Below are 57,671 nucleotides of genomic sequence, written 5' to 3'. Positions count from 1 at the left end.
GGCCGCCAAGCACGCCGATGTCTACATGATGTGGGGCGAACCGCTGGAGCAGGTAGGCGAGCGCATCACCAAGGTGCGCAAGGCCGCCGCCCGCTACGGGCGCGAAAAGCATATTCGCTTCAGCCTGTCGTTGCGGCCGATTCTGGGGGCTACCGAGGCCGAGGCCTGGGCCCGTGCCGAGCGCATCCTGGCCGATGCCCAGGCGCGCATCGGCATCCATCAGGGCAATCGCCGCGAGAAGAACTTCGGCAAGAGCAACGCCGGCTCCGAACGCCTGGTGCAGCTGGCCAGCCAGCGCAAGGTGCACGACACCCGGCTGTGGACCGAGATTGCCGCGCTAGGCGGTGGTGCAGGTAACTCCACCTCGCTGGTGGGCACTGCGGACCAGGTGGCCGAGGCGGCGCTGGCGTACTACGAACTGGGGGTAACCACCTTCCTGTTCCGCGGCTTTGACCAGCTACGTGATGCGGTGGAGTACGGGCAGGACCTGATCCCGCGGATTCGTGCGCTGGTTGAACGGCACGAGGCTGGGCGCAACGCGCGCACGGCCTAGCGCTCTACTCGCTGCACTGCCCTCCCAGGTCAAGTGCGGCATTGACGCCAAGCCCGCCCCATGCTCTTCTTATGCCTCGCGTTCAGGTGCCCCTCACGGGGTGAAACGGGAAACCGGTGCGTCGCAGGCCCTCCAACAGGGCCGGACAATGCCGGTGCTGCCCCCGCAACGGTAAGCGAGTGAAGCGTCTGTACCACTGTGCCTGGTAACTGCGGCATGGGAAGGTGACGTGTTCCAGGAGCCCTGCTCTTCCTCGCAAGCCCGGAGACCGGCCTGGCGTTCATGAACACCCCGCGGTGGGCGGGCGCTGTTGCATTCCCCTGGGCCACCTCGCCCGGGGCTGCCGCGCTCGCCCGTTGCCCACAAAAAAGCAGAGGAACGCGTCATGCCCATCACCAGCGCCAAACAACACAGCCTTGCCACCCCCGTTACCCTCAGCCAGCGCCTGGTCATCGCCGTCGGCGCCAGCCTGCTGGGCCTGTGCCTGGTGTACTTTGCCGGCTTCTCGCACATCGAGGCCGTGCACAACGCCGCCCACGACACCCGCCACAGCGCCGCCTTCCCCTGCCACTGAGTACCCCTGATGATCACGCGCATCGCCCGTACCGCGGGCTTCAGCGGGCTGCTTGCGGCCCTGTTGCTGACCCTGCTGCAAAGCTTTTGGGTCGCTCCGCTGATTCTTGAAGCGGAAACCTACGAGTCCTCGGCCCCCGCCGCACATCACGAGCATGGTGGCGAAGTGGCCGCCCATGAGCACAGTGCCGAAGCCTGGTCGCCGGAAGACGGCTGGCAGCGGGTGCTGTCCACCACCGGTGGCAACCTGGTGGTCGCGGTCGGCTTCGCCCTGATCCTGGCCGCCCTGTACAGCCTGCGCGAGCCGAAGCGCGCCGGCACGGGTGCACTGTGGGGGCTCGCCGGCTTCGCCGTGTTCTGCCTGGCCCCAACCCTTGGCCTGCCACCAGAGCTGCCAGGCACTGCGGCTGCCGACCTGGGTCAACGTCAAACCTGGTGGATTGGCACCGCCAGCGCCACTGCGCTGGGCCTGGCGTTGTTGGTGTTCGCCCGCCACTGGCTGCTGAAGGTGCTTGGCGCGGCACTGCTGGTGATTCCCCATGTGATCGGCGCACCGCAACCCGAGGTGCACGAAAGCCTGGCCCCTGAAGCGCTGGAAACCCAGTTCAAAGTAGCCTCCTGGCTCACCAACGCCGCCTTCTGGCTGGCCTTGGGCCTGCTCAGCGCATGGCTGTTCCGCCGTTCCAGCCAGGCCTGATGCCGGGCTTCTACGCCGGCTTTGGCTGCCGCCGAGGTTGCTCGGCGGACACCCTGCAAAACTTGCTGAGCCAGGCCCTGGACACCCAGGGCCTGGCATTGGCAGATCTGCGCGGCATTGCCAGCATCAGCCTGAAGGCCGACGAACCCGGTTTGCTGCAGTTGGCCGAACGCCTCGGTTTACCCTTGGTGCTGTACCATAGCGCGCAACTGCAACCATACGAACCCATGCTCAGCCACCGTTCCGCCGCAGCCCATGCCCACAGCGGCTGCTGGGGTGTAGCCGAGAGCGCGGCGTTGGCCTTGGCCAGCCAGCAGCTTGGCAGGGCCCGATTGCTGCTGGCCCGCCAGGTTCTGGGCCAGGCGACACTCGCCCTGGCCTGCTGAGCGCTTCACCCCCAAATTCTTGCAAGGACTATCCATGACCGTCTACTTCATCGGCGCCGGCCCCGGCGACCCGGACCTGATCACGGTCAAGGGCCAACGGCTGATTCGCCAATGCCCGGTGATCATTTATGCCGGCTCGCTGGTGCCCGCAGCCGTGCTCGAAGGTCACCAGGCCGAGACCGTGATCAACAGCGCCGAACTGCATCTGGAACAGATTGTCGCGGCCATGCAACGCGCGCACGAGCAAGGCCTGGACGTAGCCCGGGTGCATAGCGGCGACCCTAGCCTGTACGGTGCCATCGGCGAGCAGATCCGCCACCTGCAGGCGCTGGGTATCGATTACCAGATCATCCCTGGAGTCACCGCCACGGCAGCCAGCGCTGCCCTGCTTGGCTGCGAACTGACCTTGCCGGACGTGGCGCAGACGGTGATCCTTACCCGCTATGGCGACAGCTCGCCAATGCCGCCTGGCGAACAACTGAGCGATCTGGCGCGCCATGGCAGTACCCTGGCGATTCACCTGGGGGTCAAACACCTGTCGCGGATTGTCGATGAACTGCTGCCGCACTACGGCGCGCTCTGCCCGGTAGCGGTTGTGCATCGCGCCACCTGGCCAGACCAGGACTGGGTGCGCGGCAATCTCGGCGATATTGTTGAACGCGTGGCAACCAAGGACTTCCGGCGCACGGCCCTGATACTGGTAGGGCATGTGCTGGGCGATGCGCCGTTCGCCGAATCGGCCTTGTACCGTGCCGGGCATGCCCACCTGTATCGCCCCGGCAACTGAGCATTGCCAGCCTTGCACGGAGCATTGCAGACTCCCAGTTCCCGCCTGCGAACAGGAGCCATGCCCATGCTGGAACTACGCCCCAACTGCGAGTGCTGTGATACCGACCTGCCGGGTGACAGCCCCGATGTTCTGATCTGCTCCTTTGAATGCACGTTCTGCCGTAGCTGTGCCGAAACCCGCTTTCAAGGCCGTTGCCCAAACTGCACCGGCCAGTTGGTGGCCCGCCCGACCCGGGTGGGCCAGGCATTGGCCAACAACCCCGCCTCGACCCTGCGCGTAAAAAAACCGCACGCAGCCTGCACCTGAGCCATGGCAAAACCCTGACATCACCGCTTTGCGAGCGGTGATGTCTTTTCCGTTTTGTGTAGGACTTTTCAACAACAACTACGAGGACTTTCAACACCTCTATACTCGGCATTACCAAACTTCGGGAATGGTCGTATCGTGCAGCGCTTCCGATAACACCACTTGTAAACGTATTCCTGTGTGATCCAGGAAGCGGACCACATCCCTACAGGAGTTTTCCACATGACAACCGTGCTGATCGTCGACGACCACCCCATCGTCCGGCTGTCCTTGCGACTACTGCTCGAGCGTGAGCGCTTCCATGTCGTCGGCGAAGTCGGCGATGGCAGTGAAGTGGCACAGGAAGCCCGCAGACTGCGCCCGGACGTGGTCATTCTCGACATCGGCCTGCCTGGCCTGGACGGCATGGAAGTGATCAAACGCCTGCAGTGCCTGGAACCGGTACCGAAGATCATGGTGCTGACCGGCCAGGCCACCGACCTGTATGTGCGCCGCTGCCTGGACGCCGGGATCGGTGCCTTCGTCACCAAGGAAGAGGACCACGAAGCGCTGCTGTTTGCCCTCAAGGCCCTGGTCAAGGGGTACTCGACCTTTCCGCAGATGTCGGTCAACAGCAATTCGCTGGAAAGCGAGCCGGTCCGCCTGGCCAGCCTCTCCAACCGGGAAATGGAAGTACTGCGGCGCCTGGCGCGCGGCGAAAACAACAAGCATATCGGCACGTGCATGAACCTCAGCGCCAAGACCATCAGCACCTACCGGGGCCGAATCATGGAAAAGCTGAAGACTGAATCACTGGTTGAAATGGTCGACCTGGCCAAGCGCAACAGCGTCTATTGAGCAACCGACGCCCATGAAGCAGCTGCTGGCGAGCGCCCTCCTGGCCATCGGCCTGGCCAACGCTACTGCGCTGCAGGCCAGCAGCGAACCCCGCCAACTGCTGGCCCGCTCGGTCAGCGCCAGCGCCCCACTGGTGTTGTCCGAAGACGATCGCCACTGGTTGCAGCAACGCCCATATCTGGTTCTGGGCACATCACGCCCCGACTACCCGCCCTTCGAGATCAATATCAGCCAACGCGACTATGAGGGCCTTAGCGCAGACTACGCAGGCATCATCGGCGAACAGCTTGGTATAGCCATCGAAGTGCGGCGCTTTGACAGCCGTCACGAGGCTATCACCGCCCTGCGTGACGGCCGCATTGACCTGCTGGGCAGCTCGAACGCTTTCGAGGCGGCGGACGCCCAACTCAACCTCAGCACCCCCTACGCTGACGACCTGCCGGTGATCGTCACCCGTGAAGGGCGCAGCCTGAAAAGCACACCCGACCTCGCCGGCCTGCGCCTGGCCATGGTCGATCACTATTTGCCAGCCAGCAGCGTTCGCAGTCTGTACCCCAAGGCGCAACTGAGCCTTTACCGTTCGACCCTGGCCGGGCTTGCTGCGGTGGAGCTGGGCGAGGCTGACGCCTACCTGGGCGATGCCCTCAGCACCGATTTCACGATCGGCAAAAGTTTTCAAGGCACGTTGAAAATCGATCATTTCTCCCATGCAGTCCCCGAGGTGTTCGCCTTCGCCGTGGCCAGCAACCACGCACGCTTGCTACAACTGGTCGACAAAGCACTGGCGCGCATCAGCGAAAGCGAACGCCTGAACATTCTGCGCCGCTGGAGCAGCGGAAACACCAGCCTGCTGCTGCAGCGCCACCTGACCGCCCTCAGTGCCGAAGAACACGCCTGGATCGCCGCGCACCCCACCGTCAACGTACTGATCAATACTTCGCTGGCGCCACTCACGTTCAACGACACCCAGCAACACCCCAGTGGCATTACCCTCGACCTGCTCAAGCAGATCGGCTTGCGCACAGGGCTGCAATTCACCCCCGTCGCAAGCACGTCGGCCTACACCATGGTCGAACGCCTCAGCCGCGGTGATGCGCTGATGATCGGTGCCCTCGGCTATGGCGCGGAGCGCGCTAATCAACTGCGCTTTACCCGCCCCTATCTGGTCAGCCCACGGGTGCTGGTCACCCGCATCGACCAGGCATCGCCTGTTCAGACCATGGCATTGGATGGCCAGCGCATCGCCCTGGTGCGCGGCTCACCGCAACTGGCCATGTTGCAACGGCGCTACCCGCACGCCACGCTGGTCGAAGTGGACAACCCGCTCGGTCTGATGGAGGCCGTGGCCAATGGCAGCGCCGACGTCGCACTGAGCAACCATATCAATGCGGCCTACTACATCAGCCATGTGTTCAAGAATCGCTTGCGCATTGCCAGCGTCCTCGACGACGACCCGGCCATTGCCGCTTTCGCCGTCGCCGCCGACCAGCCCCAGCTACAGGCCATCCTCGACAAGGCGCTATTGAGCATTCCGCCCGAAGAGTTGGACCAGTTGATCAACCGCTGGCGTACCAGCACCCTGGTCAGCGACAGCCCATGGCGTGACTACCGTACTCTGGCTTTGCAAGTGCTGGTGCTGTCGGCCCTGTTGCTGGCCGGCGTGGTGTTCTGGAACAGCTACCTGCGCAAGCTGATCAACCAACGCACCGAGGCCCAGCACGCGCTGCAGTCACAGTTGACGCTGAGCCGCGGGCTCCTTGAACAACTGCGCCAAGCCAAGGATGACGCTGAACAGGCCAGCCAGACCAAAAGTACCTTCCTGGCCACCATGAGCCATGAAATCCGAACCCCGATGAATGCCGTGATCGGCCTGCTGGAGCTGGCGTTGGTAGACGGCCGCAGTGGCCGTTGTGACCTCCAGACCTTGCAGACCGCCCACGATTCGGCGATCGGCCTGCTTGAGTTGATTGGCGATATTCTCGACATTTCCCGGATCGAGTCCGGGCACATCAGCCTGCAGCCCGTGCCCACCGACCTGGTCGACCTGGTGCGCACCACGCTGCGGGTGTTCGAAGGCAATGCCCGGGCCAAGCGCCTGCATCTGCACGGTGAGCTGCCTGGCGAACCTGTCTGGGTGCTGGCTGATCCGCTGCGACTCAAGCAGATTCTGTCGAACCTGATCAGCAACGCCATCAAGTTCACCGACCGTGGTGAAGTGCAGGCGAGCCTGCTGCTGCCCAAGGTTGCCGGCCACGGCACGCTGGCCATCGAGCTGAATGTGCGCGACACCGGCATTGGCATCAGCCCCGCCGACCAGGCGCGGCTGTTCCATGCCTTCGTTCAGGCAGAGGGCCCAAGGGCCCGCCAAGGTGCAGGCCTGGGTTTGGTCATCAGCCGAACCCTGGCCGAACTGATGGGCGGCGCCTTGAGCCTGCAGAGCGTCGAAGGCGTCGGCACCCGGGTACAAGTCAACCTGCAGCTGCCCACCTGCGCACCACCGGTACAGGCCGAACGGGATGTGCCGGCCCATGAAAGCAGCGGCGGCCCGTTGAATATCCTGGTGGTCGACGACTACCCCGCCAACCTACTGTTGCTTGAGCGGCAACTGCATACCCTAGGGCATCGGGTGACCTTGGCGGAAAATGGCCAAGTCGCCCTGACACATTGGCAGGCCACGCGCTTCGAGCTGGTAATCACCGATTGCAGCATGCCGGTCATGGACGGCCACGAGCTCACCCGGCACATTCGCGCGCTTGAGGCCGAAAGCGGCCTGCCAGCGTGCCGGATCATCGGCGTTACCGCCAATGCCCAGGCCGAGGAGCGTGCCCGCTGCCTGGCCAGCGGCATGGACGAATGCCTGTTCAAACCGATTGGTCTGCGCACACTCAAGTCCCATCTACCCCAGGTCCGCCCTCAGCCACAGCCGCCGGCCCACCACCGCAGTGGATTCGACCTGGCCGAATTGCGCCACCTGACCCAGGACGACGAACAGTTGACTCGTCATTTGCTCGAACAACTGTCAATCAGCGTCGGCGAAGACCTGGCCGCCTTGGGCGCCCTCGCTGCAGACGCCCCGGATGAGACCGTGCATGCCCTGGCTCACCGCATCAAGGGCGGCGCCAAGATGATCAGGGTGCGCACCGTGGTCAAGGACTGCGAAGCCATCGAACACGCTCACGCACAGGGGCTGCCCACCGTCGAGCTGCGCGCGCAACTGCAAACCAGCCTGCAGGCACTGCTCGACGACATGCGCGATGCGCTCAATGCAATTGCAGCGTCGAGCTGATCTGGCTGATGGCATCCACCACGTGCCGTGAGCCTTGCTGAATTTCCATGATCACCGTACCGGCCTCATTGGCCAGCGCCACGCCGTGACCAGTGCGATTCAGGCTTGACTGCATGCTGGCCACTGCCAGGAGTGACAAGTCGTGGTTCTGCCGGACCACATCGACAATTTCCAGGGTGGCCTTGCTGGTGCGCGCGGCCAGGTTACGCACCTCATCGGCCACCACGGCAAAGCCGCGCCCGTGCTCGCCGGCACGGGCTGCCTCGATGGCTGCATTGAGGGCCAACAGGTTGGTCTGATCGGCGATGCCGCGAATGGTCAGCACAATCTGCCCGATCACATCCGACTGCTTGCTCACCGCATCGATACTGCGTGCGGCATCATTCAGCTCCAGGGAAATCTGCTCGATCACCTGCACCGTCTGCTGCACCACTTCGGTGCCCTTGCGCGCGCAGGCATCGGTTTGCACCGAGCTGGCATGGGCTGCGTCTGCTGCGCTTTGCTGGGTGCAGACCTGATGGGTGATGTCGCTGGCAAACTTGACCACTTTGTACAGACGGCCCTTGCTGTCGAAGATCGGGTTGTAGGAGGCCTCAAGGTAGACCGTCTGGCCTTGCTTGTTGATGCGTTCGAAGCGGTGCGAGTGGTATTCGCCTCGGTTCAGCGAAGCCCAGAATTCACGGTACTCGGCCGACTCGCGCTCATGCGCCAGGCAGAACAGCCCGTGGTGGCGGCCGACCACTTCATCGAGGCGGTAGCCCATGGTGTCGAGGAAGTTCTGGTTGGCCTTGATCACTCGGCCTTGCGGGGTGAACTCGATCACCGCCATGGAACGGCTGATGGCCTTGAGCAGGCTTTCGCTCTCGTGCTCCAGCATCACCCGCTGGCTGATGTCGGATGCCACCTTGATCACACTGGTGACTTGGCGTTGTTCATCCACTACCGGCATGTAGCTGGCTTCCAGCCAGACCTCGCGGCCGGCCTTGTCGATACGCTCGAAAGTACCGCTGATGGCCTTGCCCTGCCCCAGCTCGCGCCACAACTGTTGGTATTCGGCGCTCTTTGCGTAGTCTGGCTCACAGAACAGCCGGTGGTGCTTGCCCCGAAGTTCATCGGCGCTGTAGCCCATGGCTTGGCAAAAGCGCTCGTTGGCATCAAGGATGGTGCCATCGGGGGCGAACTCGATCATCGCCATGGCACGGCTGATCGCAGCCAGTTTGGCTTGTGCGTTGGCCAAAGCCTGGTGGCTGCGCTGGATTTCTACCAAATCAGATTTGCGATGGAAATCAAACATGACGCCGGGCTCCTTTATGCGCGGTGTCCTGAGCATAGATCGCCGTTAGCGCCGTGCAAGCACAGTGCTATCACTTTGTAGTTACTACATTTTCATGACTGGCCCGGTCATTCGAAGGCTGAACGCCCCGCGCAAGCGCGCTGATGCCAGCCTTGAAATCAGGAGCTTTCTCGCACCATCAGCTCGAAGCCCAGGTCCTGCTGCGCATTCGTCACCCGCTTGCCGTCCAGCAGCGCCAACAGCGCCTGTGCCGCGCCCCGACCAACGGCAGCCCGAGGCGTGCGAATCGAGGTCAGCCGCGGCACCATGTGCGCCGAGGCAGGCAGGTCGTTGAACCCCACCATCGCCACCTGGCGGGGCACCTCCACGCCCTGGCGCAAGGCTTGCAGTATCGCCCCCTGGGCCAGGTCGTCGTTGCAGAAGAAAATACCGTCGACATCCGGCGACTGCTGCATCAGCTGGCTGAACAGTGCGCTGCCCAAGGCAATCGACGAAGGTTCCGGCGCCAACACCTCCAGCTCGGCAGCCTGCAAGCCGGCCTCGGCCAAGGCCTGGCGAAAGCCCTCGGCACGCTGCATCACCCGCGGGTCGAGCTGCGCAGCGATGAATGCCAAGCGCTTGCAGCCGCGCTCGATCAGGTGATGGGCCGCCGCGCGCCCGGCCTGCTGCTGCGAGAAACCGACCGACAAGGCACCTGGCTCGCCATTGAGCTCCATCATGTGTACGCACGGCACGCCGCTAGCGGCCAGCATCTGCCGCGCGGCATCGCTGCGCTCGAAACCGGTCAGCAGCATGCCGCAGGGCTGGTAGGCCAAGTAATTGCGAATCAAGTTCTCTTCTTCGGCAAGGTCGTAGTGATAGTTGCCGATGAGCACCTCGAGCCCACGCGGGCGCATGACCTCGTGAATGGCTTCCAGGGTGTCGATGAACAGCTGATTGGACAGCGACGGGATCAACACCACCACTGACTGGCTGCGCGCCGAGGCCAGTGCCCGGGCCGCCGGATTGGCCACATAGCCGAGGGCCGCCGCTGCGGCGGCGACCTTTTCCACCAGCTCCGGCGCAACTGTGCTGACCCCGCGCAAGGCGCGCGAAGCGGTAATCGGGGAAACCCCGGAAAGCCTGGCAACTTCAGCCAGGGTGGGACGACCTGTAGTGCGGGAGCCGATGCGGGACATGGATGTTGTAATTTTACTACTTGCAAGGAGAGGGAACGGCCACTAAGGTAGCGCTGTCTCAGGACGCAGGCAATGTAATCTTTGGTAGCAGCCACCACGCGCTAGCCGCCAGGCGTCCATACTGCGTAAGGACAAGACCAATAACACCGGGGAGGTGGCTGTTCGTCAATGACGAGACAGCGCTATCTCACCCCGCAGGAGGTACTGATGAATTCTCCCCTGTCCGCCATTGTGGTGATGGGCGTGGCCGGATGCGGCAAAAGCTGCATCGGCGCCGCCATCGCTGCCAGAAGTGGCGGCCGCCTGATCGAAGGCGACGCTTTTCACCCTGCCGAAAACATCCGCAAGATGAGCGCTGGCATCCCGCTGGACGACAGCGACCGCGCCGGTTGGCTGCTGCGCCTTGGCGAGGAGTTGCAAACCACCAGCCAAGCTGGGGAGCGCCCGATCCTGACCTGCTCGGCACTCAAGCGCCGCTACCGCGACACCCTGCGCGATGCCATGCCTGGCCTGGTGTTCGTGTTCCTCGAACTGTCCCCAGCCGAGGCCGAAAAGCGCGTGCTGGCGCGCCCCGGGCATTTCATGCCGGCCAGCCTCATCGACAGCCAGTTCGCCGCCCTGGAGTCGCCACGCGGCGAGCCACTGACGCTGGCGCTGGACGCCACCCAACCCATCGACGCACTGGCCGAAGCGGTGGACCGCTGGCTAAAGCGCTGCGGTGAGCCGGGCCTGGCGCAAACCGCCTGACCTTGGCGGCTTCTCCGTCTCACCAAAGACAGCGCTACCTCACCCTGCAAATGCTGGGAAAGTTGCAAAAAGCTACGCCCAAAACAACGATAAGACCGAGGCCTTCACACCATGTTCGGACTGGCTACTGATACCTTCCTGCTGCTCGACGCGCTGGTTACCATCGTCGGGCTGATCCTGCTGATCACCCACTTCAAGGTCCACCCCTTCGTCGCCCTCACCCTTGCTGCCGGCTTCCTTGGCTTGACCTCCGGCATGCCGGTGGCCAAGGTCATGAAATCGTTCCAGGACGGTTTTGGCGGCGTTCTTGGCTTTGTCGGTATCGTGCTCGCCCTGGGCACCATGCTCGGCAAGCTGATGGCCGATTCCGGTGGCGCCGACCAGATCGCGCAAACCCTCATCCGCGCCTTCGGCAAGAAGAACGTGCATTGGGCGATGATGTTCGCCGCCTTCCTGGTAGGCATCCCGCTGTTCTTCGAAATCGGCTTCGTGCTGCTGATTCCACTGGTGTTCATCGTCGCCCGGCGCTCTGGGGTATCACTGGTGAAAATCGGCATACCGCTGCTGGCCGGCCTGTCGGTGGTGCATGGCCTGGTGCCACCACACCCGGGCCCATTGCTGGCGATTGGCATTTTCCATGCCGATATCGGCAAGACCATCTTCTACGGCCTGATCGTCGCACTGCCCACCGCGATCATCGCCGGCCCGCTGTTCGGTAATTTCATTTCACGCTACATCCCGGGCAACCCGTCCCAGGAACTGATGGATCAGATCGCCAAGGAGTCCGATCAGGGCAACCTGCCAAGCTTCAGCATTACCCTGATCACCGTGCTGCTGCCGGTAGCGCTGATGCTGCTGAAAACCTTCGCCGACGTGGTGCTACCCGCCGAGCACATCGTGCGCCAGTGGATGGACTTGATCGGCCACCCGATCACCGCCCTGCTCGCCGCCCTGCTGTTGGCCTTCTACACCTTTGGCTCAGCCCGCGGCTTCAACCGCCAGCAGATCATGAAAATGCTCGACCAGAGCCTGGCGCCAACCGCCGCCATCGTCCTGATCGTCGGCGCTGGCGGTGGTTTCAAGCAGATGCTGGTGGACACTGGGGTCGGCAATGTGATCGGGCAAATGGCCGTGCAGGCAGAAATTTCACCGATCATGCTGGCGTGGCTGGTGGCGGCGGTGATCCGCATCGCCACCGGCTCCGCCACCGTCGCCACCATCACCGGTGCGGGCATCGTCGCACCGGTGATCGACCTGGTTCCGGGTGTGAACCGTGAGCTGTTGGTGCTGGCCACCGGTGCCGGTTCGCTGATCCTTTCGCATGTGAACGACGCGGGCTTCTGGCTGGTGAAGCAGTACTTCAACATGACCGTGGCGGAAACCTTCAAGACCTGGAGCATGATGGAGACGATCCTGTCCATTGTCGGCATCATCTTCATCATGTTGCTGTCGTTGGTGGTGTGACCGTTGATCGGGGTAATGGCACCCTGAGGTTTCGGCTAGGGCCGAAAGGAAGTATCAGCCCTACCCGCAGCAAAGGAGCCTGCCATGCCCCGCTCAAGCATCCTGTTGATTGCCCTGCTCGCCTCGCCATGGGCCCTGGCCGTCGGTACCGGCCCGACCTACCCCGACGACCCGCACAACCCGGCGCCACGACCAGGCGTGGACAGTACCCTCAACCCGATCGAAAAACCCATGCCGCGGGACACCGATGCGCGCATACAGGGCAACGACCCGCAAAGCCCACCGGCGAAGCAGAATGACAACCGCGATTTGCCAGGCATGGATGGCAGTGGCTCGGAAGGTAGCGGGCGGCAAGGTGAAAGCGGCACGAGCACCGGCAACCCCTGAGTACACTGCCTAACAGCCTAACTGCCTTGCTCAGGACGACAAGGTCCCACAACCCCTGTGGGAGCGGGCATGCCCGCGAACACCGGCGAAGCCGGTGCCATCCTCCCGTGTCGCCTGATTCGCGGGCATGCCCGCTCCCACAGTTACCATTGGCGCTTATCGGGCCGGGTCAAGCCGAGCTTTTCAATACGGTAACGCAGCATATCCCGCGACAACCCAAGCATCCGCGCCGACTTGGTCACATTCCAGTCCGTACGATCCAACGTCTTGCACACCAGGTCACGCTCCATGTCCGGCAGGCTGGTACCGGGTTCCGGCTCGTGCCGAGGCATTTCGAACACCGCCGACACCGGTTGCTGCACCAACGGCTCGTCGATCAAGGTCATGCACAGGTTCAGTTGGTGCGCCTGCACCACTTCGTTCGGTGCCAGCAGCACAGTCTGCTCCAGCATATTGCGTAGTTCACGCACATTGCCGGGCCAGCTGTAACCCAACATCAGGCTTTCCGCCTCGGCAGAAAAGCGCAGGTTCGGCTTGCCATAACGCCGGCCATGGTGGGTCAGGAAGTGCCGCGCCAAAAGCAGTATGTCCTGCCCTCGCGCATACAGGCGCGGCACCTTCAGGGCGATGATACGCAGGCGGAAGAACAGATCGCGGCGGAACTTGCCCTGTTGCACCATCTGCTCCAGGTTGCAGTTGGTGGCGCTGATCACCCGCAGGTCGACCTTGCGCTCCTTCACCGCACCAATTCGGCGGATGCTGCGATCTTCCAGCAACTTCAGCAGCTTGGCCTGCAGCACCAAATCCATCTCGCCGATTTCGTCAAGGAACAAGGTACCGCCATCGGCAGCTTCCACCAGCCCCACCCGGCGCTCCTTGGCATCGGTGAACGCGCCCTTCTCGTGACCAAACAGTTCGGCCTCGAGCAGGTTGGCGGGGATGGAGGCGCAATTAAACTCGATGAACGGCCCCTTGCTACGCGAGCCATCAAAATGCAGGGCACGGGCCACCAGTTCCTTGCCGGTACCCGTCTCTCCTTCGATCAGTACCGGTGGCAGGTCGTCACTGGCCATGCGCCTTTCGGCATCGAGCACCTGGCGCAGCGTGTGCTTGAGCGTGAGCATCACCGGCGACTCGCCGATCAACGCCTGCAGCCCGGACTTCTGCGCCTCGCGCTCCTGGTAGAACGACAGCGTGCGCTCCATGCGCTCGGCAGCCAGGGCCTTGTCCAGGGTCAATTTGAGCTCGGCCAGCACCACGGGCTTGGTCAGATAATGGAAAGCGCCCTCCTTCATTGCCTGCACGGCATCTTCGACATTGCCGTAGCCGGTCATCATGATCACTTTAAGGTCCGCCACCTGTGCCACCAGGGTACGCAGCAGGTCGTGCCCGCTCATGCCCGGCAGCGAGTTGTCGGTCAGCACCGCGTCGGGCTGGGCCCGCTTGATCTGCTCCAGCGCCAGCTCCGCGCTGTGGCACACGGTGACCTCGTAGCCCTTGAGGCTGAGGTAGGTGCGAATGTTGTCGGCGAGAATTTCATCATCCTCGACCACCAGGATGCTGTGCTCCATGGTCCCCTCCCGCTGCGATGTTGAATGTAAGGCTGACGCGGGTTCCTTCCTCTTCGCGGCTACTCAGGCTGACCGAGCCGCCAAAACGTTCCATGATGCGTTTGACCAGGGCCAGGCCTACACCGAGGCCACCCTGCTTGGTCGTGAAGAACGGCTTGAACACCATCCGCTCCTGTTGTTGGCTCATGCCTTTACCGGTATCGCTGAGCACGAACTCGGCACGCAGGCCCTCCTGCACAATGACCTGGGCATTGAGCATGCCGCCGGTGGGCATGGCCTCCAGGGCATTGGAAAACAAGCTGTTGAGAATCTGCGTGAGCTGCAGCGGCTGGCTGGCCACCCACTGCACATCAGGCCCTTCGAAATGAAAGCGCACGCCATTGCGCTCGATCTGTTGGGCGAAGGCCAGGTGGGTGTCCTCGATGGCCGCCACCAGGTCTACCGCTTCGGGTTCGTCGCTGGTCGGGCGCAGCGACACGAGCAAATCGCGGACCCAGCGCGACATGCGATCGACCTGGCTGATGATGTCGGTGATGTTCTTCTGCGCAGTAGGGTTGGCGATTTCCTGGGCCAGCTCGGCGCTGGAGCGGATGTTGGCCAGTGGGTTGCGCAAGCTGTGGGCTACCGCCGACGACATTTCGCCCAGTGCCACGTAGGTTTCACTGGCCACCAGCCGGTCCTGCTGCAGGTGCAGCATTTGCGCCGCCCGGCGCACGATCCAGAACAGCCCGAAGTAGATCAAGGCGCCGCCCACCAGGGTCGAGGCCCAGATCAGCACGTAACCGCGCTGGATACGGCGGATCAGGTCCTGCGGCTCCTTGTAGATTTCCACCATGGCCAACACCTGCTCGCCTTGGCTGTCGAACAGCGGGATGTAGTTCTCGATGAACAAGTAGCGCGGTTCACGCAGGAACTTCTGCTCTTCTCGATCGTCCTCGGCCTTGTGGTAGCTGGCCGACACCGCCTTGCGCGAGCGGAAGGCGCGATCGAGATCGCCGTCGGCTTCTATCCGCTTGCCGATCAGCTCGACATTGGTTGACCAGACGATGGTGCGGTCGCGGGCATAGACATTGGCCAGCAAGGTATCCGGCAGGTGCTCGACATGGTCGAGGAACTCGACCCGGGTCGATTCGGCCAGCGCCGGGGTGAACTGCAGGTGCTGCAGGTCCAGTCGCGGGTCCAGCAACTCGCCCATGGTGGTCCCCGGCGGTAGCTGCGAATGGCGCACCTCGGCCTGAGCCATGGCTTGAATGAACTGTGCGGTAAGCATGGCATCGCGCTGCACGCTGTCGCGCACCACGAAGCGCGTCGAAACGTAACCCAGCCCACCCGCCACTGAGGCGATGATGAGCAGGCTGATGACCGAAAACCAGCGCAGCAGGTTGAATTCACGCAAGGGGACGGCCAGACCGCTGGCGGTCGCATTGGCCTTGTCGGGCGCTTCGTTTTCCAGCATCTGCATCGCGTGATTCCCGCGCAGGGCGTCCGTTCAGGATTGCATCAAGGCCAAGCCGTTGGATTGCAATCCACCTGGGCAGCCGCAGCTGCCATTTGTCGCGTGTAGCGCTCCACAGATCACGTAGCAAAAACTTAGCCAGACAAATAAAAATTACAATATTTTCTTATTTTTCATGAGGTTACATAAACTTTATAAAGCTTGGCATGAGGCAGACTCCCCACATTTGGGTAATTTTCACCCAAAAATACAAATTACTTATAAATCAATTACTTATTTGATATTTTTAACGTCATTCAGAGCGTATCAGCCAAGCGAAAAGTCAACGAAACCCGGGTGCCATGGCCTTCGCTACTGCTGAGTCTAACTGTACCGCCGAAACGTTCCATGATGCGTTTCACCAGCACCAAGCCCACCCCCAGCCCACCCTGTTTGGTGGTAAAAAACGGCCGGAAGGCCATGCGCTGCTGTACTTCGTTCATGCCCTTGCCATTGTCGGACAGGCGCAGAGTCAGGTAGCGTCGATTCTGCCGCACGACCTCGATGCGCAGCCGCCCACCCTGTTCCATCGACTCCAGGGCATTGGCGATCAGGCTGCTGAATACCTGGCGCAGTAACGCCGGGTGCCCCAACACCTGCACTGCCGGTAACGGTTGCAGGTCCAGGCTTATCCCATCGCGTGCCAGCGGCACGGCGTAGGTCTGCAGGCTTTCCTGCAACGCCTGCGGCAAGTCCACCGCTACTGCCTCGTCGTTCAACGGGCGCAGTGACTGCAGCATCTGGCGGATCCACTGGGACATGCGATCGACCTGGTTGATGATGTCGTTGACTTGGCGTTGCGCCGGGCCATCATCGAATGCCTGGGCCAGTTCGGCACTCGAACGAATACTGGCCAGCGGGTTACGCAGGCTGTGGGCCACCGCCGAAGACACCTCGCCCAGTGCCACGTAGGTTTCGCTGCTGATCAGCCGTTTCTGCTGCACCGCCAGCAACCGCGCGGCGCGGTGCATGATGCCGTACAGGCCGATATAGACCAGCGCGGCGCCAACGGTGATCGCCAACCAGATCAGGATCAGGCCATGCTCGATGCGCACGATCAGGTCATGGGGTTCCTTGTAGATCTCGACCATTGCCGTGACCTGCTCACCATCGGCATCGAACAGCGGTATGTAGTTTTCGATGAAAAGCTGCTCGGGCGGGGTAATGAACTTCTGCTCGGCGCGGGCCTGTTCGAAGTTGTGATAACTGGCCGAGACCCGCATCTTGTACTCGAAGGCCCGCTCCAGGTCGTCGTCGCCTTCGATCAGCTTGCCGATCAGTGCAGGGTTGCTGGACCAGATCACCGTGCGGTCCGGGGCGTAGATATTGGCCAGCAGCATATCGGGCAGGTGGGCGATATGGTCAAGGAACTCGCCGCGAGCCTTGCGCCGGGCATCCGGGTCGACGTCGGGCAAGTTGCTGCGGTCGGTGCGCGGGTCGAGCAGTTCGCCCATGGTGCGCACATTGGGGATCGACACATGGCGCACTTCGGCATCGGCAATGGAGGTGATGAACTGCGCGGTGAGCAAAGCGTCGCGCTCGACGCTCTCGTCAATGATGAAACGGCTCGAAATCAGCCCCAGCCCGGCAGCCACCGACAGGATGATGGCCAAACTGACCCAAGCGTACCAGCGCAGCAGGTTGAACGGCTTGTGCGGGGTAGCCAGTTCGCTACCGGCAGGCACGTCAAGAGCGTCGGAACGAGGGGCGAGGTCCATGGTGGACTCCACAGCTGGGCACCTTCAGAAGGTTATAGCCCAGACCAAAGGGTAATGCTTGAACCTCCCACAACGATCGCCCAGGCTTTTAAGCAAGCCAGCTATTCCCAGCGAAACCGCAACCCCTCAAAGCGGCGAATCAACCGCCAACCCCTGCAGCTTGCGGTACTCCCGCAGCACGGTGGGCACATAGCGCCGAGTCTCGGCGAACGGCGGCACGGCGCCGCGCCGCAGCACTGCATCCGGGCCCGCATTGTAGGCCGCTACGGCCAACGTGATGTCGTTGTCGAACAGGGTAAGCATCTGCTTGAGGTAGCGTGCCCCGCCCTGCACGTTGTCTTCCGGGTCCAGGCGGTCTTCCACACCCATTTCCCGTGCAGTATCCGGCATCAGCTGCATCAACCCCACCGCCCCCGCCCGTGACCGGGCCTTGGGGTTGTAACCCGACTCAGCCTTTATCAACGCATGCAGCAGCGCCGGCGGCACGTTGTGGATGCGTGCTGCCGTAGCGACCACCTCGGCGTAAGGGCGGCCCGTGATCATCTGCGCATTGGTCGGTCCGCCCTGGGCCAACGGCTCGTTGATCACTTTCTCATAGTGGCGTCCTGGTCGATGGACGTTGGTCAGTACGTAGCCACCCTTGGCATCGATGGAAATGTATACATCGGCCTGGGCACTGCCTGCCGCCAGCCAGATCAAACCGAGGATGAGTCCACGCATGTCGGTCGCCTCTTGGTCGTGGCCCCCAAAGTGGGGGAAATGCCCCGGAAAACCCGAGGACAATGACCACGACGCAAGCACTGTGCCGCTTCCCGTGCCGCATGGCGCAAGGCCCCGAGGCAGACGTGCACGGCTGTTGCATGGTGCCTGTCAACGCGTGTCCCAAGGCCGTGGAGGGCTTCACCATGCAGCGCAGAACCAACCCGCAACGTGGCTTCACCCTGCTCGAACTCCTGGTGGTACTGGTGGTGCTCGGCCTGCTGGCCGGCATTGTCGCGCCCAAATACTTCAGCCAGCTGGGCCGCTCCGAAGCGAAAGTGGCGCGGGCGCAGATCGAGGGGTTGAGCAAGGCCCTGGACTTGTACCGCCTGGAAGTCGGCCACTACCCCAACAGTGAGCAAGGCTTGCAGGCGCTGGTGGCCGCCCCCAGTGGCGAGGCGCGCTGGAGCGGCCCGTACCTGCAGAAGGCCGTGCCGCAAGATCCGTGGGGCCGCCCTTACATCTACCGGCAACCCGGCGAAAATGGCGGTGAGTACGACCTGCTGTCGATGGGCAAGGACGGCCAGCCGGGTGGCGACGGGGAAAACGCCGAAATCACCAGCTGGCAGTAAGGAGAGCGGCCATGCGCTACAGCCTCAAGGCCCTGGGTAGGCAGGGCGTGGTGCAGTTGCAGATCGACGCCGAAGACGCCGAGCAGGCTCGCCGCCAGGCTGAAGACCAGGGCCTGCGCGTGCTCAGCCTGCGCGGCAGCGGTGGCGCCTTGCGCGGCATGGCCTGGCGCCGCGAGGCAGCGTTTGACCTGGTGTTGTTCAGCCAGGAACTGTCGACCCTGCTCAATGCCGGTCTGCCGCTGATCGACGCACTGGAAAGCCTGGCCGAGAAGGCGCCGGCGCCAGCCACGCGCAAGGTGCTGGCCGAGCTGGTACGCCAGTTGTACGAAGGCCGCTCGCTGTCCCAGGCCCTGGGCCAGCAACCGCGCGTCTTCCCGCCGCTGTATGTGGCGCTGGTGCAGTCAAGCGAGCGCACCGGCGCGCTAGGCGATGCCCTCACCCGCTATATCAGCTATCGCCAGCGCCTGGACCTGGTGCGACAGAAACTGGTGGGCGCCTCGGTCTACCCGTTGCTGCTGTTGCTGGTGGGTGGCGGCGTGGTGCTGTTCCTGCTCGGCTACGTGGTACCGCGCTTCAGCCAGGTGTTCGAAGGCATGGGCACCGAGCTGCCATGGCTATCAAGGGTGCTGATGCAGATCGGCCTGTTCCTGCATGCCCAGCAATTGCCGCTGGCGCTGGGCACCGTCGGCGGGGTTACGGTGCTTTGGCTGCTACGCCGCCACCCACGTGTACGGCACTGGGCCTCCTGCCAGCTGCGGCGCCTGCCAGCACTGCACCAGCGCTTGATGATGTACGAATTGGCGCGCTTCTATCGCTCGCTGGGCATTCTGCTGCAAGGCGGCATTCCCATCCTCACCGCCATGGGCATGGCCCGCGGCCTGCTTGGCAGCGCAGCAGCGCAAGGCCTGGCGCAAGCCAGCCAGCGGGTGGGCGAAGGGCTGCCGCTGTCCGATGCACTGGAGGCCGGGCACCTGGTTACGCCAGTGTCTTTGCGTTTGCTACGGGCCGGCGAACAGTCTGGCAACCTGGGCGAGATGCTGGAGCGCTGCGCCGACTTCCATGACCAGGAAATCGGCCGCTGGGTGGAATGGTTCGTCAAACTGTTCGAGCCGCTGCTGATGACGTTCATCGGCCTGCTGATCGGCCTGATCGTGATCCTCATGTACATGCCGATCTTCGAGCTGGCCTCGAGCATTCACTGAATCGCCAGGCCCAGGCTTTCGCGTAGCGTGCTGCCTTCGTACGCCGTGCGGTATACCCCGCGCTCCTGCAGCAACGGCACCACTTCGTGGGTAAATCGGCGGAACTGCTCTGGGTGGCCGATGTAGATGTTGAAGCCATCGAGCGCCCGAGCCTCGAACCAGTCGGCCATCTTTGCCGCGACTGTTTCGGCCGAACCGACAAAGGCGCCCGGGCGCAGCTTACGCCCGAACTCCACCGCCTGACGCAGGCTCAAGCCCTGCTCGCGGGCCTGGTCGGCGATGCGCTTGGCATTGGTGAAAAAGCTGCTGCGCGCATGCTCCAGGCTTTCTTGCGGGAAAGGTGCATCGAGGTCGTACTGGCTAAAGTCGTGCCAGCCAAAATTGCGCCCAAACTCCTTGAGGGCCAGTTCGAAGCTGTGGTCCTGCTGGTGGTAATGGCGTTCGATCTCGCGGGCGTGCTCGTCGCTGTCGCCCACGTAGATCTCGGCCCCGGGCAATACCAGCAGTTGCTCGGGGTCGCGCCCCAGCCGCGCGGCGCGGCCTTTCACATCGCGGTAAAACGCCTGACCCTGCTCGATGCTGGCGGCATGGGTGAAGATGACATCCGCCGTGGCAGCCCCCAACTCGCGCCCTTGCTGCGAGTCGCCAGCCTGGAAGATGACCGGCTGGCCTTGAGGGGAGCGCTGGATATTCAACGGCCCAACGACCGAGAAGTGTTCACCCTTGTGGTTCAGCGCATGCATGCGGCTGGGGTCGAGGAATTGCCCGGTCGCACGATTGCGCGGGAACGCGCCGTCCTCATAGGACCGCCACAGGCCCTGCACCACCGCCACATGCTCCTGTGCGCGGGCGTAGCGGGTGTCGTAGTCGTAATGCTCGTCACGGCCATAGTTGCCAGCAGTGCCGGCGTCGCCACTGGTGACCACGTTCCAACCCGCCCGCCCCTTGCTGATCAGGTCCAGCGAGGCCAGGCGGCGGGCGACGTTGAAGGGTTCGTTGTAGGAGGTGGTCAGGGTGCCGACCAGGCCGATGTTGCGGGTGGTGACGGCCAGTGCCGACAGCAGGGTCAGCGGCTCCAGGCGGTTGAGGTAGTGGGACGGTGAGCCAGGGGTGATGTACTGGCTGTCGACGATGAATATCAAGTCGAACAGCGCCGCCTCGGCCTGGCGGGCGATGTCGATGTACCAGTCGATATTGACGCTGGCATCGGCCGGCAACTGCGGGTCGAGCCACAGGTTGTGCCGGCCGGGGCCGCCGCAACCCATGGTCAGGGCGCCCAGCTTGATCTTGCGCGTGGTCATGGATGTTGCTCCGATAAATGGCTGGTGACTGCACCGGCCTCTTCGCGGGCACGCCCGCTCCCACAGAGAGGGCACAATGCTCAAGAACCTGTGGGAGCGGGCGTGCCCGCGAAGAGGCCGGTACAGGAGAACTCAGTGCTCGAACGCTGCCGCGAACGAAGTATCGAACAAGCTTGCCGCCGGATAGCCCTTGATCAGCCCCAACCCGGCAAAGAAGTCCACAGTCTTCTGCGCATCCACGATCACCTGCGGGTTCAGCGCTGCCAGATCGGTACGCGCCCTGGCAAACCAGGCACGGGCAATGTCACGGTCGGCGCGGGTGCGCTTGGCCCAGGCATCGGCATAGGCTTCGGTATGCACCGGGTCGCTCAAGGTCCATTCACGGGCCTTTTTCAAACGCTGGAGAAAATCGCTGATCTGCGCCCGCTTGGCCTCCACCGCCTTGGCATTGGCCACCACGAAGCTCTGCGCCGGGATCAACCCTTCAGCCGTGGCCAGCACCCGCGCCCCTTGGCGCTCCTGCTGAGTGACATAAGGCTCCCAGGTGGCAATGACATCCACCGAACCACCATCCAGGGCGTGCGAGGCGTCCAGGGCGCTGAGGTAGCGCAACTCCAGGGCATCACGCGGTACGGCGGCCTTGTCCAGCGCGCTGAACAGCAACTGCTGGCTCCACGAGCCCTTCCAGATCGCCGCGCGCTTGCCGCGCAAGTCTTCGAGGCTGTGAATGTTCGAGTCCTTGCGTGCCAGGATGGCCACGCCATCGAGGTTCTGCCGGCTAACCGCGATCACCTTGATCGGCGCGCCCAACGCGCCCAGGAACAACGGCGGCGCATCGCCGAGCAGGCCGATGTCCAGGCTGCCCACGTTCAGTGCCTCGGCCACCGGCGAGCCGGCGGTGAATTGTTTCCATTCCAGGGTATACGGCAGGTCTTCGAGCACGCCGGCCGCCTCCATCACGGCTCGGGCGTTGAAGCTCTGGTCGCCGACCACCAGGGTTTGTGCGGCAGCGGCCAGGCTGAGGGAGCTGGCCAGCACACCGGCGGCCAATTGCTTGAGGTATCGCACGTTCGTCTCCAGGTACCGTCTGGGTACATAAGGCCGATCCGCCCGTGCGGTCTCGTAGATTGAGGGTTCATTTGAAAACAGATCGGCCAATCTGTAAATGCACTTTATGCATATTAGCTTATGCATATTTTTACTTTTGAGAATATTAAACGCATTTGCTAGGGTTAAGCGAAACCGTCACCCGAGCCTCAACCATGAGCCAACCCCTACGCTTCGAGCGCTTGCGCCAGTTCATCGACGCGCTTTCGCAACTACTGGACCGGGAAACCGACGAAGCCACCCTCCTTGACCAGGGTCAAGGCTTGCTGCGCAGCCTGGTCGCGCATGACGACTGGTTGCCGGAGACACTGGCGCAACCGGATCCAGCCCGCTATCAGCAATATCTGCTGCACTGCGATTCGCGCCAGCGCTTTTCCATCGTCAGTTTCGTCTGGGGGCCCGGCCAGCAGACGCCCATTCACGACCACCGGGTATGGGGCCTGATCGGCATGCTGCGTGGCGCCGAATACTCGCAAGGCTTTGCCCGTGGCGAACAGGGCGCCTTGCTGCCGGCGGGCCAACCCGTGCGTATCGAGCCCGGCCACGTCGAGGCTGTATCGCCCCGCATTGGCGATATCCACCAAGTCAGCAATGCCTTTGATGACCGGGTGTCGATCAGTATTCACGTGTACGGCGCCAACATTGGCGCCGTCAGCCGGGCGGTTTACCTGCCCGACGGCACTGAAAAACCGTTCATTTCCGGCTACTCCAACAGCCTTCTGCCCAACATCTGGGACCTGTCCAAAGAGAACCCTGCCCCATGAGTACCCTTGCCACCCGCTCCTACCACGCTATTCGCCGGGCCTTGTTGGCCCATGAAGAACTGGCGCTGATCGATGTACGCGAGGAAGACCCGTTCGCCCAGGCGCACCCGCTGTTCGCCGCCAACATCCCCTTGTCGAAGCTCGAACTGGAAATTTACGCCCGCGTGCCCCGGCGTGATACCGCCATCACGGTGTATGACGACGGCGAAGGCCTGGCAGCCCAGGCCGCCGAACGCCTGTTGGTTCTGGGCTACGGCGATGTCGCGTTGCTCGATGGCGGCCTGGCCGGCTGGCGCGCTGCCGGTGGCGAGCTGTTCCGCGACGTCAATGTGCCTAGCAAGGCCTTTGGCGAGCTGGTGGAAAGCGTGCGCCATACCCCGTCACTGGCGGCCGAGCAGGTGCAGGCGTTGCTCGACGCCAAAGCCGATGTGGTGGTGCTCGACGCCCGCCGCTTCGACGAATACCAGACCATGAGCATTCCTGGAGGCATCAGCGTGCCGGGCGCCGAGCTGGTGCTGCGGGTTGCCGAACTGGCGCCCAGCCCCGCCACCCAAGTCATCGTCAACTGCGCCGGGCGCACCCGCAGCATCATCGGCACCCAGTCGCTGGTCAATGCCGGCATCCCCAACCCGGTGGCCGCCCTGCGCAACGGCACCATTGGCTGGACCCTGGCCGGGCAAACCTTGGCCCACGGCCAGGAGCGCCGTTTTGCAGCGGTCAGCGACGACACCCGCATCGACGCCGCCCAGCGTGCCCGCGATGTAGCCGACCGTGCCGGTGTGCTGCGCCTGGCGCTCAACGCCCTGGCCGTCTGGCAGGCTGAAACACACCGCACCACCTACCTGTTCGACGTGCGCACCCCAGAGGAATATGCCCACGGCCACCTGCCGGCCAGCCGCAGCGTGCCGGGCGGACAACTGGTGCAGGAAACCGACCATGTCGCCAGCGTGCGCGGGGCGCGCATCGTGTTGGTGGATGACGACGGTGTGCGGGCCAACATGAGTGCCTCGTGGCTGGCGCAGATGGGTTGGCAGGTGGCTGTGCTCGATGGGGTGTCGGCGGAAGACTTCAGCGAGACCGGCGAGTGGCAGGCACCGCAGCCTGCTCTGCCCGCGGTCACCGAGATCGGCGTCGAGCAACTCAACGCCTGGCTGCAAGCGCCAGGCACGGTGCTGCTGGACTTCACCAGCAGTGCCAACTACGTGAAACGCCACATTCCAGGCGCCCATTGGGCGATCCGTGCGCAGTTGCCGCAAGTGCTGGAGCAGTTGCCAGTTGCCGAGCGCTACGTGCTGACCTGCGGTAGCAGCCTGCTGGCGCGCTTCGCGGCAGTGGATCTGCAGGCGCTTACGCAAACTCCTGTGTACGTATTGGAAGGCGGCACGGCGCGCTGGATTGCGGCAGGCAAACCCTTGGAAAGTGGCGAAACCCACCTGGCGGTGGCACGAACTGACCGATATCGCCGGCCCTATGAAGGCACTGATAATCCACGTGAGGCCATGCAGGGGTATCTGGACTGGGAGTTCGGGCTGATTGCACAGCTCGAACGCGATGGTACCCATGGGTTCAGCGTATTGAGCTGAGTCCGCCGCAATTATTCCAGCGCCTGTGAGATCGAGCGCCGCCCGCGCGGCGCATCGCGAGCGAAGCTCGCTCCTACATTTGTTTCGGGCCAATTGTTCCTGTGGGATTTGCGCGCGAACGCCTTGGCGCATGGCTGGATATCGCGTCGTACAAACAAGGCGGTCGCGCGCGTATGCCACAGGCATTACTGGCCCGAAACAAATGTAGGAGCGAGCTTCGCTCGCGATGCGCCGCGCGGGCGGCGCTCGATCTCACAGGCGCTGAAAATGTCGTGACGAACACCTACTGGCCTCCCCCCTCTCCCCGCCAGCCACACCCAACCATGCCGCAAATCGATGAATGATCCGCACATATCATTCAGCGTGATAATAACCTTCGCCCCGTTCGATTCGTGCCTCACGCGCAACACACTCACACTCCGCCCACTACTAATACATTGGCGGAGTTCTCCATGGAACAATCACTCAAACCCTTGCGCTTCCCCCTTGCCGCCCTGGCAGTGGTGGTGATCAGCGCTTGCGGTCGAACCCCCGACGCCGTGCAGGCTCCCGCCGCGCCGAAAGTCACCGTTGCCAAGGTGATCGAGCAACCGATCAACGAATGGGACGAGTTCACCGGCCGCCTCGAAGCCCCGGAAACCGTGGAGATTCGCCCTCGGGTCTCGGGCCAGATCGACCAGGTGGCCTTCGCCGAAGGCGCCCAGGTCAAGAAAGGCGACTTGCTGTTCCAGATCGACCCACGCCCGTTCCAGGCTGAAGTCCGCCGCCTCGAAGCCCAACTGCAACAGGCCAAGGCCACCGCCATTCGCAGCGCCAACGAAGCCCGCCGTGGCGAACGCCTGCGCGACAGCAACGCCATCTCCGCCGAACTGGCCGAATCGCGCAGCAGCGCCGCCGCCGAAGCCCGCGCCGGGGTCGATGCGATCCAGGCCCAACTCGACCTGGCGCGCCTGAACCTCAGCTTCACCCGCGTCACCGCCCCCATCAGCGGCCGTGTCAGCCGCGCCGAGTTCACCGCCGGCAACATCGTCAGCGCCGATGTCACCCCGCTGACCAGCGTGGTGTCCACCGACAAGGTCTACGCCTACTTCGACGCCGACGAGCGCGTGTACCTCAAGTACACCCAGCTGGCCCGCGAAGGCCAGCGTGGCCAGAGCACCCCGGTGTACCTGGGCCTGACCAGCGAAAGCGGCAACCCGCACCTGGGCCAGATGAACTTCGTCGACAACCAGGTCAACCCGCGCACCGGCACCATCCGTGGCCGTGCGGTGTTCGACAACAGCGACGGCCAGTTCACCCCAGGCCTGTATGCGCGTCTGAAACTGGTCGGCAGCGCCCAGTACGACGCCGTGCTGATCAACGATGAAGCCGTGGGCACCGACCTTGGCAAGAAGTTCGTGCTGGTCATGGACAAAGACAACAAGGCCGCCTACCGCGCCGTCGAGCTGGGGCCGAAGCTGGAAGGCCTGCGCATCGTGCGCAGCGGCCTGGGCAAGGACGACCGCATCGTGGTCAAAGGCCTGCAGCGCGTACGCCCTGGCTCACCGGTCACCCCGGTCGAGGCGCCGATGGCCAGCGAACAGACCCTCGCCGCCCTCGCCCAGCAGCGCCAGGCCCTGGAGGCCAGCAACCCGGCGCCGAAGGTGGCGGGCAACAACGTGAAAGTCGCCAGCGCCCAGGCGCCACGCGGTTAAGGGACACTACCGATGAACTTCTCGAAATTCTTCATTACCCGGCCGATCTTCGCCGCGGTGCTGTCGCTGGTGCTGCTGATTGCGGGTTCGATCTCGCTGTTCCAGCTACCAATCAGCGAATACCCCGAAGTGGTGCCGCCCACCGTGGTGGTGCGCGCCAACTTCCCCGGCGCCAACCCCAAGGTCATTGGCGAAACCGTTGCCGCGCCGCTGGAGCAGGCCATTACCGGTGTGGAGAACATGCTGTACATGTCCTCCCAGTCCACCGCTGACGGCAAGCTGACGCTGACCATCACCTTCGCCCTGGGTACCGACCTGGACAACGCCCAGGTGCAGGTGCAGAACCGCGTCACCCGTACCCAGCCCAAACTGCCCGAGGAAGTGACCCGCATCGGCATCACCGTCGACAAGGCCTCGCCCGACCTGACCATGGTCGTGCACCTGACCTCGCCGGACAACCGCTACGACATGCTCTACCTGTCCAACTACGCCATCCTCAACATCAAGGACGAGCTGGCGCGTCTGGGCGGTGTGGGCGACGTACAGCTGTTTGGCATGGGCGACTACTCGCTGCGCGTGTGGCTGGACCCGAACAAGACCGCTTCGCGCAACCTGACCGCCAGTGATGTGGTCGCCGCGATCCGCGAACAGAACCGCCAGGTTGCCGCAGGCCAGCTGGGCGCACCGCCCGCCCCAGGTTCGACCAGCTTCCAGCTCTCGATCAACACTCAGGGCCGCCTGGTCAATGAAGAAGAGTTCGAGAACATCATCATCCGCGCCGGTGCCGATGGCGAAATTACCCGCCTGAAGGACATCGCCCGCGTCGAGCTCGGTTCCAGCCAGTACGCCCTGCGCTCGCTGCTGAACAACCAGCCGGCGGTGGCCATCCCGATCTTCCAGCGCCCAGGCTCCAACGCCATCGAAATCTCCGACGAAGTGCGGGCGAAAATGGCCGAGCTGAAGAAGGACTTCCCGGAAGGGATGGACTACAGCATCGTCTATGACCCGACCATCTTCGTGCGTGGCTCCATCGAAGCAGTGGTGCACACCCTGTTCGAAGCCCTGGTGCTGGTCGTGCTGGTGGTGATCCTGTTCCTGCAGACCTGGCGCGCCTCGATCATCCCGCTGCTGGCGGTGCCGGTGTCGCTGATCGGTACCTTTGCGGTGATGCACCTGTTCGGCTTCTCGCTCAACGCGCTGTCGTTATTCGGGTTGGTACTCGCCATCGGTATCGTGGTGGACGATGCCATCGTTGTCGTGGAGAACGTCGAACGTAATATCGGGCTGGGCCTGAAACCGCTGGAAGCCACGCAAAAAGCCATGAGCGAAGTGACGGGGCCGATCATCGCCACCGCCCTGGTGCTGTGCGCAGTGTTCGTGCCGGCCGCGTTCATCTCCGGCCTGACCGGGCAGTTCTACAAGCAGTTCGCCCTGACCATCGCCATTTCGACCGTGATCTCGGCGTTCAACTCGCTGACCCTGTCGCCGGCCCTGGCTGCCGTGCTGCTGAAGGACCATCATGCGCCCAAGGACCGTTTCTCGCGGTTCCTCGACAAGCTGCTGGGCAGTTGGCTGTTCTCCCCGTTCAACCGTTTCTTCGACCGTGCCAGCCACAGCTACGTCGGTGGCGTGCGCCGGGTCATTCGCTCCAGCGGCATCGCCCTGTTCGTGTATGCCGGCTTGATGGGCCTGACCTACCTGGGCTTCTCGTCCACCCCGACCGGTTTCGTGCCGGCCCAGGACAAGCAGTACCTGGTGGCCTTCGCCCAGCTGCCGGACGCCGCCAGCCTCGACCGTACCGAGGCGGTGATCAAGCGCATGAGTGAAATCGCCCTCAAGCAACCTGGGGTGGCCGATTCGGTGGCCTTCCCGGGCCTGTCGATCAACGGTTTCACCAACAGCCCGAACAGCGGCATCGTGTTCACCCCGCTCAAGCCATTCGACGAGCGCAAGGATCCGAGCCAGTCGGCGGCAGCCATTGCAGCCGCGCTGAACGCCCAGTTCGCCGACATCCAGGACGCCTACATCGCCATCTTCCCACCGCCACCCGTACAGGGCCTGGGCACGATCGGTGGCTTCCGCCTGCAAATCGAAGACCGTGGCAACCTGGGTTACGAAGCGCTGTACAAGGAAACCCAAAACATCATCGCCAAGAGCCACAACGTGCCGGAGCTGGCAGGTCTGTTCACCAGCTACCAGGTCAACGTGCCCCAGGTCGATGCCGCCATCGATCGGGAAAAGGCCAAGACCCATGGCGTGGCGATCACCGATATCTTCGACACCCTGCAGGTTTACCTGGGCTCGCTGTACACCAACGACTTCAACCGCTTTGGGCGCACCTACCAGGTCAACGTCCAGGCCGAGCAGCAGTTCCGCCTCGATGCCGAGCAGATCGGCCAGTTGAAAGTGCGCAACAACCTCGGCGAGATGATCCCGTTGGCGACCTTCCTCAAGGTCAGCGACACCTCCGGGCCGGACCGAGTCATGCACTACAACGGCTTCATCACTGCTGAAATCAACGGTGCGGCGGCCCCAGGCTACAGCTCCGGCCAGGCCGAGGCGGCGATCGAGAAGCTGCTGAAAGAAGAACTGCCCAACGGCATGACCTTCGAGTGGACCGACCTGACTTACCAGCAGATTCTCTCGGGCAACACGGCGCTGCTGGTATTCCCGCTGTGCGTGCTGCTGGCGTTCCTGGTGCTGGCCGCCCAGTACGAAAGCTGGAGCTTGCCGCTGGCGGTGATCCTGATCGTGCCAATGACCCTGCTGTCGGCCATCACCGGTGTAATCGTCTCCGGCGGCGACAACAACATCTTCACCCAGATCGGTTTGATCGTATTGGTGGGCCTGGCGTGCAAGAACGCGATCCTGATCGTCGAGTTCGCCAAGGATGAACAAGCCAAGGGCCTCGACCCGCTGGCTGCGGTGCTGGAGGCCTGCCGCCTGCGTCTGCGCCCGATCCTGATGACCTCGATCGCCTTCATCATGGGTGTGGTGCCACTGGTGTTCAGCTCCGGTGCAGGTTCGGAAATGCGCCATGCCATGGGTGTTGCGGTGTTCTCGGGGATGATCGGCGTGACCCTGTTCGGTCTGTTCCTGACCCCGGTGTTCTTCTTCCTGATCCGCCGTTTCGTCGAGCGTCGCCAGGCCCGCAAGGCCGAACGCGTTCAAGTGCTGGAGAACCACGCATGAACCTGCTCAAGCCCCTGACCCCAAGCCTGCTCGCATTGGCCCTGGCCGCCTGTGCGGTGGGCCCCGATTACCAGGCCCCCGCCACCGAACCTGCACAGCTGAGCAGCGATGTGCAGGCCAAGGCCTACGACCGTAGCCGCTTCGAAAGCCTGTGGTGGAAGCAGTTCGACGACCCGGTGCTGAACCAGTTGGTGCAGGCCTCGCTGGACGGTAACCGTGACCTGCGCGTGGCCTTCGCCCGCCTGAAGTCGGCTCGTTCTATCCGCGAAGACGCCGAGAACGATCAGTTCCCGGTGGTCACCAGCCGCGCCAGCAGCGATATCGGCAAGGGCCAGATCCCAGGCCAGACCACGCAGCGGGTGAACAGCGAGCGCTACGACCTGGGCCTGGACATGGCCTGGGAGCTTGACCTGTTCGGCCGCATCCAGCGCCAGATCGAAGCCAGCGAAGCCCAGGAAGCGGTGGCCGCCGCCGACCTGCAGCAGCTGCAAGTCAGCCTGATCGCCGAACTGGTCGATGCCTACGGGCAACTGCGCGGTGCTCAGTTGCGCGAAAAGATCGCCCTGGCCAACCTCAAGACCCAGCAGGAATCGCGCACCATTACCGAAACCCTGCGCGATGCCGGCGTGGGCAACGACCTTGATGTGGTGCGTGCCGATGCGCGCCTGGCAGGGGTCGAAGCCACCGTGCCGCAATTGCAGGCCGAACAGGCACGGGCGCGGCACCGCATCGCCACTCTGCTCGGCCAACGCCCTGATGCGCTCAGCGTAGACCTGTCGCCCAAGGCCCTGCCGGCCATCGCCAAGGCGCTGCCGGTGGGTGACCCGGGTGAGCTGCTGCGCCGCCGCCCGGACATCCGTAGCGCCGAGCGCCAGTTGGCCGCCGCCACTGCCAACGTGGGCGTGGCCACCGCCGACCTGTTCCCACGGGTCAGCCTCAGCGGCTTCCTCGGCTTTACCGCCGCGCGCGGCTCGCAGATCGGCTCCTCGGCGGCCAACGCCTGGGCGCTGGGCCCGAGCATTACCTGGGCCGCCTTCGACCTGGGCAGCGTGCGGGCCCGCCTGCGCGGCGCCAAGGCCGATGCCGAAGGGGCATTGGCCAACTACGAGCAGCAGGTACTGCTGGCCCTGGAAGAGTCGGCCAACGCCTTCAGCGATTACGACAAGACCCAACAGCGGTTGCTGTCACTGATGCGACAGAGCGACGCCAGCCGCAAGGCGGCGGAGCTGGCCTCGATTCGCTATCGCGAGGGTACGGTGGACTACCTGGTGCTGCTCGATGCCGAGCGCGAGCGGTTGAGTGCCGAAGATGCACAGGCCCAAGGTGAGGTCGAGCTGTACCGCGGCATCGTCTCGATCTACAAGGCCCTGGGCGGTGGCTGGCAACCAGAGACCGTGGCCAGCACGCGCTGATACACCCTGTTTCAACGACTCCTTTGGTTGGTTCCTCCCCCAACCGTTTGCCCCGCAGGCCTTGGTCCGCGGGGCTTTTTTATGTTTGCCGCGGTTTTTTCAGCGCCTGTGAGATCGAGCGCCGCCCGCGCGGCGCATCGCGAGCAAGCTCGCTCCTACGTTTATTTCGGGCCAATTATTCCTGGGGGATTTGCGCGCGAACGCCTTGGCGCATGGGTGGATATCGAGTCGTACAAACAAGGCGGTCGCGCGCGCCTGTCACAGGCGATACTGGCCCGAAACAAATGTAGGAGCGAGCTTGCTCGCGATGCGCCGCGCGGGCGGCGCTCGATTTGGGCACCAGCACATAACGTGAGGGAACCAGCCTCACGCGCCTCTCAACACCCCCCGCAACAGCAACTCCAGCGCGATCAACCCCTGCACCAGCCGGCCTTGCCCGTCTTCTCCCTGCGCAATCCAGAAGGCCGCCTCAGCCAGGCTCCCGTAAATCAACGATGCCAACGCTTGCGGGTCTGCTTCGGCTATGACGCCCTGTTGCATCAGATCACCGATCAACCGCTGCATCGAGGCAATGCACTGCCGTTGCGAGTCCGGTGAAGCGCCCCCGAGCACTGACCTGGCATCGCGCAGCACGATACGCTGTATCTCCGGCTCCAGTGCCATCTCCAGGTAAGCACGACAGCATTGACGAAACCCCTCCCAGGCATCCTCGGCACCCTCTGAAATCGATTGCAGCCGCTGGTCCATTTCGCTATCGATCTGCTCGACCACCGCCGCCAACAAGCCTTGCTTGTCACCAAAGTGATGATAAAGCGCCCCTCGGGTCAGCCCCGCCTGTGCGGTGAGGTCATCCATGGAGGTATTCGCATAACCCAACGCACTGAAGCAGCGGCGGGCAGTCGCCAGCAACGTGGCGCGGGTTTCTTCCATTTCGGCGCGAGTGCGACGAACCATGCGACCTCTCCTTACATACGCAATGCATGTAATGTCATCACGCAGGCGTGCTTCATGGCAAGTGGCCTGTTCCATCCAGTTGCATTTACCCCCCGGCTAGCCCAAGCTCTGCCCTTCCCGCCGCCACGGATCGTCCGATGCCCAGACGCAACCGCTACCTGATCGCCCTGCTGTTGTCGATTCTGGTATCGGCCCTGTTCGGCTACCTGTGGCGTGACGCCCCGCCTGCTCCGCCAACCTTGCCGGCACACAGCTATGCCAAGGCGCTGCGCCAGGCCCATGACGGCCAGCCTGGTGCAGCACGGGTGCTGTACCAGCAATTGCAACGTAGCGACCTGCCCGCCATCCGCCGTGCGGCGCTTTACGTCGAGCTGCCCAACTACCCCTCGCCGCAGGCATTGAAACTCGCCAGCCAGGACCTGGAGCATGGCGACCCGCTGGTGCGCCGTGCGGCCATCGCCGGTATCCGTCGCCTGCTGCCAGCGGCCCAGCGCAGCCTGGTGCTCGGCCCACTACTGGACGACGAGGAGCAAAGCGTGCGTTTTGCCGCCGTAGATGCCCTGCTGGGTCTCGATCCCGACGCCATCGGCCTGTACTTCGGCCCGCTTCAGGCCGCCCTGGAGCAATACCAGCAAGCCCTGGAACAGCAACCCGAGGATGCCGACGCCCAAGTGCACCTGGCGCGCCTTTACCTGCATGAAAACGACTACACCCAGGCCGCCACGGCACTGCAACGCGCGCTGGCGGTTGCCCCTGGCAACCTCGATGCACTGGCCACGCAGGTACGCCTGCTGGAACGCCAGGGCCATCACGATGCGTCGCGCCAGGTGCTGGGCAAAGCGTTGGCGCTCAGCCCTGACTCGGCCTTTCTGCAGTATGAGCTGGGGCTTTGGCTGAACCGCCACGAGCAGCGCGAATATGCCTTGTTGGCCCTGTCCCGCGCCGTCGAACTGGACCCGGACAACGCAGACTATCGCTATACGCTGGCGGTTACCCTGCACGAGCTGGACCAGCTGGATGCCGCACAGAAGCAACTTGAGACCGTGCTCAGTCGACAACCCGCCAATCGCCGGGCGCGGGTACTGCTGATTCAGTACTGGAAGGAGTCAGGCCAACTGCAGAACGTGCAGGTGCTGCTGGCCGAGTTAGAGCGACAGAACCCGGACGACCCGGTGTTGCAACAGGGCCTGTAGGGCACCGCTGATTTTTTGTTGAACCCCGAGCCTGTGCCCAGGGTCCAGTGGTTAACAGGCCCCTACAGGAGAGTCGTTTTGGCCAGTACGTTGGCGCTGGATGAACGTGCCTTGATCCTGGCACCCCCGCCCTTGGCGGCGGATACCTCGCGCCTGCTCGCCTCCGCTGGCATCAGTAGCCAGTGCGCGGTCGATCTGGCCAACCTGCAGGCGCGCCTGGCCGAAGGCGCAGGCTTGGCGATCATTGCCGAACAAGTGTTCAGCCAGGGCCCAAGCGCATTGCTACAGGCCTATATAGACCAGCAACCAAGCTGGTCGGACTTGCCCATCGTACTGGTCGCCCAGGGCGGCTGGTCTGCCTCTGGTGCAACCAACCATCCCGTGGGCAACCTGGCATTACTGGTCGCTCCATTCGAAAACGCCCAGCTGCTGCACATGACCCAATCCGCCCTGCGCAACCGGCGCAGGCAGTACCTGATACGTGACCAGCTCAATGGCTTGCAGCAACGACTGGGCACCCCGCTTGCGCCGTCGGGCGCGGAGCAGGACCACAGCGAATTTTCCCGCTACCAGATACGCAAGATGGAAGCCATCGGCCAATTGGCCGGTGGCGTCGCCCATGACTTCAACAACTTGCTCACCAGCATTGGTGGCAGCTTCGAGCTGATCGAGCGGCGCCTGCGCCAAGGCCGCAGCGATGGCTTGGACGGCGTTCTGCACATGGGCCGCGAGGCCGTATCACGCGCCGCCCGCCTGACTCACCGCCTGCTGGCTTTTTCTTCCCGGCAATCGCTGCACAACCAGCGCATAGACCTGCATAGCCTGCTGCAAGTACAGCGTCTCAAGCCCGGCCTGAGCCCGGCGGTGATCTTGCAAGTGCAGGTAGCTAAAGGCCTGTGGCCTATAGAAGCGGATGACCAGCAGTTACAGGAAGCCCTCGACAACGTGCTGCTCAATGCCTGCGAGGCCATGCCCAGCGGTGGCCTGCTGCGCATCGAGGCGAGCAATCAGCACATCGCCACCGAGCAAATCGCTGGTGGCGCCTTGCGCGCGGGCGATTATGTGCGCCTGCGTATCATCGACGACGGCCAGGGCATGGCGCAAAGCACGCTGGAACATGCCTTCGAACCTTTCTTCAGCACCAAAGCGACCGGCCAAGGCGTTGGCCTGGGGCTATCGATGGTGTACGGCTTCAGCAAGCAGTCGCGTGGGCACGTCACGCTGCACAGCGAGATCGGCCAAGGCACCCGGGTGGAACTGTACCTGCCTCGCCATCTCGGCCGAACCCGGCAATCGAGCAAGCCAGAACCGCTCAAGCCAAGCGACAGCAAACGGCACGTGCTGATCGTCGAAGACGACCCCAATGTGCGCCAGTTGCTATGCCAGGCACTGCGCGACGACGGCTTCCCCTGCCACAGCGCAGCCAATGCCAACGAGGGATTGAAGGTGTTGCGCTCAGCACAACCGGTGGACTTGCTGATCAGCGATGTCGGCTTACCCGGCATGAATGGCCGGCAGCTGGCCGAAATTGCACGCAGCTTGCGCCCCAGCTTGCCGGTGCTGTTTATTACCGGCTATGCGGAGACGGCCATGGCCCGTGAGGGGTTTCTGGGTACGGGCATGCACTTGATCTGCAAGCCGTTCGATTTGCAGCAGTTGCAAGCCCAAGTAACGCGCATTCTTGGCACGCCTTGAAGCGTGTCACTCATCTAGCATGCGTATCGCCTCGTCGGCGAGGTCCGCCAGCAGGAATGGCTTGCTCATCAACGCCGTACCCGGTTGCTCCAGCAATCGGGCCTCGATGGGTTGGTCGGCATAGCCGGTGATAAACAGAATTTTCTGCTGCTCAAGCTGCATGCGCATGGCCTTGGCCACTTGCCGGCCACTGAAACCGCCCGGTAACCCAATGTCGGTGATCACCAAATCAAATGGCCCAGCATGGCGGAAGCGCTCCAGCGCGGCATTGGCATCGCCCACATCGGTAACGTCGAAACCACGCTCAGTCAGGTACTCACGCATGACCGCGCGCAAGTTGAGCTCGTCATCGACCAACAGCAGGCGCTCGCCCTGGGCCATGCGCTGCGAGCGCGGCTCCGGCGTGGGCGCGTCCGGGATCGGCTCATGGCATCTTGGGAACAGCATGGACACCTTGGTACCCTTCTCCAGGGTCGACTCGATCCAGGCATACCCACCCGACTGGCCGACAAAACCATAAACCATCGACAGCCCGAGGCCGGACCCTCGCCCGATGGGTTTGGTGGTGAAGAACGGCTCGAATGCCCTGGCAATATCCACCGCCGCCATGCCATGGCCATCGTCCTCGACATGCAAGGCCACGTAGTCGCCTGGCGGCAAGCCATTTTCATCCGGGAAAAAGGCCGTCAGCCGTTCGTTGACGCTGCTGATGGTGACATTGCCGTTCTCCAGGCACGCCTCACTGGCATTGGCACACAGGTTGATCAAGGCATTTTCAAGCTGGGCGATGTCAAGGTTCACCGCCCAAGGCACAACATCCAATTGCCAATGCAGACGCATCTCTGCCCCCAACGCCCGCAACAACAACGGTTCGCTCAGGCGTAATTGCCGATTGAGGTCCAGCGGACCAGGGGCCAAGGGTTGATGGCGGGAAAACGCAAGCAAGCGACGGGTCAGCTCCATTGCACGCTGCACCGAGTCACGCGCAACGTCCACGTAGGCCCCTACACGTTCCAGGCGCCCTTCCTGCAGGCGGCGCTGCAGCAGTTCGAGGCTGCCGCCAATGCCGGCCAGCAAGTTGTTCATTTCATGGCCCATGCCGCCCGCCAGCTGGCCAACCACCTCCATACGCTCACTGTTGCGCAGCAGCGCCTCGGACTGGCGCGCAGCCTCCTCCCGACCCGCGGTAATGTCCCGGCCCACCGCGGTCAACAGGCTGCCATCAAACTGCGCGCTCCAGCAAAACCAGTGGTAGTGACCATCGCTGTGCCGCAAGCGGGTCTCGATCTGCTCCGTGAGGCTGTATTGCAGCAGCCCAGACACGGCCACCTGTACTTCGACACGGTCTGCGGGGTGAACCAGCTCCAGTACCGGCCGGCCCTGTACCTGCTCTTGTGTCCAGCCCAGAATGCGGTACCAGGCGGGGTTGGCAGCCTGCAGTTTCAAGTCCGGGGTAATCGTCATCATGGCTTCGCGCGACAGCTGCCAGAATTGCTCACGCTCAGCCACATGCCGCTCGACCTGCCGCTCGAAACCCTGCGCCAGCTCACGCCAATGGCGATGTGCCTCGACGCTGGCGGTGGTTTCGATCACCGTATGCAGGAACCCGGCGACGTTACCAAGTTCATCATGCAATGGCGCATAGCCGAACGCGCACCACAGCGGCTCGGCGCCTTTGCCGCGGGCAATATGCAAGGGTGGGTCCTCGACAAAACTCGAGCCCCCTTCCAATACCTTGAACACCCAAGGCCCAACGGCTGACCAGACATCACTCCACAGTGCATCGAAAGCTGTGCCTAACGCATCGGGCATTGCCCGCAATGCCCGGTAACCATCGTTGTGCACCACACAGAGATCAGGTCCCCAGACCACCGCACACGGAAACGGCGACAAGTGCATCATGTCGACGGCAATGCGCAACGATGCCGGCCAGCGCGGCAATGGCCCGAGCGATGTACGCCCCCAATCGAACTGGGCTATCCGTTCCCCCATCAGCTCGATCGATGACGAAACAGGCGCTTGCGGTTTGACCTGCGGCGCAGGCTTGCGTGGCGTACCGTTTGCGACCAATGGCGTGGCTCCAGCAATACTCAGGGTTGACCACAGTGCTGCCAGCTCAGGCAGGTTTGCCCTATGGATTGTGTTCAAGTTAGCACAGCATGCACTGCACACCATGGCGCACTGGCTGGTGGCAGCTATGCTCATTAGGTTTTCCTCGGGCCAGGGAACAACGGCCCATTCAGGTTGCCGACGGGAGCGTGGTCATGAGCAAGAAACTACTGGTGGTGCTGACCAATACAGCAAAATACCCGACGCTTAATCGGGCGACCGGGTTGTGGCTGGGCGAGGCCGTGCACTTTGTCGAGAAGGTCGAAAAGGCCGGCTACGCGGTCGATTATGTCAGCCCACAGGGCGGCTACGTTCCCATCGACCCACACAGCCTGCAGATGGCGCCCGATCTGGACTGGCAATGGTATGACGACAAGGGTTTCATGAAGCGTCTGGGCAACACTTTGAGCCCCGGCCAGGTAAAAGTTGAGGAATACAGCGTCATCTACTACACCGGCGGGCATGGGGTGATGTACGACTTTGCCGAAAACCAGCCGTTGCAGGAGCTGGCCCGCAAGGTCTACGAGAAAGGCGGTATTGTCGCCGCGGTGTGCCACGGCGTGGTCGGCCTGCTGAACATCAAACTCAGCGACAATAGCCTATTGCTGAAAGGTCGGCAGGTTACCGGCTTCTCCAATATCGAGGAAAAATTGGTCGAGCTGGATAACGTGGTGCCCTTCTTGACAGAAAACGAGCTGGGTGGCCGTGGCGGTGAATACAGTAAACATGATGAGCCGTGGAAACCCTACGTGGTTGAGGATGATCGGCTGATCACCGGGCAGAACCCTGCCTCCACCGCGCTGCTCGCCGAAAAAGTCCTCGCGAAACTCAAGTCAGGTAAAACCTTACAGTAAACTTGTTGGTTTCCTATCGCGCAGACTGCATGCGGACTACATCAGGCACGTTATTGAATACATAGGCTCATGGCTCAGCTGTTCACCACGAACAGCTTCGGGCTGGAGAACCATTGTCCTATGTTGAGATTCTTGCACGCCAGGCACCGCCTGCGGGAGCTGCTGTTGCTCACCACAGTAGGCCTTGTGCCTGTGATTTCCGGTTTGCTGGTGATGGTTGTTCAACTGCAAATGAAACTCGCGGAAAACGCGAATATTTCGGTGCAGGAAGCCATTTTCAGCATTGATCAGGCGCTGGATCGTATGAGCGAGGCTGCCCTGCGTGCCCTGCCCCTTGCGGGCAAAACCTGCGAAAGCGTCAAAAGCGCTCTACAGGACCAGGTTGTGAGCCGCTCCATGCTCAGGTCGTTGACCCTGGTAGAGGGTAACCAAGCTTATTGCAGCAGCGCTTCAGACTCACTGGACTATTTATCGTCGTTCATTTTGTCGGGCCAGCAGGTCGAACTGTCTTATGGGCAACCCGACAAGCGCCGCAAACTGCTGGTCAACTTCTACCTGCAAGGCAACGGCAGCGGCGTGATCGCGACCGCGTATGCCATACAGCTGCGCAACGAACTGGACGGTTTCCAGGATGGCCTGACATTGGTGGTGGAGTTCGACGAACGCTATATCTGGAGCAACGGCGATAGCCGTGACGCACAGCGCCCGTCACAGTCGGAGTTTTTGGTAACAGACTTGTCGGCCAAGTTTGGGTACAGGGTAAAAGGCGGCTATGCGCAAGGCTTTACCGCCCAGGAAATCCGCCAGTCCATGCTGCAGATTCTGCCCTCGCTCGTGCTGGTGGGGATCGTCACCGGCTCGATCGTCTATCTGGGCCTGCTCAGGGCACGACCTGGTAGGCAGGAAAGCGCCGCCAACGTTAATTGAAGGTGGCGCTATCCAGCAGGCATCAGTCGGTGCTCAGCACACCGCGGCGTACCTGGTCACGCTCGATGGACTCGAACAGCGCCTTGAAGTTGCCCTCACCAAAACCATCGTCACCTTTGCGCTGGATGAACTCGAAGAACACCGGGCCAAGCAGGGTTTCCGAGAAGATCTGCAGCAGCAGGCGCTTGTCTTCAGGCTGGGAGGCGCCATCGAGCAGGATGCCCCGCGCTTGCAGTTGATCGACCGGCTCGCCGTGCCCAGGCAGGCGCTCTTCGAGCATTTCGTAGTAGGTTTGTGGTGGCGCGGTCATGAAGCGCATGCCGAAGCCCTTCAGGGCATCCCAGGTCTTGAGCAGGTCATCGGTCAGGAAGGCCACGTGCTGGATGCCTTCACCGTTGAACTGCATCAGGAACTCTTCGATCTGCCCGGCCCCTTTGGACGACTCTTCGTTGAGCGGGATGCGAATCATGCCATCAGGTGCCGTCATGGCCTTGGACGTCAGGCCGGTGTACTCACCCTTGATATCGAAGTAACGGATTTCACGGAAGTTGAACAGTTTCTCGTAGAAGCCGGCCCAGTAGGCCATGCGCCCGCGGTAGACGTTGTGGGTGAGGTGGTCGATGATTTTCAGGCCGGCACCCACCGGGTTGCGATCCACGCCTTCGATGAAATTGAAGTCGATGTCGTAGATCGAGCTGCCTTCTTCGAAACGGTCGATCAGGTAAAGCGGTGCCCCCCCGATCCCCTTGATCGCCGGCAGGCGCAATTCCATCGGGCCGGTTTCGATTTCAACCGGTTGGGCGCCCAGCTCCAGGGCGCGGGCATAGGCCTCATGGGCATTGCGTACGCGGAACGCCATACCACACACCGACGGACCGTGTTCAGCGGCGAAGTACGAGGCGATGCTTTTGGGTTCGTTGTTCAGGATCAGGTTGATGCCGCCCTGGCGATACAGGTGCACATCCTTGGAGCGGTGGGTGGCCACCTTGGTGAAACCCAGTATCTGGAATACCGGCTCTAGTACGCCAGGGGTCGGCGAAGCCAGTTCGATGAACTCAAAGCCCATCAGGCCCATTGGGTTGTCGAAGATATCAGCCATGTTCGTGTCCTCATCTGCAGCGAAAAATTATTGAATGCGTGGGATGTGGAACAGAAACGGCGGTGAGCACGGGATGCCCCGCACGCTGCGGGCGAGGAAGTCACCTATGATCAGCTTGAACCCATGGTATGTCATATGGACCCATTCTCGGCGGGCTTGATCCTTCGGAAATGAAGGACCTTATTGTTGTATTCGTAAACCGATTCTACATTGCGTAAAATAGTTTGTCGCGTTTTACTTACTCATGCACACCGACAAACGGCTATCCTCTCGTTATCCCTCATTGCAGTCAGACCAGCATGCCTCTCACCATCAAGCGCCGCGCCGCGCTCAGCTGGCGTACCCTGTTGCCCTGGGTCGTCGGCGTGCTGCCGGTCATGTGCGGCCTGGGCGTGATGAACTGGCAGGTCGAGCGCGAAATGCAGGCCAACAGCCAGGCAACCAGCCGTCAGGCGGTGGAGCACATCGAGCGCATCCTCGACAACCTGTCCGGGGCTGCCAATGCGCTGCTGCCCCTGTCTGGCAGTGCGTGCGACCAGGTCCAGCTGACGCTGCGGGCCCAGGTTACCCGCAATGCCTTCGTGCGCTCGACCAACCTGTTCAGGCACAACGCCCTTTATTGCACGTCTCTGTTCGGCGAGTTCGAAGAGCCGGTCAATGCCGGCGACTACGTCGATGGCAAGCTATGGCTGATGGACGGTAACTCGGTCACACCTGGCCACCCGCTGCTGGTATACCGTGCCAGCGAAGGCGACCACGGCGCAATCACTACGGTAGATGGCGACCATCTGCTAACGGCACTGCGCCTGATCGGCCCCGACGAAGAACTGCAAATCCGCGTGGGCGACGCCTGGATGGGCAAGGATGGTGTGGTGCATAAAGGCATACCACCCGCCGCCCCCAGCGCCAACGTGCTGCTGGGCTCGACGCGATACCCGTTCAGCGTGCAGGGCGGCTACAGCGCCGACAAGCAAGGCCAATTGCTACGCAGCCACTATCCTGCCCTGCTCAGCCTGCTGCTGGTGCTGGGGGCAGTGGCGGCGCTGGTGTGCCGCTGGCAGATTCGCCGCGTCACCTCCCCCCGTGCCGAACTGGATCGCGCCCTGCAGGCCGATGAATTTCTCCCGTACTTCCAACCGGTGGTACGCAAAAGCGATTACCGCTGGGCCGGCGCCGAAGTGCTCATGCGCTGGAACCACCCACGAGAAGGCCTGGTGCGCCCCGACCTGTTCATTCCTTATGCCGAACACAGCGGGCAGATTGTCGCCATGACCCGCGCGCTGATGACGCATGCGGCACAAAGCCTGGCACCCTATGCCGAGCTGCTGGAGGACGGCTTCCATGTGGGGGTCAACATCACCGCAGACCATTGCCGCGATCTCAGCCTGCTGGATGACTGTCGCACGTTCCTGCAACACTTTCCGCCCGGCCGGGTGGTGCTTACCCTGGAGCTGACCGAACGCAAGTTGATCGAGCCCACGACGGTGGCCCTTGAACTGTTCGAAAAACTGCATGCCATGGGTGTGATGATCGCTCTCGACGATTTCGGTACCGGTCAGTCCAGCCTCAACTACCTGCGGCAGTTCAAGGTCGACTACCTGAAGATCGACCAAAGCTTTGTCGCCCTGATCGGCGCCGATGCGCTGTCGGTGCACATCCTCGAGAGCATCATCGAACTTTCCGCCAAGCTGGGCCTGGGCATCGTTGCCGAGGGCGTCGAAACCGAAGCCCAGCGCGACTACCTGGCCACACACGGGGTGGACTTCCAGCAGGGTTACCTGTTCGCCAGGCCCATGCCAGCCGCCCAGTTTCTCGAGGCCCTGGCCGCCCACCCGGGCGCTGCGCAGTTGCCGCAAGGCGCCGCCCCTGAGATCATGCGCGGCTGATTCACTCGCTCAACTCCCGTATTCGAGGCATTCGTGTCAAAAGGCATTGTTTCATCGGTCATGGCGTCCTGTTTGTTCGCTGTGATGTACTTCTATACCTCGCTGCTCACACCACTCGATGGCGAAGAAATCTTTGGCTGGCGCACCCTGTTGACGCTGCCCTGCCTCACCTTGTTCATGCTTGTCTCGAAGGACTGGAAACGGGTCGGCGAGCTGTTGGGCCGGGTAAGACGCACGCCGGTGCTGTTGCTCGGCATGGTCGGCACTTCGTGGCTGATGGGCGTGCAGCTGTGGCTGTTTCTGTGGGCGCCGCTGCATGGGCGCAGCCTGGAAGTGTCGATGGGCTACTTCTTGCTGCCGCTGGCCATGGTCCTGACTGGGCGGCTGGTATATGGCGAACGCCTGTCGCGCCTGCAGAAGGTGGCGGTGGCCTGCGCCGCGCTGGGCGTGGGCCACGAGCTGTACCAAAATGGCAGCTTTGCCTGGGAAACCCTGTTGGTCACGATCGGCTACCCGATCTACTTCGTGCTGCGCCGGCGTTGCCGCACCGACCACCTGGGTGGCCTGTGGTGCGACATGTGCCTGCTGCTGCCGTGGGCACTGTACTTCGTTATCCAAGGCCCGCTTTCCAACGCCGACCTGCAAGCACACCCTGGGCTGTATGCACTGATCCCGATTCTTGGGGCGATCAGCGCCTCGGCCCTGATCGCCTACGTACTGGCCAGCCGCATGCTGCCATTCAGCCTGTTCGGCCTGCTCAGCTACGTCGAACCCGTGCTACTGGTGGGCGTGGCGTTATTGCTGGGCGAAACCATCGGCCCGGATCAGTGGCTGACTTACCTGCCAATCTGGGCCGCAGTGCTGGTGCTGGTGCTCGAAGGCTTCAAGCACCTGCTGCGTCAGCGTCGCCGTTCGGTGTAAGCCGAACCTGGCGCACCCGCCGCTCTTCAACCGCCTCCACGGTCAGCTTCCAACCGTTCCAGGCCAGCTGATCACCCACCATCGGCAGGCGGTCGAGCAAGCTCATCACCAGGCCCGCAAGGGTCTGGTAGTCCTCGGTGGCACGGGCACTGAAGCCTGTACGGGCCTGCACCTGGCTCAAGTTAAGTGCACCACTGACCACAAAGCCTTCACCGTCCTGAACGATGCCGGGGCCTTCTACCTCGCTGGCATCCGGCAGTTCACCGGCAATCGACTCAAGGATGTCGGTCATGGTCAGCAGGCCGGTAAAGTCGCCGAACTCGTTGACCACGAAGGCGATGTGGGTCGACTGGCCACGCATCTGCTCCAGGGCATTGAGGATGCTGAAACTCTCCAGCAGGTTCAACGGCGCACGGGCCATGCCTTCAAGGTCGGGTTGGCTACCGGACAGCAGTTCCTTGAGCAACTCCTTCTTGTGCACGAAGCCCAAGGGCTCGTCCACGCGCCCATCGCGAATCAACGGCAGGCGCGAGTACGGCGAGTTGGCCAGGGCCTGGGTAATGGCCTCGGCCGGCTGCGCCAGGTCGATCACATCGACCTCGGCACGTGCGGTCATCACCGTGCGAATCGGCCGCTCAGCCAGGTTCAGCACACCACTGATCATCACCCGCTCGCGGCGGTCGAACAGCACTTGCTCCTCGCCACCTTCGACCAGGTCGGCGATGTCCTCGCCGACCTCGTCTGCTTCGACCCGGCGGCCGCCCAACAGGCGCAGCACGGCATGGGCCGTGCGCTCGCGCAACGGCCGATGCTGCTGCAAGCTACGCTTGCGGCGGGCGCGGGCCAGCTGGTTGAACAGCTCGATCAGGATCGAGAAGCCGATCGCCGCGTACAGGTAGCCTTTCGGGATATGGAAGCCCAGGCCTTCTGCGGTCAGGCTGAAACCGATCATCATCAGGAAGCCCAGGCACAGCATGATGACCGTGGGGTGGGCATTGACGAAGCGAGTCAACGGCTTGCTGGCAACGATCATGATACCGATCGAGAAGATCACCGCGATCATCATCACCGACAGCTCATCGACCATGCCTACCGCCGTGATCACGGCATCCAGCGAGAACACCGCGTCCAGTACCACGATCTGGGCGACGATCGGCCAGAACGCGGCATGGCGCAGTGTGCCACTGGCCTGGGTCACATGGCCTTCCAGGCGTTCATGCAGCTCCATGGTGGCCTTGAACAGCAGGAACACACCACCGAACAGCATGATCAGGTCTCGGCCAGAGAAGCTTTTGCCGAACACCTCGAACAGCGGCGCGGTAAGGGTGACCATCCAGGAAATACTGGCCAACAGGCCCAAACGCATGATCAGCGCCAGGCTCAGGCCAATAACCCGCGCGCGGTCGCGTTGATGCGGCGGCAGCTTGTCGGCGAGGATGGCGATGAACACCAGGTTGTCGATGCCCAGCACCAATTCGAGGACGATAAGCGTCAACAGGCCTAGCCAGGCCGTGGGATCGGCTAGCCATTCCATTAGCGGGTACTCACGAGGAAGGCGTCACAAGGACGGGGGAAGGAAGGCCAGAAAGGCCGAAGACTGGGGGGCTCCGCGAAGGTGCTCATATAGACCTTGATAACAAATTGGGAGGGTGATGCTACAAGCACAGCAGGTTTCCGTAGTAGCGCAAAACTATTACAAAACCTGTAACAGCAATGCATCGCGTGCTTCGTGGATAGGCATGGGTACTTTTGTTCAATACCCTCGCGAGGGGATAGCCGAGGATGAAGCCCTCCTTTAACCCGACGGATCCCCCTCATGAGCCTTTCCTTGTCCATGGCCGCCTTCGCACTGGCAGCCTCGATCTCCCCCGGCCCGGTCAACATCGTCGCACTGGGCAGCGGTGCCCGCCATGGCCTACGCGCCAGCCTGGCACATGTGGCCGGTGCCACACTGGGCTTCTGCCTGTTGCTGGTGCTGGTCGGGTTGGGGCTGCATCAGTTGCTGTTGCGCTGGCCCTTGCTGAGCCTGCTGATGCACTGGGGCGGCGTAGCGTTTCTGCTGTACATGGCGTGGAAGTTGGCCAGTGACGATGGCAACCTGGGCCACGGACACCCGACCCCAGCCCCATCAGCCTGGCACGGCGCGGTAATGCAGTGGCTCAACCCCAAAGCCTGGTTGGCTGCAGTCGCCGGCGTTGGCGCCTACACCGGTGGCGAACAGCACTTGCTGTGGCTGTTCACCTGGATCTATGGGCCAGTCTGTTTCATCTCGGTGGCCTGCTGGGCGTGGGCCGGGAGCGTGATTCGCCAGTACCTGGGCAACGCAAGGCATATGCGCTTGCTGAATCGAGGTTTGGCCGTGTTGCTGGTAGCCAGTGCGATTTACCTGATCATTCAGCCAAGTGCATTGCGGTAATGCCCTGGCGTCGCCGCCAGGTGCTGCTTGAATGCCCTCTGAAGGTGCGCCTGATCGGCAAACCCGGCCTCCTGCGCCACTTCGGCAATCGCCCAGCCCTGGCGCAGCCGCGCCCGGGCCAGTTGCACACGCTGGTCGAGCAGGTAGCCATGCGGGGTCAGGCCGAAACGTTGGCGGAACGCACGAATCAGGTAGGAACGTGACAGGCCGCAGGCCGCGCAGATGTCCTCAAGGCTCAGCGGGTCACTGCGATGGGCGCGTATGAATGCTGCCGCCGCCTCCAGCCGAGGGTTGCCCTCGGCACTCACACCGGCACTGCTACCCAGTAAATCCGGCAATCCGCTGAACAGGGCCGCCAGGCGAGCTTCGCGATCGGGCACGCTGGCATCGAACAGGTCGGCAAAGGCTTGCAAAAGGCGCTGGTACAACACAGGCGAGCGGCTCCAGGTCTGCACTGGCAAGGCAAACCCCAATGCCTGCAACCAAGGTTGGTCGACGAACAGCATCAGATAGGACCACGATTCCCCGGCAACAGGGTTGCAGGTATGCACCACGCCCGGGTTCATCAACACTGTGGTACCCGCACCCACCTCCACGCGCTGACCGGCATTGAGGTAAGTGCTGCGCCCACCCGTGATAACCCCGATGGAAAAGCTTTCGTGGGAGTGTGCGGCGTAGCACACCTTGCGCCCGTCCCCTACCCTTCGGGCTTCGACGAACGGCAACGCAGGGTCGCGCCAGAACTGTGATACCTCGATCATCCTTCGCCCCGCCCGCCGCTGCCATGTAGCCGGATACTAAACACTTATCGCGGGAACAGGTCCAGCGTGCGCTCCACCTCGCCGATATCGATCCTGAAACCGTCACCCTCCGGTATACCGACCACGAAGCCAAAATGCTGGTGGTCACGATCCGTCAGGTACTTGTAGTAACTGACAAAGCGGTTCGGCGGCTGCAAGGTCAGCAGGCAACCGCCAGCCTGCAGCACATTCACCCCGTGCACCAGCTGGCTACCCTCGACCCCGATCACCACCTTGGCACCGGCACAGGCCGCAACAATGCTCGGCAGGTCGGACTTCAGCGGGTTGACGATGCGAAAACCACGGGTGACCCGCAAGTGCTCGGCAAGCTCCAGTTCATTGCGCAACAGGCGCAGGTCGCCATCACCACCGCGCAGCAGGAACACCCCGGGATGCTGCGTATGCGGCACATGCGACAGCAGCTTGTCGCCCATGGCACGGTAGCGGGCATGCCGGCTGCGGTTGTTGCTCTGGTCATCGAACAGCACCAGCTCACGGAAGAACGCGCTGCGCAGGCGCAGCGGTTTCATGTCCAGCCAGTCTTCATAGGCCGGTGCCTGGGTAAACAGCGGATACTTGACCGAAGGTGCGGTGGTCACCGGGATGCCCTCGTTGCAGGCCAGCGCATAGGTCGGGCAGTCCTCCATCAGCCAGGTGCCGAACCACGAATTGCCGTTTTGCGTGCAGTAGATAGCCGCGCGGTCGATTTCATTGTCGACGATGATGGTCGGGAACGGACTTGGCTTGAGCGACAGCCAATGGCTGGCCTTGCCCTTGTACAACGCCCCATCGACCAGCCACACATCTTTGATCAGGTAACCGCGGGTTGGCCCTTGCAGCGTACTGACACCGCCTTCCATGGTGCGCGCCGGGTGCACGTAGGGATAGAAACGCTTTCCCTCCCAGCCTGTCACCCGCTCCAGCTGGCCCGGCAAAAAAAAGGCCGGCGGCGAAACCGTGACTTCGCCCGGGGCAATGTCCCAGCTCTTGGTGGCAATGCTCTTGAGGTCGATGGCCGTGTTCTTGCCCAGCCGTTTGCGCGCCATGTAGCGGTAGGCGGCCAAGGTCCAGGTGTGCTGCTTGGCTGCGGGCGATGCACTGAACTGCGAGATGTCGCTTCCCATGAAGCGTCCTCCCTTGATGACGGAGCCTAAAACCTGGCGCGAAGCGCCCTATCAATGCATCCGGGTTGCCACTCAGCTGCACGTGACCCTTTGCATGGTGGGCGGTGACTGCAAGCTGGCGTAACGGCTGCGTAACGTTTCCACGAACGGTTCACCTGCACCGTCGCCACCGTAGAGATAAATCTTGTGCAGGCCGCCAAACACCATTTCGTGATAGCGGCTGGCAACTTCCTCATCGCTCGGCCCATCTGGCAGCCCCAGATGCAACGTGAGCTTGTCGCCTTCTACCGCGAACATCGGTGTGTCCCACAAGAACTTCGCCGTGCCGGTCTTGGGCAGGCGGACAAACAGGTACGCATGGTTACCCAGCGAGTCGATATCGCCCCCGCGGCGGCGCTTCCATTTCAGCAGGCCGTCGTCCGGGCGTGCCAGACACAGGCCGATGTCGTAGTAATCGAAGCCCTGCTCAAGTGCCCACTCAAGCGCCATGAAGGTGGTGATCGAATTCACCTCGCGCAGTCTCTTCGCGTCGGAAAACACCGCCTCGCAATAACCAAAGCGCAAGGTGCTCCAGTAACGCTTGCCGCCGCGCACCACTTCGCACCCCAGGTGGCAGCCGATCACCTCATCGCCCAGCATGATCAAGTCAAGCCGACCGACACTCTTGGCAATACGGAACACCTCTTCGGTAGGGAACTGCGCGGCGTGAATGCCCTGCCTGGCCGTGGCATAAGGGCGCAGCAGGTCCCGGTCGGCCATGGCGATTTCTTCGTCCGACATGGCTTGGCGCATGTGATACAGCGGCCGGTTCTTGCGAATGCTACGCCGCAGTTCGCTGTCGTAGCGGGCAGTAATGTCTTCCAGCGGGCGCCCCAGCGGCACCACGGCGCTCAGGTAGTGCGGCACTGACAGCGCCCCCGACGTGGGCATTTCGCTGATGACCACCACATGGTTGGCAGCCGCCGTGGCACTTGCACCGTCCACGATCGCTGCGCTGCCCTGGCCCTTGCCGCCGATCAGCAGCTTGGCCATTTCCCGTTGCTGCTTGCGGCCGATGTAGAGGATTTCGTAAGGGCTCTCCTGCTGCGGGCGAAACCGGGCGACTTCCCAACGCCAGAAACAGGCACGCGCCATGGTTTCCCGCACTTTGCTGGCCAAAAGCCTCAATTCGTAGCGCCTGGAGGGCGACAGGAGCTTCCGCGCCACAGCTGTCAGAGTCTCTTTCATTTCTTCTTCGACGTCCTTTGAAGTGCTCTATGGCCAATCGTAAAGATAGAAAAATCCAGCAAAAACACTTAACACATTGATTTTTATAGTTTGCCCTGAAACTTTCTTATCACATTCAGTAACAATTTAAGATGCCCGAAAAGGCTTTGGCAAGCGGCTCCTGGCTGACTTTAGCTTAAGTTTCATGGCGTCAAATAACCCGCACAGAAAGCCTTCATCCACGGAACTTTGCTATAAGCGTGCCCACTTGCACGATACCCCACTACCACTTGGCTATTGATAATTAGCGTTTGATGCCTTCTTTGCATAAATGGAGCATCAACATGCCTGCCAACATCCCACATCAAGCCCTGATGGAGGCGCAGCTGCCCCACTGGGCCCATCAAGCAACGCTCGAACAGTGGGCGGCGTTGCAGCAAACCCAGGCCAACGCATGGCAACAGCAGGACTGGTTCGCCAACGCCGCGCCAGATTTGCGCCAGGCAGTACACACCAGCCAGGCACGCCTGATCCGCTCGCAAGCTACCTTGGCCCGCTCACTCAAGGGCCTCAAACAAATCACCGAATTCGCCGAGCCATTGTTGCAAGCGCGCCTCGCCGAGCACGGCCTTGACGCACCACTGCGCAACAGCCAACTGCTTCGGGTTGAACACAACTGGCACTGGGTCGGCTTGCGCTATCTCTACAGCCATCGTCGCGACAATCTGTTACAGGCTGCCCTGCAGAATTTCGCCGATGACGAAGTGTTCACCTCCCAGAGCGCTATCGCGCTGAAGGACAACATCCATGTCACGGCCATTCAGGTTCAAGGGTACGCCCCCATGGGCATGCAAGTGCCGGTGGCGCGATTTGCCCTGAAATCGGAGCACTACCAAGTAGATCGGCTGCCACTGGCTCCCGAAGCCTTCGCCACACTGTGCCGGGGATTGGACCTGGGTGGCGCCTACCAGCGCCACCTGTCACGACACTTCGACCACCCCGGCGTTCGCGCACACGCCATACGCGTGCAGCAAGACCGCCTGCGGCTAGCGGCCGACCTTGCCTACCTGCGGCATCTGCTGAGTGGCAGCGCCCGTGACGAAATCGAAAGGCTGCTGCAAGGCGAAAACGTGATGTGCTGGCAGCTAGCGCTATTCGGCAGCCTCCTGCACGAAGTCATGCTCATCGATGTGGGCAGCGCGGGGCTTGCGTTGTTCTTGCCCGGGCACGACCCTGCGCTGCGACAATGCCACGATCTTGAAGCGGTGCATGAGGCGTTGGCGACGTTGCTGCTGGAGCCCGCTGCGCGCCAGGCATTTACCGATTACATCAGGCTGGATGAGCGAGCGCACTTTCTGGACCTTCTGCAACAGAACCTCGACGCTTCCGGCAGCGCTGCCTTCGACCGCCCCTGGCAGCGCGCAGTGCAAGTGGACTTGCGCCCGACACGCCAGGTAATCGCGGCAGAACCGTTTGGCTACTATCAGGACCAGCACCTGACCCGCCTCAAGCATGAAGCCAGCCTGCTTGCGGTACCGACGGCAACGGCCGATAGCAACGCCCGTACCAAGCGCCTGGAAGAATGGGAAAGCCTTGGCTGGGATGCGCTGAGCGTTGCCGGCTTCTTCATACCAGGCGTAGGCACCTTGATGCTGGCCGTTACAGCCTGCCAACTGCTGGGCGAAGCGTTCGAAGGCTACGAGGCCTGGCAGGAAGGCGACCGCCACCTTGCCCTGCGCCATCTGCAAGCAGTCGGCCTGAATCTGGCCCTGATGGGCGGCTTTGCCGTAGCAGGCCGCGTGGTCCCCAAACTGTTCAGCAGCCCGCTGCTGGAAAACCTCCAGGAAGTGCCCGGCAACGACGGCGGCTACAAGCTCTGGAACCAGGACCTGGCCCCTTACCGCAGTCACATGGAACTGCCAGAGCACCTGCAGCCAAACGCACAAGGCCAATACCTGCACGAGGGCCGGCTGTTCATCCGCCTGGATGGCCATCTTTACCAACAACGCTTCGACGACACGCTGCAGCAATGGCGCATCCTGCACCCGGACACGCCGGATGCCTGGCAACCACCGCTGGAACACAATGGGCAAGGTGCCTGGCGTGGCCAGCATGAACAGCCCGCCCAGTGGCCTTTCGCAACACTTGCACGGCGTCTGGGTGAGCCATTCTCAGCGTTTACACCCCAGCAACTGGAACAGGCCGGACGCATCTGCGGCATCGACGCCGAGCGCTTGCGCCAAGTGCACCTGCAAAACCTGCCAACCCCACCGCTGTTGCTGGACACCCTGCAACGCATGGCGGTACAGGCCGAGGTGCGAGCCATGGGTGCAAAAGCAGCGCCGCACCTGTTCGACCAGCTCTACAACGGCAAAGCGGCTGTCGCCCCTGCAACGCAACAACTGCTTACGGCCTACCCTCGCCTTTCTCCAGCCTTGGCCAGGCGATTGCTGGCACTGCTGGATGATGCCGAATTACTCACCTGGCAAGCGCGCGGCAAGTTGCCCAACGTACTCAGCCAACAGATCGAACAAGCTCACAGTGAGCTGCCGCTGGTACGTGCGTTTGAGGACGTGGTGCAACCTGCGCGCTGCAGCACTGACAGCGAGCGCCTGCTGTTCAGTGCACTGGACGCCATGCCCGAGTGGCCTGCTGACCTGCGCCTCGAGTTGCGTGCCAACAGCCCGCAAGGCCCTACGCTGAACTACGTCGGCAGTGAACAGGCCACCACCCTGTGCCGGGTGATCAAGACTGCCGAAGGCTACGAGGCCGATCTGGGGGAGCGGCCGGCGTCTGCGCAGTGTGACCCGGACTTGTGCCGTGCCGTGGAGCAGGCGCTGCCACGCATGCAGCGCGAGGCGCTCGGCATTGCACAAAGCAACGGCAACGTGGTGCGCCAGCATGTGCTGACGTGGCTCGACGAATACCGACCTGTGCTGGCGCGCCGGCTCTGGGGCGCGCCCCTCCGGCAGCGCAAAGCACAAAGCTGGCTGCGCGGTGGCCGCCCATTGGAGCCGTTGCCAGCGGCCCCTCTCCAGGCCGGTTCACTGGCAGCGGCTTACCGCCGCATCTTCCCCAACGCCACCGATGAGGAATTCACCGACTGGTTGGACGACGAGCTGGAAGACCACGACCTGCATGACTTGCGCTCTCCCACCGAGCGGCTGCGAGACCTGCAGCAAGGTCTGGACACCCTTCGCCGCGACCTGCGGCAATGGGCAACGCCCGACGCATCAAACCCGCACCAGCGCCACCGGGCAATCGGCCCAATCATCAACGCCTGGCGCCGCCTTTCCTGGCTGCCTTACGGACGCAGTGGGCGCATCTTCAGCCTCGACCTGTCCAGCCTCGATCTGAGCAACGAGGACCTGGCGAGCCTCCCCCTGCCTGACGGTTTCGCCCACATCGAACACATTTCCCTCAGCAACAATCGGCTGCTCAGCCACCTCCCAGCCCAATTCCACGAGCGCTTCCCCAACCTCAAGCGCCTGTTGCTGACCAACTGCCGTTTCCAGCGCCTGCCTGAAGTGGCCAACCCCGAGCAGCTGCTGTGGTTGGACCTGGACAGCAACCGCGTCACCTGGGATAGCCAGGCCCAACGAACGCTCAACCAGTTCAGCCAGATCGGCGCCCTTGACTTGACCGACAACCCTCTTCTTCAGGCACCTGACCTGGGTCGGTTCCCCAGGCTCAGGACCCTGTTCTTGTCCGGTTGTGCACTTACCGAATTGCCTCGAGGCCTGGGCCTGATCAGTGAACCTCTGGTGCTAGACCTTACGTCCAACCGGTTCCAGCAACTGCCTGTCGCCTTCAACGTCCCACGCCCGGTAGCTGAAACCCTCAGCCTTGAAAGCCAGTGGCTGAGCCAAGCTGCGCTGGAGCAAATCGAGGCCTACAACGCCGCCCACGGTGTCGATCTTTTGGTCTGCGAAAGTGACTACCTGGAGTTCTTCGACGACACAGGCCCGGCAGAAGCTGCAGTGTGGCAACGCTTGCCCCTGCAATTTCGCCGTGACCTACGGCCATTGCTCGAGCAAGAGCCGTTCCTGTCGCAGCCAAATCATGCCCGCAGGGAATTCTGGCGACGACTGACAGCGATCGACACCGATCAAGTACTGCGCGAGGAATGGCTCACGCACCCGCCGATCAACCTGTTCAACCTGCCGCTTTGATCATGCTCGCGGTGCCTGCCGGCGCATCGGCAGGCATTTGCTCTGCCATTGAGCCAGACTGGTGTTTTTTCCGCCGCCGGTGCATGCTCGAAGCTGAAGCGATTCACCCGGCTCGAAACCCGCCCTGTAATGTGAGGTGCAGTACCCATGGACCGTCTGCTCGATTCACTCTTCCCCAGCGCCGAGAACATCCCGGAAACCTGGCGCCTGGGAGCCCCCCTGGAACAACGCGACTACCTGGTCAACGGTGAACTCAGGCGCTGGGACGGCCCGTTGGCCACGGTGCGCAGCCCGGTGTGGCTCAAGCAAGGCGACACGGAGCAACAGGTCATTCTGGGCAGCGCCCCGCTGCTGGATGCCGACACCGCGCTCACCGCCCTCGACGCCGCCGTCCAGGCCTACGACAAAGGCCGTGGTGCCTGGCCCAACATGCGCGTGGCCGAGCGTATCCAGCACGTCGAAACCTTCCTCGCACGCATGCGTGAGCAGCGCCAGGCCGTGGTCAAGCTGCTGATGTGGGAAATCGGCAAGAACCTGAAAGATTCGGAAAAGGAATTCGACCGCACCTGCGACTACATCGTCGACACCATCAACGCCCTCAAGGACCTCGACCGCCGCTCCAGCCGCTTCGAACTGGAACAAGGCACCCTCGGCCAAATCCGCCGCGCCCCCTTGGGCGTGGCGCTGTGCATGGGGCCGTACAACTACCCGCTGAACGAAACCTTCACCACGCTGATTCCGGCGTTGATCATGGGCAACACCGTGGTATTCAAGCCGGCCAAGTTCGGCGTACTGCTGATTCGCCCGTTGCTCGAGGCGTTCCGCGACAGCTTCCCGCCGGGAGTGATCAATGTGATCTATGGCCGCGGCCGGGAGACGGTGAGCGCGCTGATGGCCAGCGGCAAGGTCGACGTATTCGCCTTCATCGGCACCCACAAGGCCGCCAGCGACCTGAAGAAGCTGCACCCACGCCCGCATCGGCTGCGCGCCGCACTGGGCCTGGATGCCAAGAACCCGGGCATCGTGCTGCCGCAGGTCGACCTGGACAACGCCGTCGAAGAAGCCGTTACCGGTGCGCTGTCGTTCAACGGCCAACGCTGCACGGCGCTGAAGATCCTGTTCGTGCACGAAGACGTGGTCGAGGCTTTCCTCGACAAGTTCCAGCGCAAACTGGCAGCACTCAAACCCGGCATGCCTTGGGAGCCAGGCGTGGCGCTGACACCGCTGCCCGAGCCCGGCAAGGTCGACTACCTCGATGGCTTGGTCGCCGATGCCACGGCCAAAGGCGCGCGGGTACTCAACGAAGGTGGCGGGCACAGCCGCGGCTCGTTCTTCTACCCGGCCTTGCTGTACCCGGTCAGCCAGGAAATGCGCGTGTACCATGAGGAGCAGTTCGGCCCGCTGGTGCCGGTGGTGCCCTACCGTGACCTGCAAACCGTGATCGACTATGTGCTGGACTCCGACTACGGCCAGCAACTGAGCCTGTTCGGCAACGACCCGGCGACCATCGGCAGCCTGGTGGACATTTTCGCCAACCAGGTCGGGCGTATCAACATCAACGCACAATGCCAACGCGGGCCGGACACCTACCCGTTCAACGGCCGCAAGAACAGCGCCGAGGGCACGCTGTCCGTGCATGACGCCTTGCGTGTGTTCTCCATCCGCACCCTGGTCGCCACCCGTTTCCAGGAGGCCAACAAGGCACTGATCAGCGAAATCATCCGCAACCGCCAGTCGAGCTTCCTGACCACCGACTACATCTTCTGACGGCCGCTCTTATAACTAATCGATCTAGCATCACTGTCGATTTTCCATCTGTGCAAACGACTCTAAGCAACAGGGCGCCCCTCGGCGCCCATTGCACAGGAGAGTCCAACATGGCAGCCAAACCCATCCCCGAAGGCCAGCACAGCATCACCCCATACCTGGCCATCAACGACGCCGCCAAGGCCATCGAGTTCTACAAGAAGGCCTTTGGCGCAGTGGAAATGTTCCGCCTCGATGCCCCAGGCGGCCGCGTTGGCCATGCCGAGCTGAAAATCGGTGATTCGTCGCTGATGCTGGGCGACCCCTGCGACATGGAAGGCGGCCTTACCGCCAGCCAGAAGCTCAGCGGCGCAGGCGTGGGTCTGCACCTGTATGTCGAAGACTGCGACAAGGTCTATGCCCAGGCCCTGGCCGCCGGCGGCACCCAGTTGCACCCCTTGACCGACCAGTTCTATGGCGACCGCAGCGGCACCCTGAAAGACCCGTTCGGCAACATCTGGTTCGTCTCCACCCACAAAGAGGACCTCACCCCCGACGAAATTCGCGCCCGCGCCGCGAAGATGTTCGGCGGTAACTGAGCGGCAAGTTGAAAGCGGCGCGACTTTGCTTGAAGCTTTAGGCTCGTAGCTTGGAGCTGCTTCATGCGAATCATCGACAAAACCGCCGCCCAGGTGCGCAGCCTGACCCCCGCCGAAGAAGAGCTGCTGGTCGGCTTTGCCACCGGCAGCCTGGTCGGCCCACGCCTGCTGCAGGCCAACCAGTTGCTGGTGCAGGTGCGCAATGCCAACCAGTGGCTGGCCTGCGATTGCCGCAGCGACGCCTTGCCGGTGCTCAATGTCACCCTTAACGGCAACACCGGCACGCTGTTTCTCAAGAACAACCCAGGCACCGCCGAGCACGCGCCTGGCTGCCCGTTCACCAAGGACGAGCGGGAAGCGGCCGAGCGCGAAACTGACCCCGCGCCCCCCGCCGCCTGGCTGGCGCCTGATACACCGTTGCGCCTGATCGGCGACTTCCGCGCAAGCACAGCCACTGCCGGTGGCGATGGCAGCGAGCGGCGCGAACAACAGCGCCTGCTGTCGCTGCTGCTCACCTGGATCGAAACCAGTGGTCTGAACCTTTACGCGACCCATCTGAAAAAGGACCTGACCGGGCAATTCGCCGAACTGCGCAGCGTGGCCAGCCGCTACCCGCTGCTGGAACGGGTGCCCGCCAGCAACTACCTGGAAACCCGCCTGGACATGAAGCACATGATGATGCTCAAGTCCCGCCTGCGCGAAGCCTCGGTGTTCGGCAACCATCGCCGCCACGGCCTGCTGCTGGACTGCGTCGACCAGATCAAAGGGCGCAAGCTGTTCAACAACCGCAGTGACGATGGCTTCGACTTTCAGGGGCATCACCTGTACTGGGGCGGCAGCCGCACCACCGGGCCGTTGCTGGCTCTGATGATCTACTCGCCGACCAGCGCCGGTAGCCATTTCTACGAGCTGATCCATGTGGCCAGCGTACCGGTACTGTCGCGCGCACACCTGTTCCCGGTGTACCGCGACGAAGAACGCGAGCCGCTCAAGGCGCTGGTGTCGCTGATCGACTGGATGGCGAGCAAGGGCGTGAAAGTGCAGATGCGCCGGCCGGTAATTGGCGGGCAGGTGATGGATGAGCTGGTGATGACCTCGGACCAGGACCGGGTGCTGTCAGTGTCACTGCTCGAACAGCCCATTGGCCCCGAGCCAGATACCGAGAACTTCAAGCGCTACGCCGACTTCAAAAGTTTGGAAACTTTCCGCAAGTTCGTCGCCGGCTTTTTCATGCGTGAACGTTGAATACCATTGAGGCTGGCGGGTGCTCGCCCGGGCCTTTTTAGCGCCTGTTAGATCGAGCGCCGCCCGCGCGGCGCATCGCGAGCGAAGCTCGCTCCTACATTTGTTTCGGGCCAGTCAATCCTGTGGCAGACGCGCGCGACCGCCTTGCCAATACGACGCAATATCCAGCCATGCGCCAAGGGGATCGCGCGCAAATCCCACAGGAATAATTGGCCCGAAAAAAATGTAGGAGCGAGCTTCGCTCGCGATGCGCCGCGCGGGCGGCGCTCGATCTACCAGGCGCTGAAGACCCGAGGTCAGTTAGCTCAACCCAGAAACAGCTTGTACGCTGGGTTATCCGTCTCATCCCAATACCGATACCCCATCTCATCCAGCGCCAACGGCAACCTCGGCAACTCGTCCTCCGGTACTTCCAAAGCCGCAAACACGCGTGCCTCCGCTGCCCCATGGTTTCGGTAATGGAACAAGCTGATGTTCCAACGCTTGCCCAACCGCTCCAAAAAGCCCAGCAACGCCCCAGGCCGCTCGGGGAACTCGAAACGCAGTACCCGTTCATCTGCCCCTGGCGCAGCGTGCCCACCCACGGTGTGGCGCACATGCAGCTTGGCCAGCTCGTTGTCGGTCAGGTCCAGCACGTTGTAACCCTGCTCGCGCAGGTTGGCCAGCAACTGCTCGCGCGGGTCGTGCACAGGGTGAGTTTGCACCCCCACGAACAGGCGCGCTTCCTTGCCGGGGTAGTAGCGGTAGTTGAATTCGGTGATCTGCCGCTTGCCCAGCGCCTGACAGAACGCGCGGAAGCTGCCCGGCTGTTCCGGGATGGTGACGGCGATGATCGCCTCGCGCTGCTCGCCCAGCTCGGCCCGCTCGGCCACATGGCGCAAGCGGTCAAAGTTGACATTGGCCCCGGAGTCGATGGCCACCAGGGTCTGCCCCTGCACACCCTCACGTGCCACGTACTTCTTGATCCCGGCCACAGCCAGGGCCCCGGAAGGCTCGGTGATCGAACGGGTGTCGTCGTAGATGTCCTTGATCGCCGCGCACAGCTCGTCGCTGCTCACCGTCACCACCTCGTCGACGAAGTGCCGGCACAGCTCGAAGCAATGGGCACCGACCTGCGCCACCGCCACGCCATCGGCGAAGGTGCCGACCTGCGGCAAGATCACCCGCTCGCCCGCCGCCATGGCGGCCTGCAGGCAGTTGGAGTCTTCCGGCTCGACGCCGATCACCTTCACCTCCGGGCGAAGGTACTCCACGTAAGCGGCGATACCCGCAATCAAGCCGCCACCGCCCACCGGCACGAAGATGGCGTCCAGCGCACCCGGGCGCTGGCGGAGGATTTCCATGGCCACGGTGCCCTGCCCGGCAATCACGTCCGGGTCATCGAAAGGTGGTACGAACGTGGCGCCTTCGCTGTCGGCCAATTTCAATGCATGGGCCAGGGCGTGCGGAAAGCTCTCGCCGTGCAGCACCACGTGCCCACCGCGTGAACGCACGCCCTCCACTTTCAGCGATGGCGTGGTGGTAGGCATGACGATGGTGGCCTTCATGCCAAGGTGCGATGCCGCCAGGGCCACGCCCTGGGCATGGTTGCCCGCCGAAGCGGTGATCACCCCGCGCTCACGCTGCGCGCGGGTTAGACGCGAAAGGCGAGTGTAGGCACCACGGATCTTGAACGAGAACGTCGGCTGCAGGTCTTCGCGCTTGAGCAACACCTGGTTACCCAGGCTGACAGACAAGGCAGGCGCGGCCTGCAGGGGCGTTTCAATGGCCAGGTCGTACACCGGCGCGGCAAGAATGCGCCGCACCTGCTCCGACAGCAGTTGCTGGGGGGTGACGGTAGTGCGCGGGACACTGAAG

44 protein-coding genes, 2 pseudogenes and 1 riboswitch (2 of these 47 only partly in view) are annotated in these 57,671 nt (G+C 62.7%); of the genes and pseudogenes, 29 read left to right on the top strand and 17 right to left on the bottom strand.

The features are described 5' to 3' along the window. From ACNFBR_RS14420 to ACNFBR_RS14385, 8 genes are all read left to right on the top strand, one after another. Positions 1-553, top strand: the 3' portion of a protein-coding gene (locus ACNFBR_RS14420) for an LLM class flavin-dependent oxidoreductase (protein WP_416735517.1). The gene continues 548 nt to the left of window position 1, outside the view; 553 of the gene's 1,101 nt are visible here — the last part of the coding sequence; the start codon falls outside the window, past its left edge; it ends in the stop codon at positions 551-553. Positions 554-620: 67 nt separating this feature from the next. Further along, a riboswitch (cobalamin riboswitch) is annotated at positions 621-845 on the top strand. 93 nt (positions 846-938) lie between these two features. Further along, positions 939-1,127, top strand: coding sequence for a CbtB domain-containing protein (locus ACNFBR_RS14415; protein WP_416735516.1), 189 nt, complete (start codon positions 939-941; stop codon positions 1,125-1,127). 9 nt (positions 1,128-1,136) lie between these two features. Continuing rightward, positions 1,137-1,823: a CbtA family protein gene (locus ACNFBR_RS14410; protein WP_416735515.1), complete on the top strand. Its 687-nt coding sequence runs from the start codon at positions 1,137-1,139 to the stop codon at positions 1,821-1,823. Next, complete coding sequence (locus tag ACNFBR_RS14405) at positions 1,823-2,209, top strand: cobalamin biosynthesis protein (RefSeq protein WP_416735562.1); 387 nt, start codon at positions 1,823-1,825, stop codon at positions 2,207-2,209. Before ACNFBR_RS14410 ends, ACNFBR_RS14405 begins: the two co-directional genes overlap by 1 nt. Before the next feature lie 34 nt (positions 2,210-2,243). Next, complete coding sequence (gene cobM / locus ACNFBR_RS14400; RefSeq protein ID WP_416735514.1) at positions 2,244-2,996, top strand: precorrin-4 C(11)-methyltransferase; 753 nt, start codon at positions 2,244-2,246, stop codon at positions 2,994-2,996. A 66-nt stretch (positions 2,997-3,062) separates the two neighbouring features. Then, positions 3,063-3,305, top strand: coding sequence for a DUF1272 domain-containing protein (locus tag ACNFBR_RS14395; RefSeq protein ID WP_416735513.1), 243 nt, complete (start codon positions 3,063-3,065; stop codon positions 3,303-3,305). 222 nt (positions 3,306-3,527) lie between these two features. Continuing rightward, the gene (locus ACNFBR_RS14390) at positions 3,528-4,142 is read left to right on the top strand and encodes a response regulator (RefSeq protein WP_416735512.1); all 615 of its coding nucleotides are present in this window, start codon (positions 3,528-3,530) and stop codon (positions 4,140-4,142) included. 13 nt (positions 4,143-4,155) lie between these two features. Next, positions 4,156-7,428, top strand: a complete 3,273-nt coding sequence (locus tag ACNFBR_RS14385) for a transporter substrate-binding domain-containing protein (protein ID WP_416735511.1) — start codon at positions 4,156-4,158, stop codon at positions 7,426-7,428. Here the strand turns inward: ACNFBR_RS14385 and ACNFBR_RS14380 are convergent. The 3 genes and pseudogenes from ACNFBR_RS14380 to ACNFBR_RS14370 form a co-directional block, all read right to left on the bottom strand. After that, positions 7,403-7,834: pseudogene (locus tag ACNFBR_RS14380) on the bottom strand (methyl-accepting chemotaxis protein); the annotation flags it as partial. The gene ACNFBR_RS14385 and the pseudogene ACNFBR_RS14380 overlap by 26 nt on opposite strands. Before the next feature lie 105 nt (positions 7,835-7,939). Next, positions 7,940-8,617 (bottom strand): annotated as a pseudogene (locus ACNFBR_RS14375) (PAS domain-containing protein); the annotation flags it as partial. Positions 8,618-8,880: 263 nt separating this feature from the next. Next, positions 8,881-9,900, bottom strand: a complete 1,020-nt coding sequence (locus ACNFBR_RS14370; RefSeq protein ID WP_416735510.1) for a LacI family DNA-binding transcriptional regulator — start codon at positions 9,898-9,900, stop codon at positions 8,881-8,883. A gap of 207 nt (positions 9,901-10,107) precedes the next feature. Between ACNFBR_RS14370 and ACNFBR_RS14365 the strand changes: the two genes are divergently transcribed. The 3 genes from ACNFBR_RS14365 (at position 10,108) to ACNFBR_RS14355 (ending at position 12,498) form a co-directional block, all read left to right on the top strand. Further along, positions 10,108-10,647, top strand: a complete 540-nt coding sequence (locus tag ACNFBR_RS14365) for a gluconokinase (RefSeq protein ID WP_416735509.1) — start codon at positions 10,108-10,110, stop codon at positions 10,645-10,647. 111 nt (positions 10,648-10,758) lie between these two features. Then, positions 10,759-12,111 carry a GntP family permease gene (locus ACNFBR_RS14360; RefSeq protein WP_003253832.1) on the top strand — a complete coding sequence of 451 codons (1,353 nt, stop codon included), beginning with the start codon at positions 10,759-10,761 and terminating at the stop codon, positions 12,109-12,111. Positions 12,112-12,195: 84 nt separating this feature from the next. Continuing rightward, complete coding sequence (locus ACNFBR_RS14355) at positions 12,196-12,498, top strand: hypothetical protein (protein ID WP_416735508.1); 303 nt, start codon at positions 12,196-12,198, stop codon at positions 12,496-12,498. A gap of 143 nt (positions 12,499-12,641) precedes the next feature. On the opposite strand, the gene ACNFBR_RS14350 is transcribed toward ACNFBR_RS14355, so the two are convergent. The 4 genes from ACNFBR_RS14350 to ACNFBR_RS14335 form a co-directional block, all read right to left on the bottom strand. Next, a complete protein-coding gene (locus ACNFBR_RS14350) occupies positions 12,642-14,069 on the bottom strand; it encodes a sigma-54-dependent transcriptional regulator (RefSeq protein ID WP_416735507.1) in 1,428 nt (475 codons plus the stop codon). After that, the gene (locus tag ACNFBR_RS14345) at positions 14,038-15,531 is read right to left on the bottom strand and encodes a sensor histidine kinase (RefSeq protein WP_416735506.1); all 1,494 of its coding nucleotides are present in this window, start codon (positions 15,529-15,531) and stop codon (positions 14,038-14,040) included. The genes ACNFBR_RS14350 and ACNFBR_RS14345 overlap by 32 nt, the downstream gene beginning before the upstream one ends. Positions 15,532-15,821: 290 nt before the next feature. After that, positions 15,822-17,282 (bottom strand): sensor histidine kinase, encoded by a 1,461-nt coding sequence (locus tag ACNFBR_RS14340; RefSeq protein WP_416735505.1) that lies wholly within the window; start codon positions 17,280-17,282, stop codon positions 15,822-15,824. Between the two features lie 126 nt (positions 17,283-17,408). Next, a complete protein-coding gene (locus ACNFBR_RS14335) occupies positions 17,409-18,002 on the bottom strand; it encodes a lytic transglycosylase domain-containing protein (protein ID WP_416735504.1) in 594 nt (197 codons plus the stop codon). Between the two features lie 185 nt (positions 18,003-18,187). On the opposite strand from ACNFBR_RS14335, the gene gspG reads away from it, so the two are divergent. Next, entirely contained in the window at positions 18,188-18,613 is a 426-nt protein-coding gene (gene gspG / locus ACNFBR_RS14330) for a type II secretion system major pseudopilin GspG (RefSeq protein WP_416735503.1), read from the top strand. Positions 18,614-18,624: 11 nt separating this feature from the next. Then, complete coding sequence (locus ACNFBR_RS14325) at positions 18,625-19,815, top strand: type II secretion system F family protein (RefSeq protein WP_416735502.1); 1,191 nt, start codon at positions 18,625-18,627, stop codon at positions 19,813-19,815. On the opposite strand, the gene ACNFBR_RS14320 is transcribed toward ACNFBR_RS14325, so the two are convergent. Together ACNFBR_RS14320 and ACNFBR_RS14315 are read right to left on the bottom strand one after the other, a co-directional pair. Then, on the bottom strand, positions 19,809-21,116 hold the full coding sequence (locus tag ACNFBR_RS14320; protein ID WP_416735501.1) for an LLM class flavin-dependent oxidoreductase: 1,308 nt from the start codon (positions 21,114-21,116) through the stop codon (positions 19,809-19,811). The two genes, ACNFBR_RS14325 and ACNFBR_RS14320, sit on opposite strands and share 7 nt — an antisense overlap. A 132-nt stretch (positions 21,117-21,248) precedes the next feature. Further along, a complete protein-coding gene (locus ACNFBR_RS14315) occupies positions 21,249-22,184 on the bottom strand; it encodes an ABC transporter substrate-binding protein (RefSeq protein WP_416735500.1) in 936 nt (311 codons plus the stop codon). 194 nt (positions 22,185-22,378) lie between these two features. On the opposite strand from ACNFBR_RS14315, the gene ACNFBR_RS14310 reads away from it, so the two are divergent. The 5 genes from ACNFBR_RS14310 to ACNFBR_RS14290 all read left to right on the top strand — a co-directional run bounded on the left by ACNFBR_RS14310 (position 22,379) and on the right by ACNFBR_RS14290 (position 30,868). After that, complete coding sequence (locus ACNFBR_RS14310; RefSeq protein WP_416735499.1) at positions 22,379-22,987, top strand: cysteine dioxygenase; 609 nt, start codon at positions 22,379-22,381, stop codon at positions 22,985-22,987. Continuing rightward, positions 22,984-24,570, top strand: a complete 1,587-nt coding sequence (locus tag ACNFBR_RS14305; RefSeq protein ID WP_416735498.1) for a rhodanese-related sulfurtransferase — start codon at positions 22,984-22,986, stop codon at positions 24,568-24,570. The genes ACNFBR_RS14310 and ACNFBR_RS14305 overlap by 4 nt, the downstream gene beginning before the upstream one ends. Positions 24,571-25,022: 452 nt before the next feature. After that, positions 25,023-26,264: a multidrug efflux RND transporter periplasmic adaptor subunit MexE gene (gene mexE / locus ACNFBR_RS14300; RefSeq protein WP_416735497.1), complete on the top strand. Its 1,242-nt coding sequence runs from the start codon at positions 25,023-25,025 to the stop codon at positions 26,262-26,264. Between the two features lie 12 nt (positions 26,265-26,276). Continuing rightward, positions 26,277-29,456 (top strand): efflux RND transporter permease subunit, encoded by a 3,180-nt coding sequence (locus ACNFBR_RS14295; RefSeq protein ID WP_416735496.1) that lies wholly within the window; start codon positions 26,277-26,279, stop codon positions 29,454-29,456. After that, positions 29,453-30,868 carry an efflux transporter outer membrane subunit gene (locus ACNFBR_RS14290; protein WP_416735495.1) on the top strand — a complete coding sequence of 472 codons (1,416 nt, stop codon included), beginning with the start codon at positions 29,453-29,455 and terminating at the stop codon, positions 30,866-30,868. Before ACNFBR_RS14295 ends, ACNFBR_RS14290 begins: the two co-directional genes overlap by 4 nt. A gap of 366 nt (positions 30,869-31,234) precedes the next feature. On the opposite strand, the gene ACNFBR_RS14285 is transcribed toward ACNFBR_RS14290, so the two are convergent. Continuing rightward, positions 31,235-31,822: a TetR/AcrR family transcriptional regulator gene (locus ACNFBR_RS14285; RefSeq protein WP_416735494.1), complete on the bottom strand. Its 588-nt coding sequence runs from the start codon at positions 31,820-31,822 to the stop codon at positions 31,235-31,237. Between the two features lie 137 nt (positions 31,823-31,959). Here ACNFBR_RS14285 and ACNFBR_RS14280 point away from each other — a divergent pair, with 137 nt between their 5' ends. Both ACNFBR_RS14280 and ACNFBR_RS14275 read left to right on the top strand, forming a co-directional pair. Then, positions 31,960-33,015, top strand: coding sequence for a tetratricopeptide repeat protein (locus tag ACNFBR_RS14280; RefSeq protein ID WP_416735493.1), 1,056 nt, complete (start codon positions 31,960-31,962; stop codon positions 33,013-33,015). 78 nt (positions 33,016-33,093) lie between these two features. After that, a complete protein-coding gene (locus tag ACNFBR_RS14275; protein WP_416735492.1) occupies positions 33,094-34,710 on the top strand; it encodes a response regulator in 1,617 nt (538 codons plus the stop codon). A 6-nt stretch (positions 34,711-34,716) separates the two neighbouring features. Here ACNFBR_RS14275 and ACNFBR_RS14270 read toward each other — a convergent pair whose 3' ends face one another. Then, a complete protein-coding gene (locus ACNFBR_RS14270) occupies positions 34,717-36,780 on the bottom strand; it encodes an ATP-binding protein (RefSeq protein ID WP_416735491.1) in 2,064 nt (687 codons plus the stop codon). A gap of 194 nt (positions 36,781-36,974) precedes the next feature. On the opposite strand from ACNFBR_RS14270, the gene ACNFBR_RS14265 reads away from it, so the two are divergent. After that, positions 36,975-37,673, top strand: a complete 699-nt coding sequence (locus ACNFBR_RS14265; protein WP_416735490.1) for a type 1 glutamine amidotransferase domain-containing protein — start codon at positions 36,975-36,977, stop codon at positions 37,671-37,673. Between the two features lie 120 nt (positions 37,674-37,793). After that, positions 37,794-38,600, top strand: coding sequence for a CSS-motif domain-containing protein (locus ACNFBR_RS14260; RefSeq protein ID WP_416735561.1), 807 nt, complete (start codon positions 37,794-37,796; stop codon positions 38,598-38,600). 22 nt (positions 38,601-38,622) lie between these two features. On the opposite strand, the gene hppD is transcribed toward ACNFBR_RS14260, so the two are convergent. Next, entirely contained in the window at positions 38,623-39,699 is a 1,077-nt protein-coding gene (hppD, locus tag ACNFBR_RS14255) for a 4-hydroxyphenylpyruvate dioxygenase (RefSeq protein ID WP_346643578.1), read from the bottom strand. A gap of 299 nt (positions 39,700-39,998) precedes the next feature. Between hppD and ACNFBR_RS14250 the strand changes: the two genes are divergently transcribed. Continuing rightward, positions 39,999-41,585, top strand: a complete 1,587-nt coding sequence (locus tag ACNFBR_RS14250) for an EAL domain-containing protein (RefSeq protein WP_416735489.1) — start codon at positions 39,999-40,001, stop codon at positions 41,583-41,585. Positions 41,586-41,618: 33 nt separating this feature from the next. Then, a complete protein-coding gene (gene rarD, locus ACNFBR_RS14245; protein WP_416735488.1) occupies positions 41,619-42,506 on the top strand; it encodes an EamA family transporter RarD in 888 nt (295 codons plus the stop codon). On the opposite strand, the gene ACNFBR_RS14240 is transcribed toward rarD, so the two are convergent. Further along, entirely contained in the window at positions 42,469-44,040 is a 1,572-nt protein-coding gene (locus tag ACNFBR_RS14240) for a TerC family protein (protein ID WP_416735487.1), read from the bottom strand. The genes rarD and ACNFBR_RS14240 overlap by 38 nt on opposite strands. Positions 44,041-44,322: 282 nt before the next feature. Between ACNFBR_RS14240 and ACNFBR_RS14235 the strand changes: the two genes are divergently transcribed. Continuing rightward, a complete protein-coding gene (locus ACNFBR_RS14235; protein ID WP_416735486.1) occupies positions 44,323-44,922 on the top strand; it encodes a LysE family translocator in 600 nt (199 codons plus the stop codon). Here ACNFBR_RS14235 and ACNFBR_RS14230 read toward each other — a convergent pair. From ACNFBR_RS14230 to ACNFBR_RS14220, 3 genes are all read right to left on the bottom strand, one after another. Further along, positions 44,901-45,683: an AraC family transcriptional regulator gene (locus ACNFBR_RS14230; protein WP_416735485.1), complete on the bottom strand. Its 783-nt coding sequence runs from the start codon at positions 45,681-45,683 to the stop codon at positions 44,901-44,903. The two genes, ACNFBR_RS14235 and ACNFBR_RS14230, sit on opposite strands and share 22 nt — an antisense overlap. A gap of 44 nt (positions 45,684-45,727) precedes the next feature. Continuing rightward, positions 45,728-46,846 carry a glycosyltransferase family 61 protein gene (locus ACNFBR_RS14225; RefSeq protein WP_416735484.1) on the bottom strand — a complete coding sequence of 373 codons (1,119 nt, stop codon included), beginning with the start codon at positions 46,844-46,846 and terminating at the stop codon, positions 45,728-45,730. 72 nt (positions 46,847-46,918) lie between these two features. After that, positions 46,919-48,073, bottom strand: a complete 1,155-nt coding sequence (locus tag ACNFBR_RS14220; protein WP_416735483.1) for a hypothetical protein — start codon at positions 48,071-48,073, stop codon at positions 46,919-46,921. A gap of 323 nt (positions 48,074-48,396) precedes the next feature. Here ACNFBR_RS14220 and ACNFBR_RS14215 point away from each other — a divergent pair, with 323 nt between their 5' ends. The 4 genes from ACNFBR_RS14215 (at position 48,397) to ACNFBR_RS14200 (ending at position 55,814) form a co-directional block, all read left to right on the top strand. After that, complete coding sequence (locus ACNFBR_RS14215; protein WP_416735482.1) at positions 48,397-52,224, top strand: dermonecrotic toxin domain-containing protein; 3,828 nt, start codon at positions 48,397-48,399, stop codon at positions 52,222-52,224. A gap of 147 nt (positions 52,225-52,371) precedes the next feature. After that, positions 52,372-53,991, top strand: a complete 1,620-nt coding sequence (locus tag ACNFBR_RS14210) for an NADP-dependent glyceraldehyde-3-phosphate dehydrogenase (RefSeq protein WP_416735481.1) — start codon at positions 52,372-52,374, stop codon at positions 53,989-53,991. Positions 53,992-54,101: 110 nt separating this feature from the next. Continuing rightward, the gene (locus tag ACNFBR_RS14205) at positions 54,102-54,569 is read left to right on the top strand and encodes a VOC family protein (protein WP_196177081.1); all 468 of its coding nucleotides are present in this window, start codon (positions 54,102-54,104) and stop codon (positions 54,567-54,569) included. Between the two features lie 63 nt (positions 54,570-54,632). Then, on the top strand, positions 54,633-55,814 hold the full coding sequence (locus ACNFBR_RS14200; RefSeq protein WP_416735480.1) for a hypothetical protein: 1,182 nt from the start codon (positions 54,633-54,635) through the stop codon (positions 55,812-55,814). A gap of 305 nt (positions 55,815-56,119) precedes the next feature. Here ACNFBR_RS14200 and ilvA read toward each other — a convergent pair whose 3' ends face one another. After that, on the bottom strand, positions 56,120-57,671 hold the 3' portion of the coding sequence (gene ilvA, locus ACNFBR_RS14195) for a threonine ammonia-lyase, biosynthetic (RefSeq protein ID WP_416735479.1). It continues 8 nt past the right edge of the window; the window shows 1,552 of its 1,560 coding nt (coding positions 9-1,560); its start codon lies beyond the right edge, outside the window; the stop codon is at positions 56,120-56,122.

This window comes from Pseudomonas sp. NY11955 (genome assembly GCF_048068035.1).
GTDB lineage: Bacteria > Pseudomonadota > Gammaproteobacteria > Pseudomonadales > Pseudomonadaceae > Aquipseudomonas.
This window is presented reverse-complemented; position numbering and strand designations above follow the sequence as displayed.

What these genes read in the sequence shown, in the direction of transcription:
- ACNFBR_RS14325 (WP_416735502.1), top strand. Translation starts at nt 18,625, where the DNA reads ATGCGCTACAGCCTCAAGGCCCTGGGTAGGCAGGGCGTGGTGCAGTTG.
- ACNFBR_RS14355 (WP_416735508.1), top strand. Translation starts at nt 12,196, where the DNA reads ATGCCCCGCTCAAGCATCCTGTTGATTGCCCTGCTCGCCTCGCCATGG.
- ACNFBR_RS14345 (WP_416735506.1), bottom strand. Translation starts at nt 15,531, where the DNA reads ATGCAGATGCTGGAAAACGAAGCGCCCGACAAGGCCAATGCGACCGCC.
- ACNFBR_RS14290 (WP_416735495.1), top strand. Translation starts at nt 29,453, where the DNA reads ATGAACCTGCTCAAGCCCCTGACCCCAAGCCTGCTCGCATTGGCCCTG.
- gspG (WP_416735503.1), top strand. Translation starts at nt 18,188, where the DNA reads ATGCAGCGCAGAACCAACCCGCAACGTGGCTTCACCCTGCTCGAACTC.
- ACNFBR_RS14385 (WP_416735511.1), top strand. Translation starts at nt 4,156, where the DNA reads ATGAAGCAGCTGCTGGCGAGCGCCCTCCTGGCCATCGGCCTGGCCAAC.
- ACNFBR_RS14415 (WP_416735516.1), top strand. Translation starts at nt 939, where the DNA reads ATGCCCATCACCAGCGCCAAACAACACAGCCTTGCCACCCCCGTTACC.
- ACNFBR_RS14395 (WP_416735513.1), top strand. Translation starts at nt 3,063, where the DNA reads ATGCTGGAACTACGCCCCAACTGCGAGTGCTGTGATACCGACCTGCCG.
- ACNFBR_RS14220 (WP_416735483.1), bottom strand. Translation starts at nt 48,073, where the DNA reads ATGAAAGAGACTCTGACAGCTGTGGCGCGGAAGCTCCTGTCGCCCTCC.
- ACNFBR_RS14250 (WP_416735489.1), top strand. Translation starts at nt 39,999, where the DNA reads ATGCCTCTCACCATCAAGCGCCGCGCCGCGCTCAGCTGGCGTACCCTG.
- ACNFBR_RS14285 (WP_416735494.1), bottom strand. Translation starts at nt 31,822, where the DNA reads ATGGTTCGTCGCACTCGCGCCGAAATGGAAGAAACCCGCGCCACGTTG.
- ACNFBR_RS14310 (WP_416735499.1), top strand. Translation starts at nt 22,379, where the DNA reads ATGAGCCAACCCCTACGCTTCGAGCGCTTGCGCCAGTTCATCGACGCG.
- ACNFBR_RS14365 (WP_416735509.1), top strand. Translation starts at nt 10,108, where the DNA reads ATGAATTCTCCCCTGTCCGCCATTGTGGTGATGGGCGTGGCCGGATGC.
- ACNFBR_RS14370 (WP_416735510.1), bottom strand. Translation starts at nt 9,900, where the DNA reads ATGTCCCGCATCGGCTCCCGCACTACAGGTCGTCCCACCCTGGCTGAA.
- ACNFBR_RS14225 (WP_416735484.1), bottom strand. Translation starts at nt 46,846, where the DNA reads ATGGGAAGCGACATCTCGCAGTTCAGTGCATCGCCCGCAGCCAAGCAG.
- ACNFBR_RS14305 (WP_416735498.1), top strand. Translation starts at nt 22,984, where the DNA reads ATGAGTACCCTTGCCACCCGCTCCTACCACGCTATTCGCCGGGCCTTG.
- ACNFBR_RS14350 (WP_416735507.1), bottom strand. Translation starts at nt 14,069, where the DNA reads ATGGAGCACAGCATCCTGGTGGTCGAGGATGATGAAATTCTCGCCGAC.
- ACNFBR_RS14295 (WP_416735496.1), top strand. Translation starts at nt 26,277, where the DNA reads ATGAACTTCTCGAAATTCTTCATTACCCGGCCGATCTTCGCCGCGGTG.
- ACNFBR_RS14260 (WP_416735561.1), top strand. Translation starts at nt 37,794, where the DNA reads ATGTTGAGATTCTTGCACGCCAGGCACCGCCTGCGGGAGCTGCTGTTG.
- ACNFBR_RS14410 (WP_416735515.1), top strand. Translation starts at nt 1,137, where the DNA reads ATGATCACGCGCATCGCCCGTACCGCGGGCTTCAGCGGGCTGCTTGCG.
- ACNFBR_RS14340 (WP_416735505.1), bottom strand. Translation starts at nt 17,282, where the DNA reads ATGGACCTCGCCCCTCGTTCCGACGCTCTTGACGTGCCTGCCGGTAGC.
- hppD (WP_346643578.1), bottom strand. Translation starts at nt 39,699, where the DNA reads ATGGCTGATATCTTCGACAACCCAATGGGCCTGATGGGCTTTGAGTTC.
- ACNFBR_RS14205 (WP_196177081.1), top strand. Translation starts at nt 54,102, where the DNA reads ATGGCAGCCAAACCCATCCCCGAAGGCCAGCACAGCATCACCCCATAC.
- cobM (WP_416735514.1), top strand. Translation starts at nt 2,244, where the DNA reads ATGACCGTCTACTTCATCGGCGCCGGCCCCGGCGACCCGGACCTGATC.
- ACNFBR_RS14335 (WP_416735504.1), bottom strand. Translation starts at nt 18,002, where the DNA reads ATGCGTGGACTCATCCTCGGTTTGATCTGGCTGGCGGCAGGCAGTGCC.
- ACNFBR_RS14405 (WP_416735562.1), top strand. Translation starts at nt 1,823, where the DNA reads ATGCCGGGCTTCTACGCCGGCTTTGGCTGCCGCCGAGGTTGCTCGGCG.
- ACNFBR_RS14200 (WP_416735480.1), top strand. Translation starts at nt 54,633, where the DNA reads ATGCGAATCATCGACAAAACCGCCGCCCAGGTGCGCAGCCTGACCCCC.
- ACNFBR_RS14230 (WP_416735485.1), bottom strand. Translation starts at nt 45,683, where the DNA reads ATGATCGAGGTATCACAGTTCTGGCGCGACCCTGCGTTGCCGTTCGTC.
- ACNFBR_RS14360 (WP_003253832.1), top strand. Translation starts at nt 10,759, where the DNA reads ATGTTCGGACTGGCTACTGATACCTTCCTGCTGCTCGACGCGCTGGTT.
- ACNFBR_RS14390 (WP_416735512.1), top strand. Translation starts at nt 3,528, where the DNA reads ATGACAACCGTGCTGATCGTCGACGACCACCCCATCGTCCGGCTGTCC.
- ACNFBR_RS14210 (WP_416735481.1), top strand. Translation starts at nt 52,372, where the DNA reads ATGGACCGTCTGCTCGATTCACTCTTCCCCAGCGCCGAGAACATCCCG.
- ACNFBR_RS14235 (WP_416735486.1), top strand. Translation starts at nt 44,323, where the DNA reads ATGAGCCTTTCCTTGTCCATGGCCGCCTTCGCACTGGCAGCCTCGATC.
- mexE (WP_416735497.1), top strand. Translation starts at nt 25,023, where the DNA reads ATGGAACAATCACTCAAACCCTTGCGCTTCCCCCTTGCCGCCCTGGCA.
- ACNFBR_RS14240 (WP_416735487.1), bottom strand. Translation starts at nt 44,040, where the DNA reads ATGGAATGGCTAGCCGATCCCACGGCCTGGCTAGGCCTGTTGACGCTT.
- ACNFBR_RS14215 (WP_416735482.1), top strand. Translation starts at nt 48,397, where the DNA reads ATGCCTGCCAACATCCCACATCAAGCCCTGATGGAGGCGCAGCTGCCC.
- ACNFBR_RS14280 (WP_416735493.1), top strand. Translation starts at nt 31,960, where the DNA reads ATGCCCAGACGCAACCGCTACCTGATCGCCCTGCTGTTGTCGATTCTG.
- ACNFBR_RS14265 (WP_416735490.1), top strand. Translation starts at nt 36,975, where the DNA reads ATGAGCAAGAAACTACTGGTGGTGCTGACCAATACAGCAAAATACCCG.
- ACNFBR_RS14320 (WP_416735501.1), bottom strand. Translation starts at nt 21,116, where the DNA reads ATGACCACGCGCAAGATCAAGCTGGGCGCCCTGACCATGGGTTGCGGC.